Origin of the sequence: Micrococcus sp. KT16 (genome assembly GCF_003315015.1) — a bacterium.
GTDB lineage: Bacteria > Actinomycetota > Actinomycetes > Actinomycetales > Micrococcaceae > Micrococcus > Micrococcus luteus.
Map to the genome: position 1 here is coordinate 1 of NZ_QNRG01000010.1, position 56515 is coordinate 56515.

Here is a 56515-nt window from a genome sequence, read left to right on the forward strand (position 1 = left end):
TTCTGCAGGTACCGTCACTTTCGCTTCTTCCCTACTGAAAGAGGTTTACAACCCGAAGGCCGTCATCCCTCACGCGGCGTCGCTGCATCAGGCTTTCGCCCATTGTGCAATATTCCCCACTGCTGCCTCCCGTAGGAGTCTGGGCCGTGTCTCAGTCCCAGTGTGGCCGGTCACCCTCTCAGGCCGGCTACCCGTCGTCGCCTTGGTGAGCCATTACCTCACCAACAAGCTGATAGGCCGCGAGTCCATCCAAAACCGATAAATCTTTCCAACACCCACCATGCGGTGGACGCTCCTATCCGGTATTAGACCCAGTTTCCCAGGCTTATCCCAGAGTTAAGGGCAGGTTACTCACGTGTTACTCACCCGTTCGCCACTAATCCACCCAGCAAGCTGGGCTTCATCGTTCGACTTGCATGTGTTAAGCACGCCGCCAGCGTTCATCCTGAGCCAGGATCAAACTCTCCGTAAAAAATTACAGAACAACACCGTGGCAGCCGGAAATAACCACCACGACATCCATTCAATACCTGGCAGACCATCACCACACCACGGGGGTGGCAGGCGATGATCAACCAATATGTGTTAAAACAATTGGCATCAACAAACTTGGCACACTATTGAGTTCTCAAACAACAGGCGCTTCCAGCTTCAGCGACCCGCTCCGCGGGCCGTTTCGCTCTGGAGCAACTTCTCCATCCTAGACCATCCGTTTCGACCGTGTCAACTCCGTGTCCGAAGCATTCACCGTCCGTTCACATGGCCGGGCTAGAAAACCTTACCACGTGATCCGACCATGTCAACTCCGCTCAACGCGGTGTCAGACACTCACCGGACCATCCACGTGGAAGGCCTCGAAAAGCTTACCACATGATCCCCGGCTGTCAAACCAGATCATCTTCTTCAGGAATCCCGACCCGCATCACTGCCGGCCGCGCACCCGGTGAGCACCACCCGCCCTGGACCTGCCATTCTCGGCATGAATCCGCGGATTCTGTGTTCTTCACCCCGCCTCCCGGTCACCCGGTCGGCGTCTTGAGCACGAGATGGAACTCTACACACGAATCCCACCGAACACAAAATCAGGGGTGACACCCGGCGTCCGGGCACGAAGGAGGGCCCCGTTCTCCGCAGAATCCTGCGGGGAACGGGGCCCTGTGCTCCTCCCGTGGGCGGTTGCTTCGCCGTCGCCGCCCGTCGTGTCCTCGGTCACTTTTCGCGACTCACGGTGGACACCGGTGGTCTGCAGCCGCGGTCAGCCCTCCCCCAGGTCCGCACCCGCCATGCTCTTCTTGCCCCGGCGCACCAGCAGGTGTCGGCCGGCGAGGGCGTCGTCTCGGGTGAACACCTGGTCGGCATCCGTCACCCGCACGTTGTTCACCGAGGCGCCGCCGTCGCGCACCGTCCGACGCGCCTCGGAGCGCGAGGCGACCAGCCCGGTGGAGACCAGCAGCTCGACCGCGGTCACGGTGCCCGGCTCCCCCTCCCACTGGGTCCGGTCGGCCTGCGGCAGCTCGGCCAGCACGGCGGTCAGCGTGTCCGGATCCACGGTGGTGAGGTCGCCGCCTCCGAACACGGCATGGGAGGCCTCGATGACCTTCGTCGTCGTCTCCTCTCCATGGGCCAGCGCCGTGACCTCCCACGCCAGGCGCTTCTGGGCCTCCCGGCGGAACGGCTCGTCGGCCACCTTCTGCGCGTACTCCTCGATCTCCGCGCGGGTCAGGAACGTGAAGACCTTGAGCCGGTCGACGACGTCCGCGTCCGCCGTGTTGAGCCAGAACTGGTAGAAGGCGTACGGGGAGCACATCTTCGCGTCGAGCCAGACGGCGTTGCCCTCGGACTTGCCGAACTTGGTGCCGTCCGCGTTCGTGATCAGCGGCGTGCCCAGCGCATGGGCGTGGGTCCCCTCCACCTTGCGGATCAGCTCGGTGCCGGCGGTGAGGTTGCCCCACTGGTCGGAGCCGCCGGTCTGGAGGGTCACGCCGTGCCGGCGGTGCAGCTCGAGGAAGTCGTTGCCCTGCAGCACCTGGTAGGAGAACTCCGTGTAGGAGATGCCCTCATCAGAGTTCAGGCGCTTGGCCACGATCTCCTTCTTCACCATGGTGCCGACGCGGAAGTTCTTGCCGACGTCCCGCAGGAAGTCCAGCGCGCTCATGCCCGCGGTCCAGTCCAGGTTGTTGACCATGGTCGCCGCGTTCTCCCCCTCGAAGGAGAGGTACGGCTCGATCTGCGCGCGCAGGGACTCCACCCACGCCGCCACGGTCTCCTGCGAGTTCAGAACGCGCTCCGAGGTCTGCCGCGGGTCGCCGATGAGCCCGGTGGCGCCGCCCACGAGGGCGTACGGGCGGTGGCCGGCGAGCTGCAGGCGGCGCAGGGTGAGCAGCTGGACGAGGTGTCCCAGGTGGAGGGACGGAGCGGTCGGGTCGAAGCCGCAGTAATACGAGACGGGCTCCCCGGCCAGCGCCTGCTCCAGCGCGGCCTCGTCCGTCGAGACGTGCACGAGCCCGCGCCAGCGCAGCTCCTGCCAGACGTTCTCGAAGCTCGGGTCGTTCGCCTGTGCGCGCAGTCGGGCCGCGCGCTCCTCGTTCTGGGGTGCCATGGCCCCAGCCTAGCGACGCGCCCGCGCGCCTCCGCGACGCCGCGCACGTGCGACGTCGCCCGCGGGGCTCACTCCGGGACGTCCGCCAGCCCGGCCGGCAGCGCGGCCGCGTCCGTCCCGGCGACGACGGACAACGACTGGGTGGCGCGGGTCATCGCCACGTACAGATCGCCCACCACGCCGCGCGCGTCGGCCACGATCCGCTCGGGCGAGACGAGGACGACGGTGTCGAACTCCAGTCCCTTGGTCTCCCACGGGGTGGCAACGACGATCTCGACGCCGGGCAGCGGCGCGGTGTCCACGGCCGCCTCCCCCCACCGCTCCCGGAGGACCGTGAGCAGCTCCCCCGTCCGCCCGGCGGGGGCGATCACGGCGGTCAGGGCCTCGGGCACGCGGTCCCTTTCAACTTCGACCGCCTCGAGGGCCAGGGCGGCGACGTCACCGCCCGGCTCCGTCACCAGACGCGGGCGGTGGTCGCCCTCGCGCACGGCGCGCGGATGGGAGACCTCGAGCCCGGCCGCCCGTGCGACCTGCGCGGCCCAGCGCATCACGCGCGCCGGCGAGCGGTAGTTCACGGTCAGCTCTTCCAGGCGCCAGCGGTCCCCGAACTCCGGGGCGAGGACGGACGCCCACGAGCCGGCCGCGTCGCGACGGGAGGACTGCGCGATGTCGCCCACGATGGTGAACGACTTCATCGGGCAGCGGCGCGCCAGCAGGCGCCACTGCATCGGAGAGAGCTCCTGGGCCTCGTCCACCACCACGTGCCCGTACGTCCAGGTGCGGTCGTGGGCCGCGGTCTCGGCGGTGGTCCGTCGCACGCCGCGCGCCTCATTGGCCGCGGCCAGCTGCTCGGCGTCCACGACGCCGTCGACGCCCAGGTCCGCGAGCGTCTGGTGCATGTTCTCCAGGGACGCCCGGGCGTTCTCGAGGTTGCGCTCGTGCTGGGCCGCGGACTCGCCGCCCCGGCCCGGGGTGTCGAGGCGTCCGAGCAGCTCGGCCGCCTCGTCCAGCAGGGGCACGTCGGCCTCGGTCCAGGGGGCGTCGGCCGGGCGCAGGAGCGCGCCGACCTCGGCGTCGGACAGCCACGGGGCGGCCGCCCGGAGCAGGTCCTCCCGGGTGAGGAGGTCGCCGATGAGCTTCTCCGGCGTCAGCGGCATCCAGCAGAGGTTGAGCGCGATGCGCACGTCGCGCGAGGTGCGCACGTCCTCGAGCAGGAGGTCACGCTGCACCGGGGTGCCCGAGGACTTCTCCAGCTTCTTGCGCAGCTTCTCCGCGAGCTCGCGGACGAGGATCTTCACGAACGTCACCCGGGCCTCGTTGTGGGGCTTGCGGGTGGCCCGTGCCTTGTCCCGGGCGCGCCGGACCATGGCCGGCTTGAGCTTGACGGCCGTGCCGTCGATCATCAGGCGACGCGGCTCGACGAGCAGGCGCTGGCGCTGCGCGACCGCGTGGGCGACGGCGTCCACCATGTCCAGCCGCCCCTTCACCGCCGCCGCGTCGAGGTCCCGCTCCGGGACGGCCCGCACGCCCGGCATCAGCGTCCCCAGCGAGGACATCACGACACCGGTCTCACCCAGCGAGGGCAGCACCCGCTCGATGTACCGCATGAACGCGGTCGACGGACCGACGATCAGCACGCCCGAGCGCGCGAGGCGCTCCCGGTGGGTGTACAGCAGGTAGGCGGCGCGGTGCAGGGCGACGGCGGTCTTCCCCGTGCCGGGCCCGCCCTGGACCACGACCGCCCCGGGCAGGGGCGCGCGGATCACCTCGTCCTGCTCCGACTGGATCGTGGCGACGATGTCCCCCATCCGTCCCGTGCGTCGGGCGGTGACGGCGGCCAGCAGCGCACCCTGGGCATCGGCGCGCACGCCGTCCTCGCCCAGCAGCGTCGGGTCCAGGATGTCGTCCTCGAGGTCGCGCACCTCGCGCCCCCGCAGCATCAGGTGACGACGACGGCGCACGCGGCCCCGGTGGGCCGCCGTCGCCTGGTAGAAGGCGCCGGCCTCGGCCGCGCGCCAGTCGACGAGGAGGCGCTCGTGGTCCTCGGTGGTGAGGCCGATGCGCCCGATGTACCGCTGCTCGTCGGCCCCACCCTCCCGCTCGGCGTCGAGGTCGAGCCGGCCGAAGACGAGGCGGTCGTCCACGGCGTAGAGCTGGGCGAGTCGGTCCTCGTAGAGGCTGGCGAAGGCGTCGCGCTCGGAGTGGTTCTGCAGCGACCCCTGCGGGCCGGTCCGGCGCACGGCCGCGAGCTGGCGCTCCTTCTCCTCACGCAGGGCGTCGAGGCGGGCGTACCGCTCGGCGACCCGACCCCGCTCGAGGTCGAGCTCGGACTGGCGGACGGACACGGTATCGGTCATCGGGGGCCCTCGCGGTGCGGTGAGGGGCGGACCATGCTGCGGCCCGCCCGGCGGAAAAGTGACCACCCATGCTACGCCGACCGCGGTGAACGGCGGGTGACGCGGCGGTGCCCTGGGGGCGCCGCCGCGTCCGGCCCGGTCGGCGCCGCCTCGGCCGGGCGACCGCGTCAGCGGGCGTCGACGACGGAGCCCGGCGTGTCGGCCCAGCGGCGCAGCGGTTCCAGGGCGTCCTCGAGCGCCCCGATCTGCGCCGCGACGGCCGTCGGTGCGGTCCCGCCCTGGGCGTCGCGAGAGGCGAGCGAGCCCTCCGTGCTGAGCACCTCGCGGACCTGCGGGGTCAGCGCCGGCGAGATGGCGGCGTACTCGTCGTCCGTGAGGTCCCACAGCTCCACGCCCCGGGCCTCGGCCGCCTTCACGGCCGCGCCCGACAGCTCGTGGGCCTCGCGGAACGGGACCCCCTGGCGGACGAGCCACTCGGCGACGTCGGTGGCCAGCGCGAAGCCCTGGGGGGCCAGCTCCGCCATGCGCTCCGTCTGGAACTCGAGGGTGGCGATCATCCCGGAGACGGCGGGCAGCAGCAGCTCGAGGGTGTCCGCGGCGTCGAAGACGGGCTCCTTGTCCTCCTGCAGGTCGCGGTTGTAGGCCAGCGGCATGCCCTTGAGCGTGGCCAGCAGCCCCGTGAGGTCGCCGATGAGGCGGCCGGACTTGCCGCGGGCCAGCTCGGCGACGTCCGGGTTCTTCTTCTGCGGCATGATCGAGGACCCCGTGGAGTACGCGTCGTGCAGCGTCACGAAGCCCGCCTCCTTGGTGGCCCAGAAGATGACCTCCTCCGAGATGCGGGACAGGTCGACGCCGACCATCGCGGCGACCCACGCGAACTCCGCGTACACGTCGCGTGCGGCGGTGCCGTCGATCGAGTTCCACACGGCCGACTCGAAGCCGAGCTCGGTGGCCACGGCGTTCGGGTCCAGACCCAGGGAGGAGCCGGCCAGGGCCCCGGAGCCGTACGGCGAGACGGCCGCGCGTGCGTCCCAGTCCACGAGCCGCTGCAGGTCCCGCGCGAATGCCCAGGCGTGCGCGAGCAGGTGGTGCGAGAGCAGGACGGGCTGCGCGTGCTGCAGGTGGGTGCGGCCCGGCATCGGCGCGTACGGGTGCGCCCGCGCCTGATCGAGGAGCGCGTCCACCGTGGCGATCACGCCCCGCGCGATGATGCGGGCGTGGTCGCGCAGGAACATCCGGCCGAGGGTGGCGACCTGGTCGTTGCGGGATCGGCCGGCCCGCAGGCGGCCGCCGAGCTCGGGACCGGCCCGCTCGATGAGGCCGCGCTCGAGCGAGCCGTGCACGTCCTCATCGGACGCTGCCGGGGTGTAGGCACCGGAACGCACGTCCGCCTCGAGCCGGTCGAGGGCCGCGATCATCCCGTCCAGGTCGTCCGCACTGAGCAGACCGGCGGTGTGCAGCACCCGGGCGTGGGCACGGGAGCCGGCGATGTCATAGGGCGCCAGGCGCCAGTCGAAGTGCGTGGACTTGCTGAGCGCGGCGAGCGCCTCGGAAGGGCCGCCGGCGAAGCGGCCGCCCCACAGGGCGCCCTCGTTGGTCCCGTGGCGGGCGTCGGTGTTCTCGGTCATCGAAGGTCTCCTCGAGGTCGGTGACAGGCCGACGGCGGCCGGCCCGGTCGCGGGCGGGCCGCCGTCGTGCGCGGGGCGTGCGGGGTCAGTCGTTGGACAGGCGGGCGACGTCCTGGAGGTCGTCGCTGCCGCGCAGGCGCTGCTCGCGCTCGGAGGCCGTCTTCGCGGACAGGCCGAAGATGTCGATGAACCCGCGGGCCGAGGACTGGTCGAACGAGTCGCCCTCGTCGTATGTGGCGAGGTTGAAGTCGTACAGGCCGGTCTCGGACCGGCGACCCTGCACCGTCGCGCGGCCGCCGTGGAGCTCCAGGCGGATCTCACCGTTGACGTGCTCCTGGGTCGCGTCGATGAACGTGTCCAGGTTGCGCTTCAGCGGGGAGTACCACTGGCCGTCGTAGACCAGCTCGGTCCAGCGCTGGTCCACATGCTTCTTGAAGCGCGCCTGTTCCCGCTCCAGGGTGACGTTCTCGAGCTCACGGTGGGCCGCGATCAGCGCCATGGCGCCCGGGGCCTCGTAGATCTCGCGGGACTTGATGCCCACGAGGCGGTCCTCGACGATGTCGATCCGGCCCACGCCCTGGGCGCCGGCCCGGCGGTTGAGCTCCTCGATGATCTCCAGCGGGCTCAGCGCGCGGCCGTCGAGGGCCGTGGGGACGCCGCGCTCGAAGGCGATCGTGACCACGTCCGGCGCCGGCGGGAAGGCGGGGTCGTCCGTGTAGTCGTAGACGTCCTTCGTGGGGCCGTTCCAGATGTCCTCGAGGAAGCCGGTCTCGACGGCGCGGCCCCACACGTTCTGGTCGATCGAGAACGGGTTCTTCTTGGTGGTGACGATCGGCAGGTCGTTGCGCTCGGCGTACTCGATGGCCTTCTCGCGGGTCAGGGCGAGGTCGCGCACCGGGGCGATGCACTTCAGGTCGGGGCCGAGGGTCTGGATGGAGACCTCGAAGCGGACCTGGTCGTTGCCCTTGCCGGTGCAGCCGTGCGCCACCGTCGAGGCGCCGAACTGGCGGGCCGCCGCGACCAGGTGGCGGGAGATGACCGGGCGCGAGATCGCGGAGACCAGCGGGTAGGCGTCCATGTAGAGGGCGTTGGCCTTGAGCGTGGGCATGCAGTACTGCTCGGCGAACTCCTCACGCGCGTCGGCGACGTAGGCCTCGACGGCGCCGCAGTCCAGGGCGCGCTGGCGGATCGTCTCGAGGGACTCGCCCCCCTGGCCCACGTCGACCGCGACGGCGACGACCTCGGCGCCCGTGGCCTCGGCGATCCAGCCGATGGCCACCGAGGTGTCCAGGCCGCCCGAGTAGGCAAGGATGATGCGTTCCTTCACGTTTTCTCCTTTATATAGGGGGGCGTCTCCGAGCGCGGCACGTGGCCGTCGAAGGCGTGCTCGGCGACGATCCTACCCGGGTCTTGAATAAATATGCAACTGACGGAATATCAGCTCCCGATGGATCCTGCGCAGCCCCTCTGCGCCCACCGCGGCGGCCACCCGCAACCATGGCCCCGCGCTCGAAGTTCGGGTCGAACGCGACGCCGGTCACGGCTTCGACCGTCGATCGTGACCTTCGCCCACGCCCCTGTGACGGAGGTTGTCCACACTGTCCAATCAGACGCCCTGAGATCCAATGCGGGCAGTGGCGTGCATTTCGTCCACGTACTCCCGCCTCAGGTAGCGATTCGTCACCTGATCTCAAATGTGAGACGGACGGGCAAGAATCCGTCGACCCATGATTTGACGCGAGGGGGGCTCCCGTCGTTGACTCTTCCGTAGCCGATTCGTGATCGAACCGTGATCTGACCGAGAGGTCGGGGACGGGGAGGCCACGACATCGAACCCCCTCCGACGGTCGCCCGCTGCTGGGTCGTCTCGAACCGACGGAGGGCATGACCCGACCAAGGAGAAGGACGACCCCGGCGCGCCTCGGCCGCCGATCAGCGAGGACTCGCCATGGACACCATGACTCTCTTCACCACTTCCGCCACCCGCTCCCGCCGTGCCACCGCCTCGATCGTTGCGGGCATGACCCTCGCCGGCGCCGCCGCCGTGGGCTTCTCCGCTCCGGCCCAGGCCGCCACCGTGGACACCTGGGATCGCCTCGCCGAGTGCGAGTCCAACGGCACCTGGGACATCAACACCGGCAACGGCTTCTACGGCGGCGTGCAGTTCACCCTGTCCTCCTGGCAGGCCGTCGGCGGCGAGGGCTACCCGCATCAGGCCTCGAAGGCCGAGCAGATCAAGCGCGCCGAGATCCTCCAGGACCTGCAGGGCTGGGGCGCCTGGCCGCTGTGCTCGCAGAAGCTGGGCCTGACCCAGGCTGACGCGGACGCCGGCGACGTGGACGCCGCCCCGGTCGCCGTGGAGCGCACCGCCACCGTGCAGCGCCAGTCCGCCGCGGACGAGACTGCTGCCGACCAGGCTGCGGCTGAGCAGGCTGCTGCCGACCAGGCCGCGGCTGAGCAGGCTGCTGCCGACCAGGCCGCGGCCGAGCGCTGGGCCGCCAAGCAGGCTGCTGCCGACCAGGCCGCCGCCGAGCGCTGGGCCGCCAAGCAGGCTGCTGCCGACCAGGCCGCCGCCGAGCGCTGGGCCGCCAAGCAGGCTGCTGCCGAGCAGGCCGCCGCCGACAAGGCTGCCGCCCAGCGTGCCGCCGCCGCGGAGAAGGCTGCCGCTCAGAAGGCCGCTGCCGCTGAGAAGGCCGCCGCTCAGAAGGCTGCCGCCGCGGAGAAGGCCGCCGCTCAGAAGGCTGCCGCCGCTGAGCAGGCCGCTGCCGCGGAGCAGGCCGTCGTCGCCGAGGCCGAGACCATCGTCGTCAAGTCCGGTGACTCCCTCTGGAAGCTCGCCAACGAGTACGAGGTGGAGGGTGGCTGGACCGCCCTCTACGAGGCCAACAAGGGCGCCGTCTCCGACGCCGCCGTGATCTACGTCGGCCAGGAGCTCGTCCTGCCGCAGGCCTGAGACGCCTGACCGGTCCCCCGGACCGGTACCACACGAGGAAGGCCCCCGCCGTCGGCGGGGGCCTTCCTCGTGCCTGGTGCCCGTCACCCGCGCGGGCGGGGCCGGACGGGTCGGTTAGCCCGCCAGACCCAGCAGGTGGGCCGCGACGGCCGGGGCGGACGTGGTCCCCGTGGTGATGAGGAGGATGGTGTCGTCGCCGGCGATCGTGCCCATCACGTGCTCCACGCGCGCCTGGTCGATCACGCTGGCCAGGAACTGCGCCGCACCCGGGGGCGTGCGCAGGACCACGAGGTTCGCCGTGGGCTCGGCGGAGACGAGCAGCTCGCGGGCCATGCTCGCCAGCCGGTTCAGCTGCGCGTCCGAACCGCGGCCCGGCACGGCGCCGTCGTCGCCCTCCGCCGGCAGGGCGTAGACCATGCCGGCCGGCCCGCGCGTCCGCACCGCGCCGAGGTCCACCAGGTCCCGCGAGAGCGTGCCCTGGGTGACGGACAGCCCGCGATCGCCCAGGGCGTCCGAGAGTTCGGCCTGGGAGCGGATGCCCCGGGTGGCCAGGATTTCCCGGATCGCGGCCTGACGGGCGATCTTCGTCGTGGGGGCGGCCATCAGCGCGGCTCCTCGGCCAGGCCGGAGCGGTACAGCAGCCAGGCGATGAGCGCCTTCTGCGCGTGCAGGCGGTTCTCGGCCTCGTCGAACACCACGGACCGCGGCCCGTCGATCACCTCGGCCGTGACTTCGTAGCCCCGGTACGCGGGCAGGCAGTGCAGGAAGATCGCATCGTCGGCCGCCCGCGCCATCGCGGCGGCGTCCACCTGGTAGTCGCGGAACAGCGCCAGGCGGGCCTCCTTCTCCTCCTCCTGGCCCATGGACACCCACGTGTCGGTCACGACGACGTCCGCGCCCGCCAGGGCCTCCACCGCGTCCGTCGTGACGAGGACGGAACCGCCCGTCTCCGCCGCCCGCTGTCGGGCAGCGGCCACGACGTCCTCGGCAGGCAGGTGCCCCTCGGGTCCGGCGACCCGCACGTGCATGCCGGCCGTCGCGCAGCCGAGCAGGTACGAGTGGGCCATGTTGTTCGCCGCGTCCCCCAGATACGCCAGAGTGCGGCCCGCCGTGCCGTCGAGGTGCTCGCGCACCGTCAGCAGGTCGGCGAGGATCTGACAGGGGTGGTAGTCGTCGCTGAGCGCATTGACCACGGGCACCGAGGAATGGGCGGCCATCTCCTCGAGGCCGGCCTGGGCGAACGTGCGCCAGACGATGACGCCGACCATCCGCTCCAGCACGCGGGCCGTGTCGGCCACGGACTCCTTGTGGCCCAGCTGCGACTCCCCCGGGTTCACGATCAGCGGCGTCCCGCCGAGCTCGGCGATGCCGGCCGCGAACGAGACGCGGGTGCGCGTGGAGGTCTTGTCGAAGAACACGATGCCGGTCCGGGGCCCGGCCAGCGGGCGGTGCCGGAACCGGTCGGCCTTCATCTGCGCGGCGAGGTCGAGCACCTCGGCCTGCTCGGCCGGGGTGAGGTCCGTGTCCACCAGGAAGTGGCGGACGGCGGCAGCGGGGGTCATGGGCGGTCTCCTTCGGCGGGGGTCAGGGCGGCGGCCACGAGCCCGGGCAGGGCCGCGGCGAAGCGCTCGAGCTCGGCCACGGGCACGGTCAGCGGCGGGGCCAGGCGCAGGGTGGAGGGGCCGGTGGCGTTGAGGATCCAGCCCGCCTCGAGGCCGGCGGCGACGACGGCGGGGGCCAGCCCGCCGGCCGGGGCCGGTCCCGCGGGGTCGGCCAGGTCGACGCCGATCCACAGGCCGTGACCGCGGACCGCGGCCACCTCGGGCAGGTCCTCCAGCAGGGCGGCCACGGCCTCGCCCGCGGCGCGGACGTGGCCGAGCAGGCCCTCGTCCTCGACGGTCTGGAGCACGGCCAGGCCCGCGGCGGTGGCCAGGGGGTTGCCGCCGAACGTGGTGCCGTGCTGGCCGGCGGTGAGCAGCCCGGAGACGGCGGGGCCGACGCACACGAGCGCCCCGATCGGCACGCCGCCGCCCAGTCCCTTCGCCAGGGTGAAGGCGTCGGGCACCACCGGCTCGGCCGCCCCGGTGACGGCCGGGTTCTGGAAGCCGAACCACGTGCCGGTGCGTCCCACGCCGGACTGCACCTCGTCGAGGATCATCAGGGCGCCGGCCTCGCGGGTCGCGGCCCGCACCTCGGCCAGGTAGCCGGCCGGCCAGCCGTGCACGCCGGCCTCGCCCTGGACCGGCTCGAGGATGACGGCGGCGACGGTGGCGCCGTCGTCGTCCGGGGCCAGGGCCGCCCGCAGGGCCGCGGCGTCCCCGCCCGGCACGTGCTCCACGCCGCCGGGCAGCGGCTCGAAGGGCGCCCGGTAGGCCTCCTTGTGCGTGAGCGCGAGGGCGCCCATCGTGCGGCCGTGGAAGGCCCGCTCGAGCGCGATCACCCGCGTCCGGCGGCCGGACGGGTCGTCCGCACCGTGGCGGCGGGCGAGCTTGAACGCGGCCTCGTTGGCCTCCGTGCCGGAGTTCGCGAAGAACACGGTGGAGCCCGCGGGCGCGCCGGCCAGCTCCAGCAGGCGCTCGGCCAGGCGGATCTGCGGCTCGGAGGTGAAGAGGTTGGACACGTGGCCGAGCGTGGCGACCTGCTCGGACACCGCCCGCACCAGCGCCGGGTGGCCGTGGCCGAGCGCGTTCACGGCGATGCCGGCCAGCAGGTCCGTGTAGCGCCGGCCGTCGGCGTCCCACACGTGGACCCCCTCGCCGCGCACGAGCACGCGGGTGGGGCGGCCGAAGACTCCGGTCAGGGCGGCGTGGTAGCGCTCCAGCAGCGCGGACTGGTCGGTGCTCATGCGTCCTCCTCGGGGGTGGTCGGGGCGGTGGGCTCGGCGTCGGGCACCACCTGGGTGCCGACGCCCGCAGAGGTGAAGACCTCGAGCAGCATCGAGTGGGGGCGGCGGCCGTCCACGACGTGGGCGCGCTGCACGCCGGCGTCCACGGCCGCCAGGCACGCGGCCATCTTCGGGATCATCCCGGAGGCCAGGGAGGGCAGCAGCGCGCGCAGCTGGGCGGCGGTGAGCGAGCTGATGAGGGAGTCGCGGTCCGGCCAGTCGGCGTAGAGGCCTTCGACGTCGGTGAGCAGCACGAGCTTCGCGGCGCCGAGGGCGGCGGCCAGGGCCGCGGCGGCGGTGTCCGCATTGACGTTGAGGACCTGCCCGGTGGGCTCGCCGTCGTCGTTGATCTCGGGGGCGACCGACGAGACCACGGGGATCCGCCCGGACTCGATCACGTCGAGGATCGCGGTCGGGTCGACTCCGGTGACCTCTCCCACGAGGCCGAGGTCCACCTCCTGGCCGTCGACGACGGCGCCCGTGCGGCGGGCGCGCAGCAGCCCCGCGTCCTCGCCGGAGAAGCCGACGGCGTACGGGCCGTGGGAGTTCACGAGGCCGACCAGCTCGCGGCCCACCTGTCCCGTGAGCACCATGCGGACCACGTCCATGGCCTCCTCGGTGGTCACGCGCAGGCCGCCGCGGAACTCCGAGGCGATGCCGAGGCGGTCGAGCATCGCGTTGATCTGCGGGCCGCCGCCGTGCACCACCACGGGGTGGACCCCCACGTGGTGCAGGAACACGATGTCCTCGGCGAACGCCCGGCGCAGCTCCTCCGACACCATGGCGTTGCCGCCGTACTTGACGACCATGACGGTGCCGGCGAACCGCCGGATCCAGGGCAGGGCCTCGACGAGGACCTCCGCCTTGGACTCGGCGCGGTCGAGCCGGTCCGCGGTGGACAGGACGGGCGCGGCCGCCGTGGCCGGATCGGTGTGCGGGCTCATGCTGGGGGTCCTCACGTGGAGTAGGCGGAGTTCTCGTGGACGTAGTCGTGCGTCAGGTCGTTGGTCCAGACCGTGGCCTCGGCGTCGCCGGCGTGCAGGTCGACCTCGACGAGCACCTCGCGGGCCGAGAGGTCCACGCGGGAGCGGTCCTCTCCCACGCCGGAGGCGCGGCACACCTGGACGCCGTTGAAGCGCACGTCGAGGGCGTACGGGTCGAAGGCGGCGACCGACTCCGGGACCGTGCCGACGGCGGCGATCACGCGTCCCCAGTTCGGGTCCTGGCCGAAGATCGCGGTCTTGAACAGGTTGGAGCGGCCGACGGCGCGCGCGACGGCCTCGGCCGCCTCCTCGGTCTCGGCGTGGACCACGCGCACGGCGATGTCGTGCCGGGCGCCCTCGGCGTCGGCGACGAGCTGGCGGGACAGGTCCGCGCAGACCTCGTGGAGGGCCGCGGCGAACGCCTCGGGCTCGGGCGCGGTCCCGGACGCGCCCGAGGCCAGCAGGATCACGGTGTCGTTGGTGGACATGCACCCGTCCGAGTCGACCCGGTTGAAGGTGGCGCGCACGGCCTCGCGCAGGGCCGCGTCGAGGGCGGGTGCGGGGACGTCGGCGTCCGTGGTGATGACGCTGAGCATGGTGGCCATGCCGGGCGCCAGCATGCCCGCACCCTTGGCCATGCCGCCCACGATGAAGCCCTCGCCGCGGGCCACGGCGGTCTTGGCCACGGTGTCCGTGGTCTTGATCGCGACGGCGGCGTCCTCGCCGCCGTCCGGACTCAGGGCGGCGACCGCCTCGGACACGCCCGCGGTGAGCGTGTCCATCGGCAGGCGTTCGCCGATGAGGCCGGTCGAGCAGACGAGCACGTCGTCGGCGGAGGTCCCGAGGGCCGCGGCCGCGTGCTCGGCGGTGCGACGGGCGTCCTCGAGGCCCTCGGCGCCGGTGGCCGCGTTGGCCCCGCCGGAGTTCAGGACGACCGCGGTCGCGCGACCGTCCCGCACGGCGCGGCGGGTCCAGACCACGGGGGCGGCCGCCACCCGGTTCTCGGTGAGGACGGCGGCCGCCGCGTCGCGCGGGCCCTGGTTGACGACGACGGCGACGTCGGGCGTGCCCGAGGCCTTCAGCCCCGCGGTGACGCCGGCCGCCCGGAACCCCTGTGCTGCGGTGACGCTCACGGCGCGACCCCCTGCTGCTCGAGCCCCGCCTGCTCCGGCAGGCCCAGGGCGATGTTCATGGACTGCACGGCGCCGCCGGCCGTGCCCTTGGTGAGGTTGTCGAGCGCCGCGCAGACGATCACGCGGCCGGCCCGCTCGTCCACGGCGAGCTGCAGCTGCACGTGGTTGGAGCCGAGGACCGCCTTCGTGGTGGGCCACTGTTCCTCGGGGAGCAGGTGCACGAAGCGTTCGCCGCCGTAGGCCGCGGCCCACGCCGCGCGTACGTCCGCGGCGGCCACGCCGGGACGCAGCCGCGCCGTGGCTGTCGCGAGGATGCCGCGCGACATCGGCGCGAGCGTGGGCGTGAAGGAGACGCGGACCGGCTCGCCGGCCGCCTGGGCCAGGCCCTGCTCGATCTCCGGGGTGTGCCGGTGCCCGCCGCCGACGCCGTACGGGCGCATCCCGCCCATGACCTCGGCGCCGAGCAGGTGCGGCTTGAGCGCCTTGCCCGCCCCGGAGGTGCCCGAGGCGGCGACGATCACCACGTCCTGCGGCTCGAGCAGCCCCGCGGCGAAGCCGGGCGCGAGGGCGAGGATCGAGGTGGTCGGGTAGCACCCGGGGACGGCGATGCGGCGGGTGCCGGCGAGTCGCTCGCGCTGACCGGGCAGCTCGGGCAGGCCGTAGGGCCAGGTCCCGGCGTGCGCGGTGCCGTAGAAGGCCTCCCAGTCTGCGGCGGACTCGAGGCGGTGGTCGGCGCCCGCGTCGATCACCAGGGTGTCCGGGGAGCGCTCGGCGATCTCGGCCGCCAGCGCCCCGGAGGCCCCGTGGGGCAGCGCGAGGATCACGACGTCGTGACCGGCGAGGACCTCCGCGGTGGTCTCGGCGAGGACGCGGTCCGCCAGGGCGTGCAGGTGCGGCTGGAGGGCGCCGAGGCGCTCCCCCGCGTTCGAGTGGGCCGTGATGGCTCCGACGGTGACGGACGGGTGGCCGGCGAGCAGGCGCAGGGCCTCTCCCCCGGCGTAGCCGCTGGCTCCGGAGACGGCGACGGTGTGGGTCATGGCCCCATCCTAGCGTAGATATGCGTTGCACGGAATATCTATGCGGTGCCTCGGGTCCCCCGGGACGGGCCGGATGTCCGGGCCCGCTCCTAGAGTGGGGCCATGACCACTGCGAACACCCCCGCCGTCCCCCGCACCCACCACGCCGTCGTCGTGTCCGCCACGGGCGGCCCCGAGGTCCTGCAGTGGACCGAGACGGAGGTGCCCTCTCCCGCACCGGGGCACGTGCTGGTGCGGACCGCCGCGGCGGGCCTGAACTTCATCGAGACGTACCAGCGCTCCGGGACCTACGCGATGGACCTGCCCTTCACCCCCGGCACGGAGGGCTCCGGCGAGGTCGTCGCGCTCGGCGAGGGCGTGGACGCCGCGCTCCTGGGGGCCCGTGTCGCCACCGCGACGGCCACCGGTGCGTACGCCGAGCACTTCACCGCCCCCGCGGATCGTCTCCTCGCCGTCCCGGAGGGCATCGACCTGGCCGAGGCCGCCGCCCTTCCGCTGCAGGGCATGACGGCCCACTACCTCTGCCGGTCCACCTTCCCGGTGGAGGAGGGCCACACGGTGGTCGTGACGGCCGGTGCCGGCGGCGTGGGGCTCCTGCTCACCCAGCTCGCGACGGCCCGCGGCGCCCGCGTGGTCACCACGGCGTCCACGGAGGAGAAGCGGGAGCTGTCCCGGGGCGCGGGCGCCGTTGCCGCGGTGGACTATCCGGACCTCGCCGCCACGGTGGCGGAGCTGACGGACGGCGAGGGCGCGCACGTCGTGTACGACGGCGTGGGGAAGGACACCTTCGACACCTCGCTCGAGGTGCTGCGCGTGCGCGGCACACTCGTGCTCTTCGGCGGGGCCTCCGGGCAGGTGCCCCCCTTCGACCTGCAGCGGCTCAACGCGGCCGGCTCGCTGTACGTCACCCGGCCCTCGCTGGTGCACTACACGCGCACGGGCGAGGAGACCCGCTGGCGTGGTGGAGAGGTGTTCGGGGCGTGGGCCTCCGGCGAGCTCGACGTACGGATCGGCGAGCGCTTCCCGCTGGCGGACGCGGCCGCCGCGCACGCCGCCCTCGAGTCCCGGTCGACGACGGGCAAGGTGCTGCTCACCCTGTCCTGAGCCGGACCCGCCCGGTGCCTTCCAGGCGCCCCGCGCGGCCGCGGGCGGGGCATAGAATGTCCCGCTGCGGCCTGGTCCGCGTCCGACCCTCGGTTTGCCGCTCACACCCCCGGAGGCCCCTGTGTCCCTTTCGTCCGCCGCGCCCACCCCGCCCTCCGTCCCCCTCGACCCCGCGGGCGCGCCGCATCGGCCGCAGCTGCCCGGCTCCGAGCGCACCCCGCCCGCCCGGACGCTCGTGGAGCTCTTCGACGCCACGGCGCGCGAGCACCCGGACGCGACCGCCCTGGACGACGGCGTCGAGCCGCTGACGTACGCGGAGCTGCGGGAGCGCGTCGACGAGACCGCCCGCCACCTGTGGGCCGCCGGCGTGCGGGCGGGAGACCGGGTCGGCGTGCGGATCGCCTCGGGCACGGCCGCACTGTACGTCTCGATCCTCGGCGTGCTCGCCGCCGGCGCGGCCTACGTCCCCGTGGACGCGGACGATCCGGAGGAGCGCGCCCGCCTCGTGTTCGGCGAGGCGAAGGTGGCCGGCGTCCTCACCGACGAGCGGGTCTACGCCCCGCACCCCGAGCACACCGCGGACCCGGCCGCGGAGGCCCGCGCCCCCGGGCTCGAGGACGACGCGTGGATCATCTTCACCTCTGGCTCGACGGGCACCCCCAAGGGCGTGGCGGTGAGCCACCGCTCGGCCGCGGCCTTCGTGGACGCCGAGGCGCGGATCTTCCTGGCGGACGATCCGCTCGCCCCGGGCGACCGCGTGCTGGCGGGACTGTCCGTCGCGTTCGACGCCTCGTGCGAGGAGATGTGGCTCGCCTGGCGTCACGGTGCGTGCCTGGTCCCGGCCCCCCGCTCGCTCGTGCGCTCCGGCATGGACCTCGGCCCGTGGCTCGCCGAGCGGCGCATCACCGCCGTGTCCACCGTGCCGACCCTCGCCGCGATGTGGCCCACCGAGGCCATGGACAACGTCCGGCTGCTGATCTTCGGCGGCGAGGCCTGCCCGCCCGAGCTCGCCGCGCGCCTGGCGGAGGACGGCCGCGAGGTCTGGAACACCTACGGCCCCACGGAGGCCACCGTCGTCGCGTGCGCGGCCCCGCTCACGGGTCTCGGCCCGGTCCGCATCGGCCTGCCCCTGGACGGCTGGGACCTGGCCGTCGTCGACCCGCAGACCACGCTGCCCGTGGCCGAGGGCGAGACGGGCGAGCTGATCATCGGCGGCGTCGGCCTGGCCCGCTACCTCGACCCGGCCAAGGACGCCGAGAAGTACGCCCCCATGCCCTCCCTCGGCTGGGAGCGTGCCTACCGCTCCGGTGACCTCGTGGTCTTCGAGCCGGAGGGCCTGCTGTTCGTCGGCCGCGCCGACGACCAGGTGAAGCTCGGCGGCCGCCGCATCGAGCTCGGCGAGGTGGACGCGGCCCTCCAGGCCCTGCCCGGCGTCCACGGCGGCGCCGCGGCCGTGCAGACCACCCCGGCGGGCCACCAGATCCTCGTCGGCTACCTCGTCCCCGCGGACCCCGAGGCCGAGCTCGACCTGCACATGGCCCGCGAGCACCTCGCGGCGGAGCTGCCGGCCGCACTCGTGCCCCGGCTGACCGTCGTGGACTCCCTGCCCACGAAGACCTCCGGCAAGGTGGACCGCCACGCGCTGCCGTGGCCCCTGCCCGGCGCCGAGGTGGACGAGGACGCGCCCCAGCCGAACGAGGACACCGCCGACGGCTGGGTGCTGCGCCAGTGGGCGGACGTGCTCGGCGCGCCCCCCAAGGACGCCGACACCGACTTCTTCGAGGCCGGCGGCGGCTCGCTCGCCGCTGCCCAGCTCGTGGCCCGCCTGCGCCTGCGCCACCCGGCCGTGACCGTCCAGGACGTCTACCGCAACCCCACCGCCGGGGCCCTCGTGGCCGCCGTCGTGGGCGACGACGGCCCCCGCGGCATCGAGGTGCACGACCGGCACGTCGACCGCACCCGCCACCGCACCCAGTGGGTCCAGACCCTCGTGGGACTGCCCGTGTTCGTCCTGCCCGCCCTGCGCCTGGGCGTGTGGACCGGCCTGGCCCTGAACCTGCTGACGCTCTCCGGGCTCGCGCCCGGGCTGCCCACCGTGCCGTGGTGGGTGCTGATCGTGGCCGGTCTGCTGGTGGTGACCGTGCCCGGCCGCATGCTGCTCACCGCCGCGACGGCCCGGCTGCTGCTGCGCGGCGTGAGCCCCGGGTCCTACCCGCGCGGTGGCCGCGTCCACCTGCGCCTGTGGCTCGCCCAGCAGATCAGCGACCTCGTGGACCCCTACTCGCTGGCCGGCGCCACGTGGGTGCCCGCCTACGCGCGACTGCTGGGCAACCGGATCGGCAAGGACGTGGACATGCACACCGTGCCACCGGTCACCGGCATGCTCACGGTCGAGGAGGGCGCCGCGATCGAGCCTGAGGTGGACCTGTCCGGCTACTGGGTCGACGGCGACGTCGTCCGGCTCGGCGAGGTGCGCATCGGCGCGGACGCCGTCGTGGGCGCCCGCTCCACGCTCCTGCCGGGCGCCCAGGTCGGCGCCGGGGCGCACGTCGAGGCCGGGTCCACCGTCGCCGGGCGGGTGCGCGGCGGCCAGCGCCACGCCGGCTCCCCCGCCGTCAAGGTGGGCAAGGTGAAGTCCCGCGGCCCCGCCGAGGCGCCGCGGGAGACCCCGGGCTGGCGCCTGATGGCGACCGTCCTCTCGACCCTCATCTCCCTCCTTCCGCTCGTCTCCGCCGCCGCGGCGGCCGCGGTGGCCGCGTGGTCGCTGACCTGGTGGCCGCCGGCCCCGGAGGCGGGGCCGCTGGCCGCCGTCGGGACCACCGCGGCGCGCCTGCTGGCCGCAAGCCCCCTGGTGGCCGGCGTCTGGTTCCTGACCCAGATGCTGCTCGTGCTCGTCACCGTGCGCCTGCTCGCGCTCGGCATCACGGAGGGGCACCACCCCGTGCGCTCCCGGGTCGGCTGGCAGGTGTGGGCCACCGAGCGCGTCCTCGACGCCGCCCGCGACCAGCTGTTCCCGATCTACGCCTCCCGCTTCACGCCGACGTGGCTGCGCCTGCTGGGCGCCGAGGTGGGCCGCGGCGTCGAGGCCTCCACCGTGGTGCTCCTGCCCTGCATGACCCGCGTGGGCGACGGCGCGTTCCTCGCCGACGACACGATGGTCTCCTCCTACTCCCTCGACGGCGGGTGGATGCACGTGGCCCCCGCGAAGGTCGGCAAGCGCTCGTTCGTGGGCAACTCCGGCATGGTGCCCGGCGGCCGCACCCTGCGCCGCGACTCGCTCGTGGCGGTGCTGTCCACCACCCCGGCCAAGACCAAGGCGGGCACCTCCTGGATGGGCTCCCCGCCCGTGCGCCTGCGCCGCAACGAGGTCACCGCGGACGCCGCCCTCACCTACGACCCGCCGGCCCGGCTCAAGGCCGCCCGCACCGCCTGGGAGCTGCTGCGCGCGATCCCGGTGTGGCTGCACGTGGCCCTGTCCATCGCCGTCGGCGCGACGCTGGCCGCCCTCATCGCGGTCGGCACGTGGGTGCTGGCCTTCGTCCTGGGCGGCGTCGTCCTGCTCGCGGCCGGCGCGGTCGCGGCGGGCCTGACCGTGCTCGCCAAGCGGGTCTTCGTCGGCCGGATCCGCGCGGGCGAGCACCCGCTGTGGTCCTCGTTCATCTGGCGCAACGAGGTCGCGGACACCTTCACCGAGTTCCTCGCCGCCCCGTGGTTCAGCCGGGCCGCGGCCGGCACCCCCGCCCTGGTCTGGTTCCTGCGCGCGATGGGCGCCCGCATCGGCCACGGCGCCTGGGTCGAGTCCTACTGGCTGCCCGAGGCCGACCTCGTGGAGCTCGGCGACGGCGCCACCGTGAACCGCGGCTGCGTCGTCCAGACCCACCTGTTCCACGACCGCGTGATGTCCCTGGACGCCGTCGTCCTGGAGGACGGCGCCACCCTCGGCCCCCACTCCGTGGTGCTGCCGGCCGCTCGCCTGGGCCGCGGCACCACCGTCGGCGCCGGGTCCCTCGTGATGCGCGGCGAGGAGCTGCCCGCCGGCACGTGGTGGCTCGGCAACCCGGTCTCCCCGTGGCGTCGTCCCGACGGCGACCCCGCCGCCGCGGCCACCCCCTCCCGAGAGGAAGCATGAGCACCGATCCCTACGTCCCGGGCGTCGGCACCGACGCCGCCACCGTCGAGCACATCGCGCTGGACCTCGATGTGCGCCTGGCCGCGAACCGGGTCTCCGGCACCGCCGTCCTGCGTGTGCGCCTGACGAAGCAGAGCCGCCGCATCGAGCTGGACCTGCACCGGCTGCGCGTGTCCCGGGTGGCCGCCGTCGTCGACGGCCGCGCCATCGCCTCCTCGTTCACCCAGCCGGGCCGCGCCCCGAGCCGCCTCGTCGTGGACCTGGGCGAGAGCCGGCCGGAGGGCACGCTCGTGGAGCTCACCGTGGTCTACGCGGGCACGCCCACGTTGCGGCGCAGCCCGTGGGGCACCATCGGCTGGGAGGAGCTCACGGACGGCGTGCTCGTGGCCGGGCAGCCCCACGGCGCCTCCACGTGGCTGCCGTGCGTGGACTCCCCCACCTCGCGCTCGACGGCGGAGATCACCCTCACCTGCGATGCGGGCTACCTGCCCGTCGCCAACGGCGTGGGCGCACCCGTGCGCACGCGCGGCTCGCGGGTCACGTGGCGGTGGCGGCTCGACCAGCCCGTGCCCGCCTACCTGCTCAGCGTGCAGATCGGCCGCTACCGGCTCGTGGACGCCGCCCCTCCCGCCGAGGGGCTGCCGCCGCTGCGCCTCGTGGTCTCCCCGCGGACCGAGCAGCGGGCCCGCCGGGCCCTCGCCCCCCAGCCGGCCATGATGGCCACGTTCATCGACGCCTACGGGCCGTACCCGTTCGAGGACTACACCGCGGTCGTGGCCGATGAGGAGCTCGAGATCCCGCTCGAGGCCGCGAGCATGTCCCTGTTCGGCACCAACCACCTGGACGGCTCGTGGGAGTCCGAGCGGCTGATCGCCCATGAGATGTCCCACCAGTGGTTCGGCAACGCCGTGACCCTGGGCCGCTGGTCCGACCTGTGGCTGCACGAGGGCTTCGCCTGCTGGTCCGAGTGGCTGTGGGCCGAGGCCTCGGGGCGGTCGAGCATCACCTCGATGGCGCGGCGGGCCTGGCAGAAGCTGGCCGCGCACCCGGTGGAGCAGGCGCTGGCCGAGCCCGGGCCGGAGGAGATGTTCGAGGACTGGGTGTACAAGCGCGGCGCGCTCACCGTGGAGGCACTGCGGCAGCTGCTCGGCACGGACCTCTTCGGCTCCATGCTGCGCGCCTGGGTGCGGGAGCACCGGTTCGGCACCGTCGACTCCCTGGGGCTGCGCACGCACGTGCACGCGTGGGCCCCGCACGCCGGGGTGAGCCGGGCGCAGGTGGACGAGCTCTTCGACGCGTGGACGCTGCGGCCCGCCCTGCCGCCGTTCCCGGGCTGAGGCGGCCGCGCGGTCGACTCAGCGGCCCCGCCGCGCCAGCGCCCCGACGAGACCGCCCGGAAGCCGGTCGGTCAGGTCCACCAGCACGACGTCGGCCGGCACGGTCAGCGCGTCGACGGCGGCGGGGTCGCCCGTGAAGCCGGTGCCGGCGGCCTTCACGAGCGCCTCCTTGCGCGTCCACAGCCGGGCCCGCGCGGCGGGCCTCTCGGGGGCGGGGAGCTCCCGCACCCGGGCGCGCTCCGCCGTCGAGAAGCCCACCCCGCCCAGGCCGTCCTCGTCCGCGAAGGCCGCGGCGTCCGCCCGCTCGACGTCCACCCCGAGGCCGAGCCCGTCGGCGGGCCGTGCCGGCGCCCACCACGCCCCGATCCGCGCCCGGTCCTCGGCGCCGGGCATCCGGACGCGCGTGAACGAGACGAGGGCGACCCGGCCGGGGGGCAGGCCGGTCAGCGCGGGGACGCCGTGCGCGGCCGAGCCGCAGCCCGGGCAGGCGTGCCGGAGCCCGAGCGGCCCCACCGGCACGCCCCAGGCCGCCGTCAGGGCGGTGCGCACCTGACCGAGCAGTGCGGAGACGGCGTCGGCCGCCCCCGCCGAGGCGGGGACGGCCGAGGTCAGGCCCCACGGGCCGGTCGCGACGGACACGGTCAGCGCTGGACCGCCCCGTGCCGCTGCGCCGCGAGCGCGGTGGCCGCGGCGCGGGCCTCGGAGACCTCCTCCGCGGTGAGCGTGCGGTCAGGGGCGCGGAAGCGCAGGGAGAACGCGAGGGACTTCCGCCCCTCCGGCACGCCCGCGCCCCGGTAGACGTCGAACAGCTCGACGGCCTCGAGCAGCTCCCCGGCACCCTCGGCGAGGGTCGCGCGCACGTCCCCGGCCACGACGGCCTCGTCCACCACGAGCGCCACGTCCTGCGTGCTCACGGGGAACGTGGACAGCGGTGCGGCGACCACGATCTCGGGGGCCGCGGCGCACAGCGCGTCCAGGTCCAGCTCCCACACGCTCGTGCGGGCGGGCAGGTCCTCGGCCTCGAGCCACTGCGGGTGCAGCTCGCCGGCGACGCCCACCACCCGGTCCCCGTGCTCGGTCACGACGACGAGCTCGGCCACCCGGCCCGGGTGGAAGGCGTGGTGCCGGCCCTGCCGGACGGTCAGCTCGACGCCGAGGACGTCGGCGACGTCGAGGGCCCCGGCGATCGCGTCCTGCCAGTCCACCGGGCGGGGGTCGTGGTCCGGCCCGGGCGCCGAGTCGTGCCCGGCGTACAGACCGGCCACGTGCCACGGCTGGGCGGGGATGCCGGCCTCGAGGTCGGCGAGGACCTCGGCGGAGGGGTGGACCGCGCGCGGGGGGATCGTCGCCGAGCCCAGCTGCGCGCCGGGCAGGAAGACCAGCCCCATCTCGTACAGCGCCAGGTCGCGGAAGCCGCGTCCGAGGTTGCGGCGCGCGGTCTCGACGAGGCCCGGCAGCAGCGACAGGCGCAGGTGCCGGTACTGGGAGGCGATCGGATTGGCCAGGGCCACCATCGCCAGGGCCTGGCCCTGCGCGTCCGAGTCCGCCCCGAAACGCCGGTTCTGCTCCTCGGAGACGAACGGGTAGGCGAGCACCTCGGTGAGTCCCGCGGCCGCGAGCGCGGCCGACACGCGGCGACGCTGGGCCTGGCGGCGGGTGAAGCCGCGGCCCGGCGGGGCCACGGGCACCACGGAGGGGATCGCGTCGTAGCCGCGCAGGCGCGCGACCTCCTCGGCGAGGTCCTCGGGGATGCGCAGGTCCGTGCGCCACGACGGGGCGGTCACGGTCAGCCGCGGGGCGGCGTCGGCGGCGGCCTCGGCGACGGTCACCTCGGCGCCCAGGGCCCGCAGCGTCTCCACGACCTCGTCGGTCGTGTACGCCACGCCCACCAGGGCGGAGGGGAAGTCGGCGGCCATCTCGACGACGGCCGGCTGCGGCCGCGTCCCGACGTCGGTGACCCCGGGCTCGGCGGTGCCGCCGGCGAGCTCGACGAGCATCTGGACGGCCCGCTCGGCCGCCTCGTCGGCGATCTCCCAGTCGACGCCGCGCTCGTTGCGCTTCGACGCCTCCGAGGGCAGGCGGTGCCGGCGCCGCGTACGGGCGATCGACACGGGGTCGAAGTTCGCGGACTCGACCACGATCGTGGTGGTGGCGTCCGTGACCTCGGTGGCGGCCCCGCCCATGACGCCCGCCAGGCCGATGGGGCCGGAGTCGTCCGTGATGAGCAGGTCCTCGGGGTCGAGCTCGCGCTCCTTGCCGTCGAGGGTGGTCAGGGTCTCTCCGGCCCGCGCGCGGCGCACCACGATCTCGCCGGAGAGCGTGTCCGCGTCGTAGAAGTGCAGGGGCTGGCCCAGCTCCCACATGACGTAGTTGGAGATGTCCACCGGCAGGGAGATGGTGCGGATGCCGGCCAGGCGCAGGCGCGCGGCCAGCCACGGCGGGGTCGGGCGGGTCGCGTCCACGCCGGAGACCGTGCGGGCCACGAACCGGGTGGCCCCGGGCTCGCCGTGGATCGGCGCGTCGTCGTCGATGCGGACGGCCGGGCCGGCGTCGTCGGCCGCGGGCGGGTGGACGGCGGCGGCCGGGTCCGTGAAGGGCACGCCGGTGGCGTGCGCGTACTCGCGCGCGACGCCGCGCATCGAGAACGCGTAGCCGCGGTCGGGCGTCACGTTGATCTCGGCGGCCTCGCCGTGCAGGTCCAGGACGTCCCGGGCGTCGGTGCCCGGCTCGGGGTCGAGCCCGAGGTCGCCGAGCACGATGATCCCGTCCGTGCCGTCGTCGCCCATGCCCAGCTCCGTGCTGGAGGCGATCATGCCGGCCGAGACGTGGCCGTAGGTCTTGCGGGGGCTGATGCGGAAGTCGCCGGGCAGCACCGCGCCGGGCAGGGCCACGACGACCTTGTCCCCGACCTCGAAGTTGTGGGCGCCGCACACGATGCCCTGCACGCCGGAGGGCTCGATCCCCTCGCCGGTGAGCGGCTGTGCGGCGCCCTCGGGCACCACGCGCACGGAGCACCAGTTGATGGTCTTGCCGTTCTTCTGCGGCTCGGGCTCCTTGGAGAGCACCTGCCCGACGACGATCGGGCCCTGCAGCTCGGCAGCCGGACGGTGGACGTCCTCCTCCTCGAGGCCGACGCGGACGAGGTCGGCCATCACGTCCTCGGCACGGTGCTCCGCGGGCACGGGGACGAACTCCCGCAGCCAGTCCAGGGGGATGCGCATGGATCAGACCTCCATTCCGAAGTGCTGGGAGAAGCGGACGTCGCCCTCGATCATGTCGTGCATGTCCGGGACCTCGTTGCGGAACATGAGCGTGCGCTCCACGCCCATGCCGAACGCGAACCCGGAGTACTCCTCCGGGTCCAGGCCCGCGGCGCGCAGCACGTTCGGGTGCACCATGCCGCAGCCGCCCCACTCGATCCAGCGGGGCCCGCCCTTGGCGCCGGGGTGCCAGATGTCCAGCTCGGCGCTGGGCTCGGTGAACGGGAAGAAGTTCGGGCGCAGGCGGATGGCCGCCTCCGCCCCGAACATCTGGCGGGCGAAGTACTCGAGGGTGCCGCGCAGGTGGGCCATGGTCAGGCCCTTGTCCACGGCCAGGCCCTCGAACTGGTGGAACACCGGGGTGTGCGTGGCGTCCAGCTCGTCCGTGCGGAACGTGCGGCCCGGGCACAGCACGTAGGTGGGGGCTCCCCGCTCGAGCAGGGAGCGCATCTGCACCGGAGAGGTGTGGGTGCGCAGCAGCAGGTGGGCCTCGGCCGGGTCCACGAAGAAGGTGTCCTGCATCTCGCGGGCCGGATGATCCGGCGCGAAGTTGAGGGAGTCGAAGTTGAACCACTCGGACTCGAGCTCGGGGCCCTCCGCGATCTCCCAGCCCATGCCGACGAAGATCTCCGAGACACGGTCCATCGTCAGCGAGAGCGGGTGACGGGCGCCGACGCGGCGGCGACGGACCGCGGTGGTCACGTCCACCGTCTCCTCGCGCAGGATCCGCGCGGCCTGCTCCGCCTCGAGCACCTCGGTGCGGGCGGCCAGGGCCTTGCCCAGGCGGCCGCGTGCGGCGCCCATGAGCTTGCCGGCCTCCGCCTTGCGCTCCTTGGGCAGAGCGCCGATCGCCTTGTTCGCGAGAGTCAAGGGGGCCCGGTCGCCGGTGTGGGCCAGGCGGGCGGCCTTGAGTTCATCGAGGTCGGCCGCGGCCTCATATGCGGCGAGCGCGGCCTGCACAGCGGCCTCCACCGCCTCCGCGTCCACGGGGGAGATCTCCGCCACGGGCGCGGTGGGCTCCGCGCCGGTCTCGGGGCTGGGTGTCATCAGGGCAACGACCTTCGCATGGGGGACGGTGGGACGCCCGTCAGTCTAGTGTCCGCCCCGGGCCCGCTCGGCCTAGGCTGAGGCGCATGACCGCCCCGGACTCCCTCGACGGCACCGACCCGCTGCTGCGGGGCGTGGGCCTGGACGCGCAGACCCGCTGCGCCCATCACGCCACGGCGCGGGACGTCGTCGCCCTGCGCTTCGCCTGCTGCCCCGCGTACTGGTCCTGCCACCGCTGCCACGCGGAGCTCGCCGACCACCCGGCCGTGCCGGTGCCTGCCGGCGAGTTCGACCGGCCGCATGTGCTGTGCGGGGTGTGCCGCACCGAGCTGAGCGTGACCGCCTACCTCGCCCTCGAGGCCACCGCTGATCCTGCGTGCCCGGCCTGCGGGGCGCCGTTCAACCCGGGCTGCGCCGCCCATGCCCCGCTCTACTTCGACGTCCCCGCGTCCGGGTCCCCCGCCGGGGACGCCGATCCTGCGGCACAGCCATGACCGCGGCCCCCTCCCGGCCGTCGCCTCCGGCGCACGTGCGGGCGCGCGGGCTGTGGAACCTGCTGAACCTGGCGACGCCGCTGGGGCTGGTGGGCGCCGTCGTCGCCGGCTGCGCGCTGCGGCCCGGACCGCACGGGCTGATCGAGGCCCACGGCTGGACGCACCGGTTCCCGGGCGGGGCCGCGTTCACGGTCGGCGACGTCGTGTTCACCCGCCCCGGCCTGCGCATGACGCCCGCGCTGTGGCGGCACGAGGCCGGCCATGCGGACCAGTACGCCCTCCTGCTGGGTCTGCCCTTCCTGCCGGCGTACGCGCTGGCGGCGGCGTGGTCGATGTGGCGGACCGGGGATCCGGCCTCGCGCAACGTCTTCGAACGACGCGCGAGCCTGGCCCTGGGCGGCTACATCGAGCGGCCCGTGGTCCGCGGCCTGCGGCGCCGCCGCTGACGGGCACGGGCGATCGCGCCGACACGGACCCGGGGTCCGGGGAGGTCAGTGCAGGGTGCCGCCGGGGACGTCGAGGTCGGGGCCGCCGGCCAGCGCCGTCAGGGCGGCCTCGGCCACCGCGCGCGCCAGGTCGGCCGCGGGCAGGGCCGGGGTGTCCGGCGTCGGGCGGTGCTCGGTGTCCCACGGCACGTGGATGAAGCCGGCGGCCCGGGCGGTGCCGGGGCCGTCGAGGAGCGAGTACATGACGTGGTTGCACACGAACGCGCCCGCGGACAGGGACGGCTCCGCGGCGACGCCGGCCTCCCGGATCGCGGCGACGGCACGCTTGGCGGGCAGGGTGGCGAACAGGGCCGCGGGACCGTCGGCGCGCACGGGCCGGTCCACGGGCTGCTCCCCCGCGTTGTCCGGGATCCGGGCGTCCTGCAGGTTCACGGCCACCCGTTCGACCCGGACCGTCGCCGTGCCGCCAGCCAGCCCGACGGCGATCGCCACCTCCGGCCGGACCCGGTCGAGGGCCGCGGTCAGGGCCGGCCCGGCCGCGCCGAACGCGCACGGCAGCTCGACCGCCTCGGCCGTCACACCCCGGTCCGCCAGGATGCCCACGGCGTCCCGCGCGGCGGCGATCGACGGGTTGTGGACATCGCCGCCGAAGGGCTCGAAGCCCGTGAGCAGGACGCGGGCGGCCGGGGCGGGTGCACGGGAGGTCATGGCGACCACGGTAGGCGCGTCTCGGCGCCCGCGCCACGCCCGGACTCGAACACGCTTGCGGGTCGATTCGAACATGTGTTCTACTTCTGGCCATGCGATGGGAAGCGCAGACCCTGCGGTCCGAGGGCGGAGCCCAGCGGGCGACGGCCGGCACACCGGCCGGCTCCGCCGCCCTGCTGCCGCTCTCGGACCTGCAGCGGAGTGTCACCACCCCGGAGTTCGCGGGCGTCACCTTCCATGAGGTGCTCGCCAAGACCGCACTGAACTCGGTGCCGTCCGCCTCGGCCATGCCGTTCCGCTGGACCGTGAACCCGTACCGCGGCTGCACCCACGCCTGCCGGTACTGCTACGCCCGCAGCACCCACACCTTCCTCGAGCTCGACGCCGGGGCCGACTTCGACCGGCAGATCGTCGTGAAGGTCAACGTCGCCGAGGTGCTGCGCGCCGAACTCGCCCGCCCCACGTGGGGCCGCGAGGCGGTGGCGTTGGGGACGAACACGGACCCGTATCAGCGGGCCGAGGGCCGCTACGCGCTGATGCCCGGGATCATCCGGGCCCTGGCCGATTCCGGCACCCCGTTCTCCGTGCTGACCAAGGGGACCCTGCTCGCGCGGGATGTGCCCCTGCTGCAGGCGGCCTCGCGCCAGGTGCCGGTGCAGGTCTCGCTGTCCCTGGCGATGCTCGACCCCGCCATCGCCGCCGCGGTCGAGCCGGGCACGCCGTCGCCGACCGCACGCCTGCGCCTGATCGAGCGGCTCGCCGCCGCGGGTGCGGACGTCACCGTCATGGCCATGCCCCTGCTGCCGTGGCTCACGGACGGGGACCGCGAGATCGACGCCCTCATGCGCGCGCTGGCGGACGCCGGAGCCGCGCGCGTCATGCCGGGCGCCCTGCACCTGCGGCCGGGCGCGAAGGAGTGGTACCTGGACTGGATCCGCCGCGAGCACCCGGATCTGCTGGCCGGCTACGAGCAGATGTACGCCCGGTCCGCCTACGCGCCCGAGTCGTACCGCCGCATGCTCACCCGGATGGCCGGGGAGGCCGCCGCACGGCACGGCCTGGCCCGCGGCGGCGCGCACGGCATCCGGCGCGAGGACGGTCCCCCGGCCCGGCGCACCCCGGCACCCCGGCTCTCCGCTCCGGCGGCGCAGCCCGCGCTGTTCTGACCCGTCCGCGGGGCACGGCCGGCCGCGCGCCGGCTCAGCGCCCCGCCGAGAACGCCGTGGCGGCGCCGCGGAGCACCTCGGCCACGATCGGCCGGTCCGCCGGGATCCAGTCCAGGTGCCGCACGCCCGGCCCGGCGAGCGGCAGCCACGCCAGCAGATCGTGGTCCTGCAGGGCTCGGGGCGTCGCCCCCTCCTCCGCGAGGACGCCCCAGAACACCCGCATCCGGGCGCCGTTGGCCAGCTCCCACCCGGCCGGCTCCGGCGCCGCCACCTCGGGGCCGAGCCGCACGGCGACCCCGAGCTCCTCCCGGCACTCCCGCAGCAGCGCCTCCTGGGCACCCTCTCCCGGCTCGACCTTGCCCCCGGGGAACTCCCAGAGTCCCCGCAGCGCGGCGGGCGCGCTGCGGCGGGCCGCCAGCAGGCGGGTCGGCGCGGCCGCATCGTCGAGCAGCGCGAGCCCCACGACCAGCCGCGGTCGCGCACCGTCCCGGGGCGACGTCGTCGGGCGGGCGGGGAGCACGGGGCGAGCAGGTGTGGCGGAGGTCATGAGCCCAGGCTAGCGAGGCCCCCGCCCCCGCAGACCGGAGTCCGTAGGCTGGGTCGGTGCCCACCCCCACTCCCGCCGCCGACGGCGCCCACGACCGTTCCCCCCGCGCCCCGCGTCCGACGCGCCCGGACCCGTCCATCCCGCCGACCGCGCCGACGGGCCCCGGCGCGCTGCTGGGCGGCCACCGCGTGCGTCTGCTGCCGGCCATCCTCGCGCTGGCCCTGGGCAGCTTCGCGATCGGCACCACGGAGTTCGCGATGATGGGCCTGCTGCCGCAGGCGGTGGCCGACCTCGGCATCGGTCTCGAGGCCGGCGGCGTGCTCATCTCCATGTACGCGTTGGGCGTCGTGATCGGCGCTCCCCTGCTGGCCGCGTCCTTCGCCCGCGTCGACCGGCGGGTCACGAGCATCGTGCTGATGCTGCTGTTCGTCGTGGGGCACGTGGCCGCGTTCCTCGCCCCGGACATGGGGAGCATGATGGCGGCCCGGTTCGTGTCGGGCCTGCCCCACGGCGCCTACTTCTCCGCGGCCGCCCTGGCCGCGGCGGACCTCGCCGGGCCCGCCCGCCGCGGCCAGGCCGTGGCCTGGGTGATGGCCGGGCTGTCCGTGGCCAACGTGCTGGGCGTGCCGGGCGCGACGGCGCTCGGGCAGGCCGTCGGCTGGCGCTGGATGTTCGTCATCGTGGCGGTCTGCGCGGCCCTGTGCGTCGGGGCGACCGCGTGGCTCGTCCCGTCCGTGCCGGCCCCCGCGGGCGCCTCGGTCGGCCGCGAGCTGCGCGGTCTGGCCTCCGGCCGCCTGTGGGCGACGGTGGCCGTGGGCGTGATCGGCTTCGCCGGCATGTTCGCGCTCTACACCTACATCGCGCCGCTGCTCACGGAGGTCGCGGGCCTCGAGGAACGGTGGGTCCCCGCCGTGCTGGCCCTCTACGGCGTCGGCATGGTGATCGGCACGCTCGTCAGCGGCGCCCTCACGGACCGCGACCCGGTGGGCACCCTGCGCCTGAGCTTCGGGCTCAGCGCGGTCTCGCTGGCCGCCGTCGCGCTGACGGCCTCGTGGGCTCCGGTGATGATCGTGTTCCTCTTCTGCGTGGCCGTCAGCGGCTCCGGGATCGCCCCGTCCCTGCAGGTGCTGCTCGTGGACTCCGCGCCCACCGCACCCCAGCTGGCCGGTTCGCTCAACCACTCCGCGCTGAACATGGCCAACGCGATGGGCGCGTGGGTCGGGGCCGCCGCGATCGGGGCCGGTGCGTCGCTGCGGACCCCGCCGCTGGTCGGCGCGGGCATCGCCCTGGCGGGCCTGATGCTGGCGTTCCTGCTCGTGCGCCGCGACGTCGCGGCGCGGCCCGGCGTCCGGGCTGTTGACGACGGCTCGCCCCGCTGATCGGCCCGCTCCCGGCCGGGGCGATCCTCGTGCGGCCGGGAAATCCCGAAAAAGCCGGGGCGCCAGAGGTGGCCCCGGACGAAAACCCCTTGCTACGTTCATCCTTGTACGTCAGATTCGCAACCTGAAAGGAATCATCATCATGGGCTTCATTGGCTGGATCGTTCTCGGCCTCATCGCCGGTGCCATCGCTCGCGCCATCCTCCCCGGACGTCAGGGCGGCGGTTGGCTCGGCGCCCTCCTCACCGGCATTGTCGGTGCTCTCCTCGGCGGCTGGATCGCCTCCCTGGTGTTCAACATCAACGTGAACGAGAAGTTCTTCAGTCTGGGCACCTGGATCTTCGCGATCATCGGTGGTGTCATCGTCGCGGCCGTGTGGCAGGCCATCACCCGCCGCACCGGCACCCGTGCCTGAGTGAGCTGAGCGGCCCGGTTCGACCCGGACACGCAGAAGGGGCGGGGATCCACGCGGATCCCCGCCCCTTCTGCGTGTCCGGACGGCTGGCGCCGCCTCGTGCGCCACGTCAGCCGGCGCGCCGCGCCCCCGCCATCGCGGACGAGTACAGGCACACCGTGGCGGCGGTCCCCACGTTCAGGGACTCCGCGGCCCCATACAGCGGCACCGCCACCCGGCGGTCCGCCAGTGCGAGCTCACCGTCGTCCAGGCCCTGAGCTTCGTTGCCGAACAGCCACGCGGTCGGCGCGGCAACCACGCCGGGGGCGAGGGCGTCGAGCCGATCCGAGCCGTAGCCGTCGGCGGCCCACACCTGCAGGCCTGCGGCCCGGGCGGCGGCCGCGGCCGCCTCTGCGGGGACGGCGGTGACCACGGGCAGGTGGAACAGCGACCCGGCGGTGGACCGGACCACCTTGGGGTTGAACGGGTCGACGGAGCCCGGCGTGAGGACCACCGCGTCCGCCCCGGCCGCGTCCGCGGCTCGGATGACCGTGCCGGCGTTCCCCGGGTCCTGCACGCGGCACAGCACGGCGGCCAGGCGCGCCTCCTCGAGGACCGCTTCGACGGCCTGCGGCTCCGGCATCCGCGCCACGGCGACGATGTCCTGCCCCGTCACGGCGTCGGCCATGGCGGTGAGCACCTCGTCGCTGGCCTGGCGCACCAGGACGCACTCACCACCCGGCGTCGGGCGGTCCCGGACGCGCGCCACGAGCTCGGCCAGCGCGGGGTCCCGGTCCACGAGTCCGACGGACATGTACACCTGGGTCAGCACCCGCCCCGCGCGCCACTGCCCCGCGGCGGCCGCCGGCCCCTCCCCCAGGTGGGCGCGCAGGGCCTCGCGGCAGGCCTGCGGCCCCTCGACGAGGAACGTGCCCGTCCGGCGTCGGGCGGAGCGGCCCGCCAGGGCTGCCACCGCGCGCACGCGCTCGGCGCGGGGATGGGTCATCGGCTCGGCGTGCGGGGTCATGGGGTCTTTCTGGTCGGGGCTCAGCTGCGGATGCGCAGACGCCGACGGGGCGGGCCTCGGTGGAGGACCCGCCCCGTCGGCGGTGGTGTTCACGCCTGGGACGTGGTGGTGGGGGCCCTCAAGGCCCCGGAGCCGGCTCAGCGGGAGGCGGCGGGGGCGTTCACGTCTGCGGGCAGCGCCTCGCGGGCGGTCTTCACCAGCACGGCGAAGGTCGCGGCGTCGGAGACGGCGATCTCGGCCAGCATGCGGCGGTCCACCTCGACGCCGGCCAGCTTGAGGCCCTGCATGAAGCGGTTGTAGGTCATGCCGTTGGCGCGGGCGGCCGCGTTGATGCGGGTGATCCACAGGCGACGGAAGTCACCCTTGCGCTTGTGGCGATGCTGGTAGTTGTAGGTGAACGAGTGGAGCATCTGCTCCTTCGCCTTGCGGTACAGGCGAGACCGCTGGCCGCGGTAGCCGGAGGCGCGCTCCAGCATGGTCCGACGCTTCTTGTGGGCGTTCACTGCCCGCTTCACACGTGCCACGTGCGTACTCCAATCTGTGTGGTCCCCGGGGCGCGCACTGGCGCGTCACGGCCGAGGAGGAAGGGGTTCCGGCGAGGCCGGGGGGGTGTCAGATGCCGAGCATCCGCTTGATCTGCTTGATGCTGCCCTTGGAGACGAGCTGGTCGCCCTTGAGACGGCGGGTCAGGCGCGAGGACTTGTGCTCCAGGTAGTGGCGGCGGTTCGCCTGCTGGCGCATGATCTTGCCGGAGCCGGTCACGCGGAAGCGCTTCTTGGCACCGCTGTGGGTCTTCATCTTCGGCATGGCTGCCGTTCTCCTTCACTCATCGCTGCCGTGCGCGGCGCGCACGGCAGTGCTGGTCACCCCGGTCCGTCCGGACCGGGCTGGTCTGTGGCGACCCCGGGGGGTCAGGCCCGAGGACCGGGCTTGGGGGCACCGCCGCGGGGGGCGGCGGGCTTGGGCGGGGCCGGCATCGGCTTGGCCGCCGGCTTCGGAGCCGACGACGGCGCGGCCGGCTTGGCGGCGGACCGCGGCTTCGGCGTGGCAGCCGGCGCAGCCGAGGACTGCGGCTTCGGCGTCGCGGCCGGCTTCGCAGCCGGGGCGGCCGCGGCCGGGCGGGGAGCCGCCGGGGCCGGGGTCTTCGGCGCCTGCGTCGTCTCGGCCGGGGCCGCGGAGGCGTTCTCCTGCGTCCGGGCGGCCATGGCCTTCAGCTGCTCGGGGAACGCATCCCCGACCGAATTCCGCACCGGGGCGGAGTCGGACGCCGCCTTCTGCGCGGCGCGCTCCTTGGCCTCGCGGGCGGCCTGGTCGCGACGCGAACCGCCGCCCTGACGCTCGCGGTGGCTCTCGGCCGAGTTCTTGCGCTGGTCCGCCCGCGCATCGGCCTTGGTGCGCAGCGGGCCGACCACCATCACCATGTTGCGGCCGTCCTGGCGCGGCTGCGATTCGACGGTGCCCAGCTCGGCGACGTCCTCGGCGAACTGCTGCAGCAGCTTGATGCCGAGTTCGGGACGCTGCTGCTCACGGCCGCGGAACTGGATGATGGCCTTGACCTTGTCGCCCTGGCTCAGGAACTTCTTGGCGTGGCCGGTCTTGGTCTCGTAGTCGTGCTTGTCGATCTTCAGGCGGAAGCGGACCTCCTTGAGGACCGTGTTCACCTGGTTCTTGCGCGACTCACGGGCCTTCACCGCGGCCTCGTACTTGTACTTGCCGAAATCCATCAGCTTGCACACCGGAGGCTTGGCCGTGGGGGCCACCTCCACGAGATCCAGGTCCGCCTCGGCGGCGAGCCGGAGGGCGTCCTCGACGCGGACGATGCCGACCTGTTCGCCGTTCGGGCCGACCAGGCGGACTTCCGGAACGCGGATACGCTCGTTGATGCGGGGATCGCTGATGGTGGTACTCCTCTGTGTGAGACGACGGGTGACCCCGCGCCCACCGGAGGGGCCCTCGGAAACGAGGAAGGCCTCCCCTGCGCGGACGCAGACGGAGGCCTCGACACGATCCCGTCGGACGGGACCCTCGGTGCGGGCTGCGCGCCACGACGCGGCGGTCCCGACCGGCGACCCGGCAACTCGGCCCGGGGCGAACCGGACATCCTGCTGACGCGGGTGGGAGAGAGGCCTCCACTTTGCTGCTCCTGGCCCGTGCATGCCCGCCCCGGGGTCGCCGGATGACGAGGTCTTGCGCGGACCACGAGTGGTCTATGGGAAGCTTACCACCATGACAGACGAACGTCAGGCCCAGGACGCCACCCCCATGGACGCCCCCGCCGAGATCCGCGACATCCACGAGGTCCCCGCCGTCGAGGTCATCACGACCACCGCCGTGCACCTGATGACCGCCGCCGCCGTCAAGTGCGGCCTGGCCGACTCCCCCGACGCCCGCGAGCTCATCGATCTCGACGAGGCCCGCAAGCTCATCACGGCCCTCGCCGGGCTGGTCACGGCCGCGGCCCCCGAGATCGGCAGCCAGCACGCCGGACCGCTGCGCGACGGGCTGCGCTCGCTGCAGCTGGCGTTCCGTGAGGCCTCCCCGTTCCCGGACGCCCCGGGCAAGGGCCCCGGCGAGAAGTTCACCGGCCCGGTGAACTGACCACGGCCCCGATGACGACGACGGCGCGCCCCTGGCCGGGGGCGCGCCGTCGTCGTCGGGGCGGGGCTCAGGCGTCCGTCGAGGCCTCCGGGGCGGGGGTGAGATGCCGGGTGACCGGCGTCGTGAAGAGGGTGAGCAGCGCGACGCCGGAGACCGCGAGCAGCGGCCCACCCAGAGCGGCGGCGTCCACGCTGAAGAGCCACGAGGACAGGAGCACACCGAAGAGCTGGATCGCGACGGCGGCGCCGCGGCTCCACGCCCGACCGCGCAGCAGGGCGACGGCGGTCGCAAGGATCCACAGGGTGAGCAGCGCGTAGATGACGACCAGCATCACGCGGGCGCCGGCCGGGAGCACCCCGTCCGCCGCATGCACCACCGCGTCCACGGCGAGCCAGAGGAGCGCGCCCGCCTCGAGCACGAGCGCCGCGGCGACCACGAGGACGGCCACCGGCAGGCCCCGGCCGGGGCGGGGCGGGACCGTCGTCGCGTCGGCGCCCGACGACTCGGACGGGGCGACGGGGTCGGGGCGGCGGGACTGTGCCATGGGGCCTCTCCTGCGGGACGGCTGCGGGGACGGACGTGTCCCCCACCGTACGCCGGGCGGTGCGCGGACCAGGTCCGCGGCGACGCGCCGTCCCGGGCATGGGTGTGACCAAGGACTCACTGGGAGGTGCGGTGATGCACCTCATTCACCTCTTGTTCACTCGTGAGGGCCGTGCGAGGATGGCACGCGAAAGATTTCCGGGGGCCGCGTTCGTACGAAAGCGGTCCCCGTTGCAATGACCAGGGTCGCCCTCCGTATCGGTCGTGCCGCGCGTCGTCCGCGCAGGCCCCCGCGCCCGCCGCCGGCGGAGGCCGTGACCACCGGCGCCCGCGGGCTCCGGCTCTTCCGACAGAAAGTGAGCGGACCGATGGATTGGCGCAGTAAAGCAGCGTGCCTGGACAAGGACCCGGAGCTGTTCTTCCCCGTGGGCAACACCGGCCCCGCCCTCCTGCAGATCGAGGAGGCCAAGGCGGTGTGCCGCTCGTGTGAGGTCGTGGACACGTGCCTGAAGTGGGCCATGGAGTCCGGCCAGGACTCGGGCGTCTGGGGCGGCATGAGCGAGGACGAGCGGCGCGCCATGAAGCGCCGCGCGGCGCGTGCCCGCCGCGCCTCCTGACCCACCCGGACCACCGGCCCCGTCGACCTCGTCGACGGGGCCCTCGTCATGCCCGGCCGGGCTCACGTCAGGGGCAGTCGCAGCACGACGCGCGTGCCGCCGTCGTCGGACCGCTCCCAGCGCAGGGTGCCGCGCAGGTCCCCCTCCACGAGCGAGTGCACGATGCGCAGGCCGAGCCCCGATCCCTCGCCCGCGCGGGGAGACTCCCCCGGCACCCATCCGTCGGGGGCGGCGGGGCCGCCGTCCGTCACGGACACGACCAGCACCGTTCCTGCGGGGGTCGACTCACGGTCGGCGTGCAGGCCCACGCAGCCACCGCCCGGCGCCGTGCCGTGCTCGACGGCGTTGGCCGCCAGCTCATTGAGCACCAGCGCCAGCGGCGTGGTCACGTGGGAGGGCAGTTCACCGAACTCGCCCGTGACCGCGACCTGCAGCGGCCGCCCGTCCCCGGCCACCTCGACGGCCAGGCGGAACTGCCGCTGCAGCAGACCGTCCACGGGGACCTGGTCCTCGATCTCCTCGCTCAGCGTCTGGTGGACGAGGGCGATCGTGTCCACCCGCTGCATCGCCTGACGCAGCGCACGCTCCGCCTCGGGCGAGGACGTGCGCCGCGCCTGCATGCGCAGCAGCGATCCCACGGTCTGCAGGTTGTTCTTGACGCGGTGGTGGATCTCGCGGATGGTCGCGTCCTTGGTGAGCAGACGCTGCTCCTGGCGGCGCAGCTCGGTCACGTCGCGCAGCAGCAGCAGCGCCCCCTGCCAGCCGTCCGGACCGAGCAGGGGGACGGAGCGCACCGTGAGGGACGCCCCGCCGGACTGCACCTCCCGCCGTCCGGCACGCAGGCCGGTGAGCACCGCCCACGTCCCCTCGTCGGTGGGAACGCGGGCGGCCTCGGTGCTGGCCAGCACGTCGGTGAGCCGGTGCCCCTCGAGGGTCGAGGCGATGCCCAGCCGGCGCAGGGCGGAGACCGCGTTGGGACTGGTGAACTCGGCGACCGAGTCCGGCCCGAGCACGACGAGGCCGTCCCCCACCCGCGGCGTGCCGCCCGCCCAGAGGCCGGAGGGCTCCTCGGGCGCCGGCCAGCGGCCGTGCTGCATCATGTCCAGCAGGGTGCTGGCCGTCCGGCTGTAGTTCTCCTCGATCACCGAGCGCGCCGGCCGGCCGTTCGGGTCCGCGTGCGCGGAGACGACCGCGATGACCCTCCCGGCGCGGACCACCGGCCACAGACGCACCTGCAGCGTGCCTCCCGGGGCCTCGACGGGGCCGGTCCCCTCGGCCCGCTCCCCGCCATGCCACGTCTGCCCGACGACGGCCCGCAGGTCCGCGCGGGCGCGCGAGCCCACGATGTCGCGGTGGAAGAGGGTGGGAGCGGTGAAGGGCCGGACCTGGGCGAGCGCGACGAACCCTCCGGCCTCGTCGCGGCGGGGCACGGGGCACCAGAGCACGAGGTCCGCGAGCGCCAGGTCTGCCACGAGCTGCCAGTCCCCCACGAGCCGCTGCAGCCAGGCGCGGTCCTCGTCTCCGATGTCCGGGTGCGACGTCAGGGGGTCCTGCGCGAGCGAACTGACCATGGGATCAGGGTACGGCGACGTGCCGGGCGGCCCGTGTCCGTGGCGTCGCGGGCGGCGTCGGAGGACGCGGCGGCGATGGTCTGCGAGGGCCGTGCGCGGTGCCGTCCGCGGCGGGCGGGGCGGGCAGGGACACCGGCCAGCGTGGCGAGGGCGCGACGCAGCGGGCTGTTCGGAGCGGCCTCGGCGAGCACCTGGCCGGCGAGCAGCGCGGGGTCCGCGGCGGCCGGGTCCCACGGCAGGAACGCCTCCAGGGGCGTGGCCGGCGAGGCGTAGCGGTTCCAGACGGCCTCGACCTGGCCTCGCGGGGCGACGCCGGCGGCCGCGGGCCGGAGCCGGTTGACCACGACGCGCAACCGTGCCGCCGGGGCCGCCTCCGCCAGCTCCTCGACCCCGCGGACCAGGCGGGGCAGCGCGACGGCGTCCGGCCCGCCGACCGCGATGACCTCGTCGGCCGCGGCGAGCGCCGCCAGGGTCGCACCGTTGCGCTGTGGGGCGGGCACGTCGAAGGACAGCTCCTCGTCCTGTTCGAGACCGAACCCGACGTCGACGACCACGCGGTCCCAGTGTTCCCTGGCGGCCGCGATCAGCGCGGTGACGGCGGCGGGGCGCAGCTCGGGCCACCGGTCCACGCGGGTGAGTCCCGTCAGAACCGTCAGGTCCGCGCCCGCGACGCGGACGCGGACGCCCGCGGCCGCCAGGTCGGCGGCGCCCAGTCGGCCGTGGTCGGCCCGCCGTACGGCCCGCGCCACGCCGGCCGACTCCTCCGTCAGCCCCAGGTGCACACCGACGGCGGGGCCGTACGTGTCCAGGTCGACCAGCAGCGTGTTCCGGCCGGCCACGGCGTGCTCGGCGGCGAGGTTCACGGCGACGGTGGTGCGTCCCGGGGCGCCGGTGGGACCCCACACCACGGTCACCAGGGACTCCCGCGCGGGTGCGGTCGGTTCGCCCTCCTCCGGAGAGGGTGCGGGGTCGGCTCCCTCGTCCGCGGTGGCGGGGCCGTCGTCGGGGGTGGCCGCGGCGGGGGCGGCGCCCGGCCCGGCGTCGTCGGGCTCGTCGGCGTCGCGCCAGGGGTCCGTGAGGCCGGGCACCTCGTCCGCGCCGAGCGTCTCCAGGGTGATCGGCAGGTCGTCGAGGTCCTCGGCGTGATCCCGGGCGTGGTCGGCGTCCTCCCCGTGCGAGGTCTCCGGCCGGCGGCCCTCCGCGGCGGCGCTCGCGGACTCCACGACGACGGCCGCGATCTGCTCGGGGTCGGCGTCGGCGCGCACGCAGGGCACCCCCATGCTGCGGAGGCGACGGCGCTCGGTGCGAACCTCGCTGAGCGCCGCCACGCCCACGGGTCGGGGCAGCCGGGCCGTCTCCTCCAGGAAGGCGGCGGTGAGGGACTCGGTGTCCCCGGCTACGAGGACCGCGTCCACGAGACCGGAGCGGGCGATCGCGAGCAGCTCGGCGAGGTCCTCGGCCCGGCGGAGGACCGTGATGTCCGTCTGGTGCCGCTCGAGCGGGCCGATGTGGTCCAGGCCCGGCTGGACGGTGGTGGCCAGGGCGATGCGCACGGTCAGCGCACCCCGTGGGCCGGCACGAGGGTGACCCGCGCGTCCTTGACCTTCGCGTCCACGATGCGCGGCAGGGTCTCCTCCGGTGCCAGCAGCTGTACCCGGGTGGTGCCCGAGCCGCCGAAGCCGTTCTGCTCCGCCGTGACCTCGGAGATCTCGAGCGCCTCGGCCAGCCGGGCCGGGTCCGCATGGCCGCGGCCTCCCTCCGCGGGCATGGCCACCCAGACGTCCACGCGGTCTCCCACGCCCACGCCGGACGGCAGCGGCTCGTCCAGGGCCACCCCGACGGGACGACGGCCGTCCGGGTCCGCGTCCACCAGTGCCGCCGCCGGCAGCAGCTCGCCGGCCCGGACCGTCCCGGAGACCATCCGCCCCTCGGGCGCCGGAGCATCGGCGCTGAGGTACCGCTCGCCGGCCTCGCTGAGGTTCACCTCCACGGGCCGCAGGTCCCCGGCCGCGATGGGTGTGCCCGGGGGCAGGTCCTCCGCAGCCGTCCAGTACGCGGCGGTCCGCTGGGAGGAGGCGACCAGCGCCACGACGCCGGCGATCGAGGCGAGGACGAGCATGAGACCGACGAGGAGCCGGGGATCCCGCCAGCGGGGCCGGCGCAGACGGCCGCCCTCGGCGGACGCGGACATGGTCGTGGACACCGGATGTTCCCCCCTTCGGACCGGCCTCTCGGGCCGCCGCGGCCCCGGCACCCCGTCGGTGTCGGCCCCTCCGCGCTGCGCCCAGGGTAACCGCCGCGGCCGTGGATCGCCGGATCCGCCGCGTACGCTGTGGAAAAGTGTCGCCTCCGGGTGTTCCCGGGGTTGAATGGGTCGACGTCGTGGGCCGCCCGCGACCGTCCTGGACGCCTCGACCGAAGGAGCACCGTGCAGCGCTTTCTCACCCTGACCGACGTGGCGGAGACCCTGAACATCTCCGGTCAGGCCGCCCGTGCCCTGGTCCGCTCGGGTGAGCTGCAGGCCATCCAGGTCGGGGGCCGCGGTCAGTGGCGCATCGAGGTGTCCTGGCTCGAGGACTACGTGGAGCGTCAGAAGGAAGTGACGCGCGCCCGCGTCCGGGAGTGGACCGAGGCGGACGCGCAGGCCCGCTGAGCCCACACGGTCTGCTCAGGCGGGGCGCAGCGCGGTCCGGACCGTCCCCAGCGCCCCGAACGGGATGACGAGCCGCCCGCGGACGGCGGCGGCCCGCCGGGCCTCGTCCCGCGGGTGGCGGGCGATGTCGAGGTGGTCGCCGCCGACCCGGTCCACGGTGCCCTCTGCCAGTGCCGCGCCGAGGCGCCCCGTCACCGCCACCGGCTGGCGCGTCCGCGCGATGCCGCGCAGCACCGTCCCCCAGCCGGCCGCGGCGAGCTCGGGCGCGACCGCGGCCCGGGTCAGGTCGGCCTCCACGGCCGCCACGCAGTCCACCGCGACGATCGCCGACCCCGAGCCGTCGACGTGCACGCCGACCCAGCCCTGGCCCACCGTGTGCACCACGCCGTCCACGACCTCGCCCCAGGCCAGGTGCAGCCGGACCTGCCGCCCTCGAGCTCCGCGCAGGCGGTCGGCCAGGGACAGCGCCATCCACTCCGCTCGGGTCAGCTCCGCGGCCTCGGCCACCGTCTCCTGCCAGCCGAGGTCGGCCCAGTGCGCCTCCAGGTCGTCGAAGAGTCCGTTCCACCGCATGCGCTCAGCATAGGAGGCTCAGCGCCGGACATCGGTCGTCATCAAACATCATCAAACATCACTCTTGACACCTATCGGCCCGTGCAGTTCACTGTGATCATCATCACCGGCCTGATCGCGGGATCCCGGCCGGACGGACGCACAGGAGGGGAATCCATGGAGCGCTCGACATCACCGGCCGGCCCGGCCCCGACCCGTCCGGTCGACGCGGCGGACGCCGTCGGCCTCACCGTCCTGCTTCTGGCCGGTCCCGGTCTGCTCGCCTGTGCCGCGGCGCTGCTGCAGACGGGCACCAGCGCGCCCGGGGCGGAACTGACCCGCGTGCTGGGCCTCGGTGCCGGTCTCGCCGGGCTCGGACTGCTCGCATGGTGGGCGGTGGGCCTGATCGGGCTGGCGCTCGTCGCGCTGGGGCGCCGCGCGGGTCGGCCGGCCTGGGCCCGCCTGGGCCGGAGCCTCACTCCCGCCCTGCTCGGACGCGTGGCAGGCGCCGTCGTCGGTGCCCAGCTGCTCGCGGCACCGGCCGCGTGGGCGGACGCGGCTCATCCCGTGCCGGACGCCTCCTGGACCGTGGCTGCGGTGCCTGCGCACGCCACCGGCGTCGAGGCCCCGGCGCCGGACGCCGCGTGGACGCCCCGGCCCCCGGCGCCGGCCCCACCGGGCGCCGGCACCGGCCGTGCGGATCCGGACCACCCGACCGTCACCGTCCGGCGCGGCGACTGCCTGTGGCACCTCGCCGCCGCCGAGCTCGGCCCGGACGCGACCCCCCGAGAGATCGACGCCCGCTGGCGCCGCTGGTACGAGGCCAACCGACGGGTGATCGGCGACGACCCGCACCTGCTGCTGCCCGGCACCGTGCTGACCTCCCCCGTGTTCACCCCGCACGCCGGCGTGGACGGACCACGGCCATGACATCCACGACCCTGCACTCCCCCGCTTCGCCTCGTCCTCAGGAGACCGCCATGACCACCCTCGCCACCCGCCCCCGCGCCGCTTCCGACCGGCGCACCGCCGACACCCTCCTCCACGGGCCCGCCCACAGCCCCGCAGTCCTGCCCCGCGGTGAGGAGATCGCCCGGCGGGCCCGCACCGAACAGGGGCGCGAGGAGCTGCGCCGCGTCCGCTCGCTCGCCGCCGTGATCGCCGTCGCCTGCGTCGAGGTCGAGACGGGCCGCCGTGCCCTGCGGGACCTCTCCGCCTGGCTCTCGCCCGAGGTCCTGGACAAGTTGACCCGTCGCATGGCGCTGCTGGGCGCCGTCGCGTCGACCGGGCCCGGTCGACGGCCCTCCGCGGCCGTCCCGCCCCGGACGCCCGCGTCCGCACCCCGCCCGGTGGGTGCTCGCGTGTGCGAGGTCGCGCCCGGCCGGGTGGAGGCCAGCGCGACGGTGCTGTGGGAGGGCCGGGCCCGGGCCTTCGCGCTCCGACTCGAGCGGCGGCTCAGCCGGTGGAAGGTGACGTCGGTCGAGATCGGCTGAGCCGGATCGTCCCGTCGGACTGACGAGCGAGGGCCCGGAGACCTGGAGGTCTGCGGGCCCTCGTCCTGCGTCGTGGCGGGATGCCGGTCAGCCGCGGCGGCCGCGGCGCTCCGCCTGACGGCGGGAGCGGCGGTTCGTGCCCGCCGCGACCGTGGCGCCGGAGTCCGTGCCGCTGCGGGTGACCGCGCTCTGCCCGTCCTCGGACGGACCGGTGAAACGCAGCTGCGCCGGCTGCTGCGGGGCGTCGATGCCCTCCACGGAGATCTGCGGGGCCATCGTCACGGCGCGGGCGTCCTGGACGCCGGGCAGCGACGTCGACGCGGGGGCCGCACTGATCTGCGCCTGGAACAGCGTGCGCACGGCGTCCTCGCGGATGGCGGCGAGCATGTTCTGGAACATCGTGTAGCCCTCGCGCTGGTACTCCACGAGGGGCTCGCGCTGGGCCATCGCGCGCAGCCCGATGCCCTCCTTGAGGTAGTCCATCTCGTAGAGATGCTCCTGCCAGCGGCGCCCGATGGTGGCGAGCACCACGCGACGCTCCGCCTCCCGCAGCGCCTCGGACCCCACCTGCGCCTCCCGGTCCTCGTACGCCAGGAGCGCATCGGAGACGAGTTCGCGCTTGAGGACCTCGGCCTTGAGCCGGCCCCGGCCGCCGACCTCGTCGAGGACGTCCTCCTGCGAGATGCCCACGGGGTAGAGCTCTGCCAGGTCCCGCCACAGCTGGTCGAGGTCCCAGTCGGTGGCGTGGCCCTCCTCGGTGGCCGCGTCCACGATGTTCCCGACGGCGTCCTCCACGAAGCGGCGCACCCGGTCCTGCAGGTCCTCCCCCTCGAGGATGGAACGGCGGTCCGTGTAGATGGCCTCGCGCTGGCGGTTCATCACGTCGTCGTACTTGAGCACGTTCTTGCGCTGCTCGGCGTTGCGCCCCTCGACCTGCGCCTGCGCGTTCTGGATCGCCTTCGAGACGAAGCCGAACTCGAGCGCCATGTCGTCCGGGATCGACGGGCTGTTCATGATCCGCTGGGCCACGCCCGGGTTGAAGTTGCGCATGAGCTCGTCCGTGAGGGAGAGGTAGAACCGGGACTCGCCCGGGTCGCCCTGACGGCCGGAACGACCGCGCAGCTGGTTGTCGATGCGGCGCGAGTCGTGGCGCTCGGTGCCCACCACGTACAGGCCGCCGGCCTCGATGACCGCGCGGTGCGCGTCCTCCACGGCGGCCTCGGCCTGCGCCAGCACCTCGGGCCAGCGGGCCTCGTACGCCTCCGGGTCCTCGGCGGCGTCGAGGCCCAGCTCCTGCATGCGGGCCACCGCCGTGAACTCGGCGTTGCCGCCGAGCATGATGTCGGTGCCGCGGCCGGCCATGTTGGTGGCCACGGTGACGGCGCCCGGGCGGCCCGCCTGCGCCACGATGGCGGCCTCGCGAGCGTGGTTCTTCGCGTTCAGGACCTCGTGGCGGACGCCGCGCTTGGCCAGCAGCGTGGAGAGGTACTCGGACTTCTCCACCGAGGTGGTGCCCACCAGGACCGGCTGGCCCTTCGCGTGCCGCTCGGCGATGTCGTCGACGACGGCGTCGAACTTGACCTTCTCGTTCTTGTACACCACGTCGTTGCGGTCCACACGCTGTGGCTCCCGGTTCGGCGGGATCACGACGACGCCGAGGCCGTAGGTCGACGTGAACTCGGCGGCCTCCGTCTCGGCGGTGCCCGTCATGCCGGCGAGCTTCTCGTAGCCGCGGAAGTAGTTCTGCAGGGTCACCGTGGCCAGCGTCTGGTTCTCGGGCTTGACCTCCACGCCCTCCTTGGCCTCGATGGCCTGGTGGAGCCCCTCGTTGTAGCGGCGTCCCTTGAGCACGCGGCCCGTGTGCTCGTCGACGATCTGCACCTCGCCGTCGAGGACCACGTAGTCCTTGTCCCGCTTGAACAGCTCCTTGGCCTTGACCGCGTTGTTCAGGAACTGGATGAGCGTGGTGTTCTGCGTCTCGTACAGGTTCGTGATGCCGAGGTGGTCCTCGACCTTCTCGATGCCGGGGCCGAGGATGCCGACGGTGCGCTTCTTGTGGTCCACCTCGTAGTCCGTGTTCGCCTCGAGGCGGCGCACCAGCCGGGCGAACTCGCCGTACCACCGGTTGGCCTCGCCCTGGGCGGGGCCGGAGATGATCAGCGGGGTGCGGGCCTCGTCGATGAGGATCGAGTCCACCTCGTCGACGATCGCGTAGTGGTGCTCACGCTGCACGAGCTCGTCGAGGGACCAGGCCATGTTGTCGCGGAGGAAGTCGAAGCCGAACTCGTTGTTCGTGCCGTAGGTGATGTCCGCGGCGTACTGCTCGCGCCGTACGGCCGGGGTCTGGCCCGCCACGATGACGCCCGTCTGCATGCCGAGGAAGCGGAACACGCGGCCCATGAGGTCGGCCTGGTAGGAGGCGAGGAAGTCGTTGACCGTCACCACGTGCACGCCCCTGCCGGACAGCGCGTTGAGGTAGGCCGGAGCGGTGGCCACGAGGGTCTTGCCCTCGCCGGTCTTCATCTCCGCGATGTTGCCCTGGTGCAGCGCGATGCCGCCGAGCAGCTGGACGTCGTAGTGCCGCTGGCCGAGCGTGCGTCCCGCGGCCTCGCGGACCGCGGCGAAGGCCTCCGGCAGGAGCAGGTCCAACGACTCGCCGTCCGCATGCCGGGCCCGGAGCGTGTCCGTCTCGGCACGCAGCTCCGCGTCGCTGAGCGCCCGGAAGTCGTCCTCGAGGAGGTTCACGGCGTCCACCGTGGCCTGCATGCGCTTGAGGACGCGGTTGTCCGAGATCTTCAGGACGCGGTCGATGATCGAAGGCACTGGTTCTCTGCTCCCTTGCGGTGTGGCCGGGGCGGGACGGGATGCCCCTCGCGCGCGGCCGTGGCGCGGTCTCCGGGACAGTGTACGGGCCGAGTCCGGACGGGCCGCGGCGCCCGTCCCGGAGGGGAGGGGCGTCGCGGCGTCAGCAGGTCGTGGTCGACGTCGGCGGGGCGGTCAGTCCTCCCGCGTCTGGTATGCCTGCTCCCCCTCGGAGGCGGAGACGTGATCCTGAGGGAGGGACTCGTCCAGGCGGATCACGCCGTAGCTCCAGCCTCGGCGGCGGTAGACGACGGAGGGCACGCCGGTCTCGGCGTTCTGGAAGAGGTAGAAGTCGTGGCCGACCAGCTCCATCGCGTCCACGGCGTCGTCCACGCTCATGGGGGTCGCGGGGAACGCCTTCTGCCGGATGCGCACCGGGGTGCCCGCCTCGGGGGCGTCCTGCGCGGAGGCGTCCTCCGCGGCCAGCGCGGCGCCCGACGGCGGCAGCGGTGGCACGAAGCCGACCTCGCCCGCGCCGCGGGAGGCGCCGAGCTTGCCGCGGCGACGGTCCTTGCGCCGGTCGCGCAGGCGCCGCAGGCGCTCGGTCAGTCGGGCGGCGGCTTTGTCGAAGGCTGCCAGCTCGTCGTCCGCGGCGGCCTCAGCCCGCACGACGTCCCGCGGGCCGCGGACCGTCAGTTCCACGCGGACCGCCTCGTCTGAGTGCTTGTGGTGGGATTCCTTCGTCACGCGGACCTCGAGCGTGTCGGCGCCCTCGGCGAGCCGCTGGAGGCGCTCGGTGCGCTCGACGACGTGGTCGCGGAAGCTCTCCGAGAGGCTGATGTTGCGGGCGATGTAGCTGACATCCATGGTCATGGCGTCCTCCTGGTCCGACTCTCACGGGTCCGGCCTCGGGAGGGGAGGTGCGCCTCGGTGTCGCGTCCGCAGGGGGGCGTCGGGTCCGAGGGGGCGACCTCCTTCCAGCCGTCGGCAGGACGGGAACCGTAGGGGCGATTCCGTGCCGTTCACCCTACCCGGGGGCCTGGCCGGGGGCCAGGCTCGGCGGGGTCCCGCGGCGGGGCCACGGCCGCGAGCACGACGGCCCCGACGGGGTGCCCGCCGGCGCGGCGCACCGCCTCCGCGAGCGCGGCGAGGGTGGCACCGGTGGTGAGGACGTCGTCCACGAGCAGGACGGGCGCGCCGGCCGGCAGCCGCCCGGCGACGACGCGCCAGTCCCGGGCCCGCCGGCGGCGCTGGCCCGCCCCGGCGCCCGCGTGGGACGGGCCGCCGCCCCGGAGCGTGCTGGCGCGGGGCAGCAGGCGAGCACGGACGGCGTCGGAGACCAGCCACGGCGCCGGCAGCGCCCGGGTGAGCTCGGCGAGCGGGTCGTAGCCGCGCCGTCGGAATCCGACCGCGCCGCCCGGGACCGGGACGAGCAGGGCGTGCCGCGCCCCGGGCAGGTCCGGCTCGAGACGCGCCGCGGCGACGGTCCGGCACAGGGCCTCGCCCAGCACGCCGCGCAGGTGCAGCGCGTGATGGTCCTTGAACGCGAGCACGGCGGCCGCCAGCGGGTCTGCGTAGCGCCCGGCCGCCATCACCGGCAGCGGAGCGCCGCCGGGGCCCAAGGGCAGGGTCGGGGCGTCCTGCTCCGCCCGGAAGGGCCGGGACAGGGCGGCGGTCAGTCCCTCCGCGCAGGCCGGGCAGAGCCGGTGGCCCGGCGCGGCGCACACCGCGCACTCGGCGGGCAGGACCAGGTCGGCCAGGGCCCGACCGAGGGTGCCGAACACCGACGGCGGGGACGGGGAGGACGGCGGGGTGCGCATGCGACGAGTCCACCGCACGCCGCCGCCGTCCGGGCGCCGGGGCGAGCCGCTGTGCGGGACGGGGCGGCTGTGCAGGAGTGGACGACGGGGCGGCGGGCGCGGGCTCGGATCAGTCTGGGAACGAGAGGTCGCGCACCCCGCGGTCGAGCTCCTGCGCCCGCCACGAGGAGCCCACCAGCAGGAACACGAACTCGTCCGTCTCCGCGTAGTAGGCGCCGTCGTCGCCGACGGAGATCCCCCGCAGACCGCCCAGCGGGTTGAGCTCCCGGACGGTGCCATCGACCGAGACGATCCGCGGCACCACGCGCTCGTCGGGCTTCTCGGCGTACGCCGAGACGAGCAGGTTCGTGTCTCCGGCCCACTCCACCGAGTCCTCCGACCCGGAGGAGGGCAGCAGGATCGGCTCGGTCAGGGCGTTCGGCACCCCTTTCGAACCGCGCACGACGCCGGACACGCGCAGGGTGGTCCGCTGGCCGTCGTCGACGAGCATCGCGGCCCGGGCCCCACTCCGCGACAACCGCAGGTCGACGATCCGCTCGCCGGGCCGCAGCCAGGTGGCCGTCACGATGCGCTCCTGCCCGCCGGGCTGGGCCGAGACGGCGCGGATCCGCGAGGTCGTGCCCCGGTCGGCCGCCCACACCCAGCCCAGGAGGTCCAGCGACGGGACGGTGAGCCCGGTGCCGCGCAGCACCTCCCGCAGGGAGCCGTCCGTGCCGGCGACGTGGACCGCCGTCCGGTCACGGGTGACGAACGCGAATCGGCTGCGGTCGCCGGACATCGTCGGGCGGACCGGATCGAGCGCGGTGACGTCCGGAGCGCCGCCCACCGGCGTGACGCTGGTCCCCTGCACGTACACGAGTCCGCCCGTCGCCGCGTCGATGCCCACCTGGACCGATCCGACGGCGGGGTCGGTCTGGACCGGGGCGGGGCCGTCGTCTCCCGACGTGGACAGCTGGGCACCGGCGACGGTCACCTCGACCTCCTTGACCGACTGGAGGCCCCTCAGGGTCAGCTCCAGCTGCTCCCGCATGCGGTGCCGCCGCTCGGCGTCGGCCCCCTCGGCGGCCGCCTGGGTGAGGTCGACGTGGGCCACGCCGTCGTCGTCGACGCGCACCGTGGGCGCGGCCAGGTCGGTGCCGGTGCGCAGCGGGAAGGCCGTCTCCACCGCCCCGGCCAGATACGGTGCCGGCCCGCGCAGGAGCGCTCGCGTCACCGCGGTCACGGTGGTGCCCCGATTGACGAACCACCGCACGTCCGGCACGACGTAGCGCTTCGCGGTGTCGTAGAAGGCGAGCTCGTGCGGGGCGAACAGCTGTCCGAACTGCGCCTGGGAGAGCAGCGTGCCGTTCTCCGTGGACGTGATCCGCATGCCCTGCGGCCGTTCCTGCACCGTGACGGCCCAGGCCCGCGTGGTCCCCGGCGGCGCGATGGTCCGCAGGCCGTACTCGTCGATCTCCGAGTCGACCTCGACCAGGACCTGATAGTCCCCGTCGCCGTCGCCCCGGGTGATGCGCGGCTCCGCCGAGTACACGAGGGTGCGCTGCCCGGGCGTCCACTGGGTGGCCGCGGGGCCGTCGAGGAACTCGCGCGCCACCGCGTAGTCGTCCTGCGGGCTCGTGCCCGCGAGCAGGAAGCCCCGGATGGCCTCCTCCGCCGTGTCCGACTCGGCGGGTCCCGGCGGATGGAACTGCGGCGCGTCGGCGGCCGCGCCGGCCCCGTCGACCGGGTCGGCACTGCGCACTTCGGAGCTCTGGGGGATCTGGGTGCAGCCGCTGAGGGCGAGCACCAGGGCGACGATCACCGCGACGACGGCGACACGCGGCGGACGGGGCGGCTGCGGATCCACGGTGGTCATCGGGCCTCCTCTGCCGCATCCTCGCCGGTCCGGTCCCCGGCGGCCGGCCCGTCGGCGGGATCCCCCGGAGGGACCCTGCGCACCGGCCGGGTCGGTGCGGTCAGGGCCTGCTCGTCCTGGCGCGCGCACGGCGGGGCGTCCGCGGCCGTGGCGGCGACGTCCGCGACCCTGCCGACGGCGTCGGCGTCGGCGTCCGCCTCCTGCGGGACGGGTCGGGACAGGTCATCGGCGTACCGGCGGTCCGCCGTGCTGTAGCGGGGCGGGATGGGCAGCACGGAGCGGCCGATCGGTTCGGGGGCCTCCGCGCCCTGCGCGGCCGGGCGCGGCGCCCGCGGCAGGGTCACCATGAAGGTGGACCCCTCCCCCAGCTCGCCCCACGCCTCGAGCCGGCCGCCGTGCAGCCGGGTGTCCTCGGTGGCGATCGCCAGACCCAGTCCGGACCCGCCGGTGGTGCGCTTGCGTGAGGGGTCGGCCCGCCAGAACCGGTCGAACACGCGCTGCACCTGCTCGGGGCTCATGCCGATGCCGTGGTCCACGACGGCGAACGTGACGGCCTCCTCGTCGGCCGCCACGAGCACGTCCACCGGCCGGCCCTCGGCGTGCTCGATCGCGTTGTTCACCAGGTTGCGCAGGATCCGTTCGATCCGCCGCGGGTCGACCCAGGCGACGTGGCCGTCGGCGCGGTCCCGGTCCATGGGCACCACGTACACGGGCACGCCGCTCTGATCGGCCAACGGCTGAGAGGTGAGCACGACGTCGCGGGCCAGCTCGAGCATGTCCGTGGCCTCGAGGGCTGGGGTGGCGGCGCCGGCGTCGAACCGGGTGATCTCCAGCAGGTCCGCGAGCATGGCCTGGAAGCGGTCCACCTGGTGGTAGAGCAGCTCGGTCGAGCGTCGGCTGACCGGGTCGAAGTCCTCACGCGAGCCGTACAGCACGTCGGCCGCCATCCGCACGGTCGTCAGCGGCGTGCGCAGTTCATGGGAGACGTCCGAGACGAACCGCTGCTGCATCTGGGACAGCTGGGCGAGCTGGCCGATCTGGTCCTGGATGCTGTCCGCCATCCGGTTGAAGGACATGCCCAGGCGGGCCATCTCGTCCTCACCGTCGACCGGCATCCGCACGGCCAGGTTGCCGCTCGAGAGGGACTCGGCCGCCCGGGCCGCCTGCTGCACGGGCCGGGTCACACGCCGCGAGACCCACCACGAGACCAGCACGTTGATCACCAGGAAGCCGACGCCGAACACCAGCAGCACCCCGAGCACCGAGTCGAGCGAGCTCTGGACGTCCGCGAGGTCGTAGACGAGGTAGAGCCCGTAGGTGGCACCCGGGGGCAGCACCACCTGGGTGCCGAACACGAGGCCGGGCCGGGTGCCGCCGCCGGGGTCCGGCAGCGCCACGCTCGCGTCGTACACGCCCGGCCCGGAGGCGACCGCGTCCTGCAGCTCCTGGGGGATCACCGCGGGATCGAGACCGGCGGAGGAGATCGTCCCCACGTACGCGGACTCGGAGCCCGGCAGCGGGGCGAGGTGGTAGCGGCGGCGGATCGTGGTGCCCGAGTCCCCCTCGAGGGCACGCAGGGTCTGGGTCACCAGCACGTCCGTGCTCTGCGCGTCCGTGGCGGTGGTCTGCGCGAACGTCTCGCGCACCTGGCTCAGGCCACGGCGAGCCTCGGCCTGGACCTGCTCGTAGCGGGCCTCGAAGAGTGCCTGGGTGATCTGCTGCGTCAGGAACGCGGCGACCACGAGGCCCGCGAGGATCGAGAGCAGGGCCGCGAGCACCGCCGTGCGCAGCCGCAGGGACCGGCGCCACCGACGGCGCAGCGCACGCCACGCGGGGCCGGGGACCCACGACCGTGGGCGGCCGGCGGCGGGCTCGACCGGCTCGGCGCCGGCCTCGGCCGCCGGGGCCGCGCTCACACCCGGGCCGGACACGGTCATGCGCTCAGCCCTGGCCGGCCTTGTACCCGACGCCGCGGACGGTCAGCACGACGCACGGGTTCTCGGGATCCGGCTCGACCTTGGAGCGCAGGCGCTGGACGTGGACGTTCACGAGCCGGGTGTCGGCCTGGTGCCGGTAGCCCCAGACCTCCTCCAGCAGCATCTCGCGGGTGAAGACGTGGCGCGGCCGCCGGGCGAGGGCCACGAGGAGGTCGAACTCCAGCGGGGTGAGGGCGATGCCGACGCCGCCGCGGGTGACCTGGTGGCCCGCCACGTCGATCTCGAGGTCCCCGATGTGCAGGACCTCCGCCGGCTTCGCCTCCCCCTCACGCAGGCGGGCCCGGACGCGGGCCACGAGCTCGGCCGGCTTGAACGGCTTGGGCACGTAGTCGTCGGCACCCGACTCGAGGCCGCGCACGATGTCCGCCGTGTCCGACTTGGCCGTGAGCATCACGATCGGCACGTCCGACTCGCCTCGGATGAGCCTGCAGACCTCGATGCCGTCGATGCCGGGGAGCATGAGGTCCAGCAGCACGAGATCGGGGCGCTCGCGGTGGAACGCGGGCAGTGCGGAGGTGCCGTCCGCGGCGAACGCCGGCTCGAAGCCGTCGTTGCGCAGGACGATGCCGATCATCTCGGCCAGCGCCTCGTCGTCGTCCACCACCAGGATCTTGGCCTTGCCCATCCTGACCTCCTCGTCAGCGCTCCCCCCGGCGCCGCGAGCGGGACCGGCCCCGGGCACAGGAAATTTTCAGGATCAGCCCGATGATACCCGCCGGGCGGGCCCGTCCACGGCGGACGACGCCGGAGGTCGCCGGCGCCCGTCGGGGCGCCGGCTCAGCCGCGCAGCTCGGCAAGCCGTGCGGCCAGCTCCTCCGCGTCCCGCCGCAGAGTGCGGAGCACGGCGGGGTCGTGCGACCCCGCCGCCGTGAGGCCGACGTCACCCACCCGTCCGGGGTCCACCCCCAGCCGGTCCCACGTGCGGACGACGTCGACCGGGCGCACGCCCGGCTCGGGGGCCAGGGTCAGCCCGCGCCCGACGTCGGCCCAGCCGGCCGCCGCCTCCCACGCCTCGCGGGTGCCGGGCGAACCGTCCGTGCCGTCGTCGAGGGGGCCCACGCCCACCACGAGCGAGACCGGGGCCCGGGCGGGCGCGTCCGCGGCTGCGTCGGGCCTGGGCAGGGACTCTCCCGTCAGCGTCGCCAGCGCGGCGGGCCCGGGCAGCTCGGCCCCCGGGGAGGCGGCGCGGCGGCCCGGCGCGAGCCACACTCGGGCGACGTCGGGCAGAGCGGTGAGCACGTCGAGGGCGGCGCGCCACAGTCCGCGGGCCTCCTCGCGCGGCAGGGACCGGACGGTGCGGTACCCGCTCGCGGTGGGCAGGGTCCCGGCGAGGACGGCCGCCGCCCACGGCTCGTCGACGACGACGCCGAGGCGGGCCGCCCCGGTGGCCCTTCGGAGGCGGGGCAGGGCGTCCTGCAGCCCCTCGAGATAGGACTCGGCGACGTCGCGGCGGGCGCCGTGGTCGCCGAGGACGCGCTCTCCCCCGGGCAGCCAGAGGCCGGCGAGCAGGCTGAGCGGGCCGCGCACCCGCACGGCCAGACGTTCGACGACGGCGCCCTCGGCCCCCGCGGTGTCCGCCCAGCGGTGCGCGTCCTCGTGCCAGAGGGAGACGGCGCGGCGTCGGTCGCGGCCGGAGCCGACGGCCCCGGGCGGGCTGACCCGCCAGCCGTGCGGCTGCAGGTCGACGGCCAGCTCCTGCAGGAGGGCGGCCGAGCGGCCGGTGGCGTCGGCGCCGGGTCCGCGCTCGGGCAGCTCGGGGAGCACCGGCCAGTGGTCCGCGCCGAGCTCGCCGAGCGTGACGCGCTGCGCCTCTGCGACGTCGGTGCCGCGCCACGGCGTGCCGCCGAGGGCGACGGGGCCGGTGGCGCCGTCGTCGTGGGCGGCCTCAGTCATCCGCGTCCCCGGAGCCCGCCCCCGGCTCCGCCTCGGCGTCCGGCCGGCCCTCGGCCGCCAGCGCGCGGTGGTGGCGGATGACCTCGGCGATGATGAAGTTCAGGAACTTCTCGGCGAACGCGGGCTCGAGGTCGGCCTCGAGCGCGAGCCGGTGCAGCCGCGCGATCTGGGCGGCCTCACGCCCGGGGTCCGAGGGCGGCAGGTCGTGGCGGGCCTTCAGCGCACCGACCCGCTGCGTGAACTTGAACCGCTCGGCCAGGAGGTAGACGAGCGAGGCGTCGATGTTGTCGATGCTGCCGCGGATCGCGAAGAGCTCGTCGAGGACCGCCGGGTCCGCGGTGCCGGGCAGCGAGCTGGCGTGGGGGTCGTAGTCCGGGCTCATGGCCGAAGCCTACGCATCCGCGGGGGCGGACAGCCGGGCATTGCGGGCGGTGTCGATGGTGGCCTGGCCGAGCACGCGGGTGCCCCGGTACAGGACGGCCGTCTGACCGGGAGCCACGCCGCGCAGGGGGCGCGCCGGCTCGATCTCCCACCCCGGATGCCCCGCCGCGTCCGCGCGCTGGCGGGCGCGGGCCTCGACGATCTCGCCGTGGGCCCGGAACTGCAGCGCACAGTCGAACCAGGCGCCCGTGCGGGCTTCGGGCACCGGGGCGCCGGCCCACGACGGGCGGATGCCGGTGATGCGGTCGACGTCGAGCAGCTCACGCCCGCCGACGACCACGGTGTTCTCCTTCGGCCGCACCTCGAGCACGAACCGGGGCTTGCCGTCGGGCGCGGGACGGCCGATGGCCAGGCCCTTGCGCTGGCCGACCGTGAACGCCTGGGCGCCCGCGTGGGTCCCGAGCTCCTGTCCCTCCGGGTCCACGATGGGGCCGGGGGCCAGGTCGATGCGCTCGGCCAGCCAGCCGCGGGTGTCGCCGTCGGGGATGAAGCAGATGTCGTGGGAGTCCGGCTTCGCCGCCACGGACAGGCCGCGCTCGGCCGCCTCGGCGCGCACGAGCTCCTTGGACGGCGTGTCCGCGAGCGGGAAGAGGCAGTGGGCGAGCTGATCCGCGGTCAGCACACCGAGCACATAGGACTGGTCCTTCGCGTCGTCCGCGGCGCGGTGCAGCTCCAGCGAGCCGTCCGGACCGGGCCGCACGGCGGCGTAGTGGCCGGTGCAGACGGCGTCGAAGCCCAGCTCGAGGGCGCGCTCGAGCAGCGCCGCGAACTTGATGCGCTCGTTGCAGCGCATGCACGGGTTGGGCGTGCGGCCGGCCTCGTACTCGGCCACGAAGTCGTCCACGACGTCCTCCGCGAACCGCTCGGAGAAGTCCCACGTGTAGAAGGGGATGCCGAGCCGCTCGCACGCGCGCCACGCATCCGAGGCGTCCTCGATGGTGCAGCAGCCGCGCGAGCCGGTGCGCAGGGTGCCGGGCATGCGGGACAGGGCCAGGTGGACGCCGACGACGTCGTGCCCGGCGTCCACGGCACGCGCCGCGGCGACGGCGGAGTCGACTCCCCCGGACATGGCGGCCAGGACCTTCACGGGCGTACTCCTCTCTCGACGACGGACGGGCGGTCCAGTCTAGACGCCCCGCCCCAGCAGCGCCCGCAGCGCGTCGATGAGCGCGGCCGCCTCGGCCGGTGTCGTCGTCCGGCCGAGGGTGAACCGCTGGGTGGCCCGCGCGTCGGCCTCCGTCCGCCCCGGCAGGGCCGCGACCACGTGCGACGGCTCGGCCACCCCGGCGGTGCACGCCGACCCGGACGAGGTGTCCAGCCCGGCCATGTCGAAGGAGAACAGCAGCGCGTCCGCCGTCCGGCCCGGCACGGTGATGTGGACGTTGCCGGGCAGTCGGCGCGTCCCCGGCGACAGCGCCTGCCCCGTCGCCGGGTCGAGGTCTCGCGGCCCGGTCAGGCGCACCCCGTCCAGGGCGTCGACGGCGGCGATCACCTCGTCCCGCAGCCCGCCCAGGCGGGCGGCCTCGGCGGGCTGCTCCGCGACGGCCTCCGCCACGGCGGCCGCCAGCGCGGCGGCCAGGGCCACCGAGACCGTGCCCGAGCGCAGGCGGCGTTCCTGGCCGCCGCCGTGCACCACGGCCTCCAGCGTGACGTCCCGGCGCACGAGCAGGGCGCCGACACCCACGGGGGCGCCGACCTTGTGCCCCGAGACGGCCAGGGTCGCGGCCCCGGACGCGGCGAAGTCCACGGGCACCGCCCCGAGGGCCTGGACGGCGTCGGTGTGCAACGGGACCCCGTGGTCGGCCGCAAGCCGGGCGGCCTCGGCCACGGGCTGGACCGTGCCGATCTCGTTGTTGGCCCACATCAGCGTGGCCAGGGCGGTCCGCTCGGGCGCGGTCGCCAGCGCGGCCCCCCATGCGGCGAGGTCGACCCGCCCGTCGTCGTCGACCGGGACGAGCACCGGCTCGGCGCCCTCGTGCGCGGCGAGCCAGTCCACCACGTCGAGGACCGCGTGGTGCTCGATGCCGGTCAGCACGATCCGGGTGCGCTCCGGAGCGGCCGCGCGGCGGGCCCGGTACAGCCCCTGGATGGCGAGGTTGTCCGCCTCGGTGCCCCCGGACGTGAGGATCACCTCGGTGGGGTGCGCCCCGAGCGCCGCGGCGATGCGCTCCCGCGCCTCCTCGAGGCGCAGCTTGGCCCGGCGGCCGGAGGCGTGGAGGGAGGCCGGGTTGCCGGGCAGCGCGGCCGCCTCGGCCAGGGCCGCGAGCGCGGTGGGGCGCACCGTCGTGGTGGCGGCGTGGTCCAGGTGCACGCGGTCCGGGGTGGTCACCCGGCCAGTCTAGGAGCCGCGCCGGATGTGCCCCGGCTCAGTCCCGGGCGAGGAACCGCTCGACGTCGCGGGTCGGGCCCACCAGGAGGATCGTGTCCTCGGGCTCGAGCACGTAGTGACTCGGCGGGTAGAGCCACGTGCCGCGGCTGCGGACGGCGACCACGCGCATGCCCCGCTCCCCCGCGAGCCCGGTGGCTCGCAGGTCCCTGCCCAGCAGGCGCGACGGCGGCGTGGCCCGGACCATGGCCAGGCCCGGCTCGACCTCGACGAAGTCCTGGAAGGACGTGCTGACCAGGTGCGCCACGCGGCGGCCCATGTCCCGCTCCGGGTGGACCACGTGCTCCACGCCGAGCTGACGCAGGATCTCGCCGTGGCGGTCGTCGTTGGCCTTGGCCCAGAGCTGGTGCGTCCCGAACCGCCGCATCAGCGAGACGGTGAGGATCGAGTCGGCGAGGTCGCCGCCGATGGCGACGACGACGTGGTCCATCTCGTGGACCGAGAGCTGGCGCATCGCCTCCTCGGCCGTGCTGTCCGCGCGGACGACGTGGGTCAGCCGGCCGTTGAGCGCCTGGACGGCCTCGGCGTCGGCGTCGACCCCCAGCACGTGGCAGTCGGACTCCATGAGCTCGAGGGCGACCCCGGAGCCGAACCGGCCGAGCCCGAGGACGGCCACGGTGGGGCGGTCGCCCCAGCGGGGGGCGAACAGGGAACGGGTGAGATCAGCCAATGAGGGGCCTCT

Annotated in this window: 50 protein-coding genes and 1 rRNA gene (1 of these 51 cut by a window edge); 14 read left to right on the forward strand and 37 right to left on the reverse strand. The window is 74.5% G+C overall.

The window, feature by feature from the left end:
• The 5 genes from DE149_RS08645 to DE149_RS08665 form a co-directional block, all read right to left on the reverse strand.
• Positions 1-472, reverse strand: a 16S ribosomal RNA gene (locus DE149_RS08645); the annotation flags it as partial.
• 783 nt (positions 473-1255) lie between these two features.
• Entirely contained in the window at positions 1256-2599 is a 1344-nt protein-coding gene (tyrS, locus tag DE149_RS08650; RefSeq protein ID WP_036315682.1) for a tyrosine--tRNA ligase, read from the reverse strand.
• Between the two features lie 68 nt (positions 2600-2667).
• The gene (locus tag DE149_RS08655) at positions 2668-4956 is read right to left on the reverse strand and encodes a UvrD-helicase domain-containing protein (protein ID WP_113914365.1); all 2289 of its coding nucleotides are present in this window, start codon (positions 4954-4956) and stop codon (positions 2668-2670) included.
• Between the two features lie 167 nt (positions 4957-5123).
• Complete coding sequence (gene argH, locus DE149_RS08660) at positions 5124-6584, reverse strand: argininosuccinate lyase (protein WP_020625385.1); 1461 nt, start codon at positions 6582-6584, stop codon at positions 5124-5126.
• A gap of 85 nt (positions 6585-6669) precedes the next feature.
• Positions 6670-7911, reverse strand: a complete 1242-nt coding sequence (locus tag DE149_RS08665) for an argininosuccinate synthase (RefSeq protein WP_049146392.1) — start codon at positions 7909-7911, stop codon at positions 6670-6672.
• Between the two features lie 621 nt (positions 7912-8532).
• Between DE149_RS08665 and rpf the strand changes: the two genes are divergently transcribed.
• Positions 8533-9537 carry a resuscitation-promoting factor Rpf gene (gene rpf / locus DE149_RS08670; protein ID WP_113914366.1) on the forward strand — a complete coding sequence of 335 codons (1005 nt, stop codon included), beginning with the start codon at positions 8533-8535 and terminating at the stop codon, positions 9535-9537.
• A 114-nt stretch (positions 9538-9651) separates the two neighbouring features.
• Here the strand turns inward: rpf and argR are convergent, their stop codons facing one another.
• Genes argR through argC form a run of 6 tightly spaced genes read right to left on the reverse strand, consistent with a single transcriptional unit; the run spans position 9652 to position 15574 of the window.
• Positions 9652-10140, reverse strand: a complete 489-nt coding sequence (gene argR / locus DE149_RS08675) for an arginine repressor (RefSeq protein ID WP_049147960.1) — start codon at positions 10138-10140, stop codon at positions 9652-9654.
• Positions 10140-11099, reverse strand: a complete 960-nt coding sequence (gene argF, locus DE149_RS08680) for an ornithine carbamoyltransferase (RefSeq protein WP_049147959.1) — start codon at positions 11097-11099, stop codon at positions 10140-10142. Before argF ends, argR begins: the two co-directional genes overlap by 1 nt.
• Entirely contained in the window at positions 11096-12382 is a 1287-nt protein-coding gene (locus DE149_RS08685; RefSeq protein ID WP_049147958.1) for an acetylornithine transaminase, read from the reverse strand. The genes argF and DE149_RS08685 overlap by 4 nt, the downstream gene beginning before the upstream one ends.
• Positions 12379-13365 carry an acetylglutamate kinase gene (argB, locus tag DE149_RS08690; protein ID WP_179288539.1) on the reverse strand — a complete coding sequence of 329 codons (987 nt, stop codon included), beginning with the start codon at positions 13363-13365 and terminating at the stop codon, positions 12379-12381. Before argB ends, DE149_RS08685 begins: the two co-directional genes overlap by 4 nt.
• A gap of 11 nt (positions 13366-13376) precedes the next feature.
• Positions 13377-14537 (reverse strand): bifunctional glutamate N-acetyltransferase/amino-acid acetyltransferase ArgJ, encoded by a 1161-nt coding sequence (argJ, locus tag DE149_RS08695; RefSeq protein WP_049147957.1) that lies wholly within the window; start codon positions 14535-14537, stop codon positions 13377-13379.
• Positions 14534-15574 carry an N-acetyl-gamma-glutamyl-phosphate reductase gene (gene argC, locus DE149_RS08700; protein WP_113914367.1) on the reverse strand — a complete coding sequence of 347 codons (1041 nt, stop codon included), beginning with the start codon at positions 15572-15574 and terminating at the stop codon, positions 14534-14536. Before argC ends, argJ begins: the two co-directional genes overlap by 4 nt.
• A gap of 102 nt (positions 15575-15676) precedes the next feature.
• Here argC and DE149_RS08705 point away from each other — a divergent pair, with 102 nt between their 5' ends.
• The 3 genes from DE149_RS08705 (at position 15677) to DE149_RS08715 (ending at position 22144) form a co-directional block, all read left to right on the forward strand.
• Positions 15677-16678 (forward strand): quinone oxidoreductase, encoded by a 1002-nt coding sequence (locus DE149_RS08705; protein ID WP_036315656.1) that lies wholly within the window; start codon positions 15677-15679, stop codon positions 16676-16678.
• 121 nt (positions 16679-16799) lie between these two features.
• A complete protein-coding gene (locus DE149_RS08710) occupies positions 16800-20807 on the forward strand; it encodes a Pls/PosA family non-ribosomal peptide synthetase (RefSeq protein WP_113914368.1) in 4008 nt (1335 codons plus the stop codon).
• Positions 20804-22144, forward strand: coding sequence for a M1 family metallopeptidase (locus tag DE149_RS08715; protein WP_113914369.1), 1341 nt, complete (start codon positions 20804-20806; stop codon positions 22142-22144). The genes DE149_RS08710 and DE149_RS08715 overlap by 4 nt, the downstream gene beginning before the upstream one ends.
• A gap of 18 nt (positions 22145-22162) precedes the next feature.
• Here DE149_RS08715 and DE149_RS08720 read toward each other — a convergent pair whose 3' ends face one another.
• From DE149_RS08720 to pheS, 3 genes are read right to left on the reverse strand one after another with little or no spacing between them, the layout of a single operon-like run.
• The gene (locus tag DE149_RS08720) at positions 22163-22783 is read right to left on the reverse strand and encodes a 4'-phosphopantetheinyl transferase superfamily protein (protein ID WP_113914370.1); all 621 of its coding nucleotides are present in this window, start codon (positions 22781-22783) and stop codon (positions 22163-22165) included.
• A gap of 2 nt (positions 22784-22785) precedes the next feature.
• The gene (gene pheT / locus DE149_RS08725) at positions 22786-25365 is read right to left on the reverse strand and encodes a phenylalanine--tRNA ligase subunit beta (protein WP_113914371.1); all 2580 of its coding nucleotides are present in this window, start codon (positions 25363-25365) and stop codon (positions 22786-22788) included.
• A 3-nt stretch (positions 25366-25368) separates the two neighbouring features.
• The gene (gene pheS, locus DE149_RS08730; RefSeq protein WP_049147954.1) at positions 25369-26451 is read right to left on the reverse strand and encodes a phenylalanine--tRNA ligase subunit alpha; all 1083 of its coding nucleotides are present in this window, start codon (positions 26449-26451) and stop codon (positions 25369-25371) included.
• Between the two features lie 86 nt (positions 26452-26537).
• On the opposite strand from pheS, the gene DE149_RS08735 reads away from it, so the two are divergent.
• Entirely contained in the window at positions 26538-26945 is a 408-nt protein-coding gene (locus DE149_RS08735) for a CHY zinc finger protein (RefSeq protein ID WP_113914372.1), read from the forward strand.
• On the forward strand, positions 26942-27391 hold the full coding sequence (locus DE149_RS08740; RefSeq protein WP_049147952.1) for a hypothetical protein: 450 nt from the start codon (positions 26942-26944) through the stop codon (positions 27389-27391). The genes DE149_RS08735 and DE149_RS08740 overlap by 4 nt, the downstream gene beginning before the upstream one ends.
• A 45-nt stretch (positions 27392-27436) precedes the next feature.
• On the opposite strand, the gene DE149_RS08745 is transcribed toward DE149_RS08740, so the two are convergent.
• A complete protein-coding gene (locus DE149_RS08745; RefSeq protein ID WP_060974027.1) occupies positions 27437-28099 on the reverse strand; it encodes a hypothetical protein in 663 nt (220 codons plus the stop codon).
• 92 nt (positions 28100-28191) lie between these two features.
• Here DE149_RS08745 and DE149_RS08750 point away from each other — a divergent pair, with 92 nt between their 5' ends.
• Complete coding sequence (locus DE149_RS08750) at positions 28192-29265, forward strand: Rv2578c family radical SAM protein (RefSeq protein ID WP_113914373.1); 1074 nt, start codon at positions 28192-28194, stop codon at positions 29263-29265.
• A 34-nt stretch (positions 29266-29299) separates the two neighbouring features.
• Here the strand turns inward: DE149_RS08750 and DE149_RS08755 are convergent, their stop codons facing one another.
• Positions 29300-29812, reverse strand: coding sequence for a (deoxy)nucleoside triphosphate pyrophosphohydrolase (locus tag DE149_RS08755; protein ID WP_095694732.1), 513 nt, complete (start codon positions 29810-29812; stop codon positions 29300-29302).
• Positions 29813-29868: 56 nt separating this feature from the next.
• Here DE149_RS08755 and DE149_RS08760 point away from each other — a divergent pair, with 56 nt between their 5' ends.
• Together DE149_RS08760 and DE149_RS08765 are read left to right on the forward strand one after the other, a co-directional pair.
• Positions 29869-31191 (forward strand): MFS transporter, encoded by a 1323-nt coding sequence (locus DE149_RS08760; protein ID WP_095694733.1) that lies wholly within the window; start codon positions 29869-29871, stop codon positions 31189-31191.
• Between the two features lie 142 nt (positions 31192-31333).
• Positions 31334-31606, forward strand: coding sequence for a GlsB/YeaQ/YmgE family stress response membrane protein (locus DE149_RS08765; RefSeq protein WP_020624693.1), 273 nt, complete (start codon positions 31334-31336; stop codon positions 31604-31606).
• A gap of 109 nt (positions 31607-31715) precedes the next feature.
• On the opposite strand, the gene DE149_RS08770 is transcribed toward DE149_RS08765, so the two are convergent.
• The 4 genes from DE149_RS08770 to infC all read right to left on the reverse strand — a co-directional run bounded on the left by DE149_RS08770 (position 31716) and on the right by infC (position 34510).
• Positions 31716-32612 carry an RNA methyltransferase gene (locus DE149_RS08770; protein ID WP_113914374.1) on the reverse strand — a complete coding sequence of 299 codons (897 nt, stop codon included), beginning with the start codon at positions 32610-32612 and terminating at the stop codon, positions 31716-31718.
• 137 nt (positions 32613-32749) lie between these two features.
• Entirely contained in the window at positions 32750-33136 is a 387-nt protein-coding gene (rplT, locus tag DE149_RS08775; protein WP_002853696.1) for a 50S ribosomal protein L20, read from the reverse strand.
• 88 nt (positions 33137-33224) lie between these two features.
• Entirely contained in the window at positions 33225-33419 is a 195-nt protein-coding gene (gene rpmI, locus DE149_RS08780) for a 50S ribosomal protein L35 (protein ID WP_002853699.1), read from the reverse strand.
• Positions 33420-33523: 104 nt separating this feature from the next.
• Entirely contained in the window at positions 33524-34510 is a 987-nt protein-coding gene (gene infC / locus DE149_RS08785; RefSeq protein ID WP_049145980.1) for a translation initiation factor IF-3, read from the reverse strand.
• Positions 34511-34838: 328 nt separating this feature from the next.
• On the opposite strand from infC, the gene DE149_RS08790 reads away from it, so the two are divergent.
• Positions 34839-35210, forward strand: a complete 372-nt coding sequence (locus DE149_RS08790) for a DUF1844 domain-containing protein (protein WP_036313345.1) — start codon at positions 34839-34841, stop codon at positions 35208-35210.
• 67 nt (positions 35211-35277) lie between these two features.
• On the opposite strand, the gene DE149_RS08795 is transcribed toward DE149_RS08790, so the two are convergent.
• Positions 35278-35754 (reverse strand): hypothetical protein, encoded by a 477-nt coding sequence (locus DE149_RS08795; protein WP_041105247.1) that lies wholly within the window; start codon positions 35752-35754, stop codon positions 35278-35280.
• 367 nt (positions 35755-36121) lie between these two features.
• On the opposite strand from DE149_RS08795, the gene DE149_RS08800 reads away from it, so the two are divergent.
• A complete protein-coding gene (locus tag DE149_RS08800; protein WP_002854852.1) occupies positions 36122-36370 on the forward strand; it encodes a WhiB family transcriptional regulator in 249 nt (82 codons plus the stop codon).
• 62 nt (positions 36371-36432) lie between these two features.
• Here the strand turns inward: DE149_RS08800 and DE149_RS08805 are convergent, their stop codons facing one another.
• From DE149_RS08805 to DE149_RS08815, 3 genes are read right to left on the reverse strand one after another with little or no spacing between them, the layout of a single operon-like run.
• Positions 36433-37941, reverse strand: a complete 1509-nt coding sequence (locus DE149_RS08805) for a sensor histidine kinase (RefSeq protein ID WP_113914375.1) — start codon at positions 37939-37941, stop codon at positions 36433-36435.
• Positions 37911-39494: a tyrosine-protein kinase family protein gene (locus DE149_RS08810; protein ID WP_113914376.1), complete on the reverse strand. Its 1584-nt coding sequence runs from the start codon at positions 39492-39494 to the stop codon at positions 37911-37913. The genes DE149_RS08805 and DE149_RS08810 overlap by 31 nt, the downstream gene beginning before the upstream one ends.
• 2 nt (positions 39495-39496) lie before the next feature.
• Positions 39497-40144 carry an SAF domain-containing protein gene (locus DE149_RS08815; RefSeq protein WP_113914377.1) on the reverse strand — a complete coding sequence of 216 codons (648 nt, stop codon included), beginning with the start codon at positions 40142-40144 and terminating at the stop codon, positions 39497-39499.
• A 225-nt stretch (positions 40145-40369) separates the two neighbouring features.
• Here DE149_RS08815 and DE149_RS08820 point away from each other — a divergent pair, with 225 nt between their 5' ends.
• The gene (locus tag DE149_RS08820) at positions 40370-40594 is read left to right on the forward strand and encodes a helix-turn-helix domain-containing protein (RefSeq protein WP_049147317.1); all 225 of its coding nucleotides are present in this window, start codon (positions 40370-40372) and stop codon (positions 40592-40594) included.
• A 15-nt stretch (positions 40595-40609) separates the two neighbouring features.
• On the opposite strand, the gene DE149_RS08825 is transcribed toward DE149_RS08820, so the two are convergent.
• Positions 40610-41167: a hypothetical protein gene (locus DE149_RS08825; RefSeq protein ID WP_049147319.1), complete on the reverse strand. Its 558-nt coding sequence runs from the start codon at positions 41165-41167 to the stop codon at positions 40610-40612.
• 156 nt (positions 41168-41323) lie between these two features.
• Between DE149_RS08825 and DE149_RS08830 the strand changes: the two genes are divergently transcribed.
• Positions 41324-42076, forward strand: coding sequence for a LysM peptidoglycan-binding domain-containing protein (locus tag DE149_RS08830; protein WP_044659782.1), 753 nt, complete (start codon positions 41324-41326; stop codon positions 42074-42076).
• 50 nt (positions 42077-42126) lie between these two features.
• Positions 42127-42639: an Rv3235 family protein gene (locus DE149_RS08835; protein ID WP_233490732.1), complete on the forward strand. Its 513-nt coding sequence runs from the start codon at positions 42127-42129 to the stop codon at positions 42637-42639.
• Between the two features lie 87 nt (positions 42640-42726).
• Here the strand turns inward: DE149_RS08835 and secA are convergent, their stop codons facing one another.
• The 12 genes from secA to DE149_RS08895 form a co-directional block, all read right to left on the reverse strand.
• Positions 42727-45462, reverse strand: coding sequence for a preprotein translocase subunit SecA (gene secA, locus DE149_RS08840; protein ID WP_101966048.1), 2736 nt, complete (start codon positions 45460-45462; stop codon positions 42727-42729).
• A gap of 174 nt (positions 45463-45636) precedes the next feature.
• On the reverse strand, positions 45637-46314 hold the full coding sequence (gene hpf / locus DE149_RS08845) for a ribosome hibernation-promoting factor, HPF/YfiA family (protein WP_036316002.1): 678 nt from the start codon (positions 46312-46314) through the stop codon (positions 45637-45639).
• 149 nt (positions 46315-46463) lie between these two features.
• The gene (locus DE149_RS08850) at positions 46464-47261 is read right to left on the reverse strand and encodes a ComF family protein (protein WP_036315999.1); all 798 of its coding nucleotides are present in this window, start codon (positions 47259-47261) and stop codon (positions 46464-46466) included.
• A gap of 109 nt (positions 47262-47370) precedes the next feature.
• Positions 47371-49116 (reverse strand): LpqB family beta-propeller domain-containing protein, encoded by a 1746-nt coding sequence (locus DE149_RS08855; protein WP_113914379.1) that lies wholly within the window; start codon positions 49114-49116, stop codon positions 47371-47373.
• Positions 49113-51053, reverse strand: a complete 1941-nt coding sequence (gene mtrB, locus DE149_RS08860; protein ID WP_113914380.1) for an MtrAB system histidine kinase MtrB — start codon at positions 51051-51053, stop codon at positions 49113-49115. The genes DE149_RS08855 and mtrB overlap by 4 nt, the downstream gene beginning before the upstream one ends.
• A 4-nt stretch (positions 51054-51057) precedes the next feature.
• Complete coding sequence (gene mtrA / locus DE149_RS08865; RefSeq protein ID WP_095346918.1) at positions 51058-51738, reverse strand: MtrAB system response regulator MtrA; 681 nt, start codon at positions 51736-51738, stop codon at positions 51058-51060.
• 152 nt (positions 51739-51890) lie between these two features.
• Positions 51891-53006 (reverse strand): hypothetical protein, encoded by a 1116-nt coding sequence (locus DE149_RS08870; RefSeq protein WP_113914381.1) that lies wholly within the window; start codon positions 53004-53006, stop codon positions 51891-51893.
• The gene (locus DE149_RS08875; protein ID WP_002854878.1) at positions 52999-53388 is read right to left on the reverse strand and encodes a chorismate mutase; all 390 of its coding nucleotides are present in this window, start codon (positions 53386-53388) and stop codon (positions 52999-53001) included. Before DE149_RS08875 ends, DE149_RS08870 begins: the two co-directional genes overlap by 8 nt.
• 9 nt (positions 53389-53397) lie before the next feature.
• Entirely contained in the window at positions 53398-54534 is a 1137-nt protein-coding gene (mnmA, locus tag DE149_RS08880) for a tRNA 2-thiouridine(34) synthase MnmA (RefSeq protein ID WP_036315990.1), read from the reverse strand.
• 39 nt (positions 54535-54573) lie between these two features.
• Positions 54574-55776: a cysteine desulfurase family protein gene (locus DE149_RS08885; RefSeq protein WP_113914382.1), complete on the reverse strand. Its 1203-nt coding sequence runs from the start codon at positions 55774-55776 to the stop codon at positions 54574-54576.
• Positions 55777-55813: 37 nt separating this feature from the next.
• Positions 55814-56503 (reverse strand): TrkA family potassium uptake protein, encoded by a 690-nt coding sequence (locus DE149_RS08890; RefSeq protein WP_113914383.1) that lies wholly within the window; start codon positions 56501-56503, stop codon positions 55814-55816.
• Positions 56496-56515, reverse strand: partial view of a TrkH family potassium uptake protein gene (locus tag DE149_RS08895; RefSeq protein WP_052001132.1) — the end only. 1339 nt of this gene lie beyond the right edge of the window; 20 of the gene's 1359 nt are visible here — the last part of the coding sequence; its start codon lies off the right edge, out of view — the gene reads right to left on this strand; its stop codon occupies positions 56496-56498. The genes DE149_RS08890 and DE149_RS08895 overlap by 8 nt, the downstream gene beginning before the upstream one ends.

What these genes read in the sequence shown, in the direction of transcription:
- DE149_RS08735 (WP_113914372.1), top strand. Translation starts at nt 26,538, where the DNA reads ATGACCGCCCCGGACTCCCTCGACGGCACCGACCCGCTGCTGCGGGGC.
- DE149_RS08790 (WP_036313345.1), top strand. Translation starts at nt 34,839, where the DNA reads ATGACAGACGAACGTCAGGCCCAGGACGCCACCCCCATGGACGCCCCC.
- rpmI (WP_002853699.1), bottom strand. Translation starts at nt 33,419, where the DNA reads ATGCCGAAGATGAAGACCCACAGCGGTGCCAAGAAGCGCTTCCGCGTG.
- argB (WP_179288539.1), bottom strand. Translation starts at nt 13,365, where the DNA reads ATGAGCCCGCACACCGATCCGGCCACGGCGGCCGCGCCCGTCCTGTCC.
- argC (WP_113914367.1), bottom strand. Translation starts at nt 15,574, where the DNA reads ATGACCCACACCGTCGCCGTCTCCGGAGCCAGCGGCTACGCCGGGGGA.
- mtrA (WP_095346918.1), bottom strand. Translation starts at nt 51,738, where the DNA reads ATGGGCAAGGCCAAGATCCTGGTGGTGGACGACGACGAGGCGCTGGCC.
- argF (WP_049147959.1), bottom strand. Translation starts at nt 11,099, where the DNA reads ATGACCCCCGCTGCCGCCGTCCGCCACTTCCTGGTGGACACGGACCTC.
- DE149_RS08875 (WP_002854878.1), bottom strand. Translation starts at nt 53,388, where the DNA reads ATGAGCCCGGACTACGACCCCCACGCCAGCTCGCTGCCCGGCACCGCG.
- DE149_RS08685 (WP_049147958.1), bottom strand. Translation starts at nt 12,382, where the DNA reads ATGAGCACCGACCAGTCCGCGCTGCTGGAGCGCTACCACGCCGCCCTG.
- DE149_RS08795 (WP_041105247.1), bottom strand. Translation starts at nt 35,754, where the DNA reads ATGGCACAGTCCCGCCGCCCCGACCCCGTCGCCCCGTCCGAGTCGTCG.
- DE149_RS08830 (WP_044659782.1), top strand. Translation starts at nt 41,324, where the DNA reads ATGGAGCGCTCGACATCACCGGCCGGCCCGGCCCCGACCCGTCCGGTC.
- mtrB (WP_113914380.1), bottom strand. Translation starts at nt 51,053, where the DNA reads ATGACCGTGTCCGGCCCGGGTGTGAGCGCGGCCCCGGCGGCCGAGGCC.
- pheT (WP_113914371.1), bottom strand. Translation starts at nt 25,365, where the DNA reads ATGCGCATCCCCCTGGACTGGCTGCGGGAGTTCGTCCCCGTGCCCGCG.
- tyrS (WP_036315682.1), bottom strand. Translation starts at nt 2,599, where the DNA reads ATGGCACCCCAGAACGAGGAGCGCGCGGCCCGACTGCGCGCACAGGCG.
- DE149_RS08870 (WP_113914381.1), bottom strand. Translation starts at nt 53,006, where the DNA reads ATGACTGAGGCCGCCCACGACGACGGCGCCACCGGCCCCGTCGCCCTC.
- DE149_RS08850 (WP_036315999.1), bottom strand. Translation starts at nt 47,261, where the DNA reads ATGCGCACCCCGCCGTCCTCCCCGTCCCCGCCGTCGGTGTTCGGCACC.
- DE149_RS08745 (WP_060974027.1), bottom strand. Translation starts at nt 28,099, where the DNA reads ATGACCTCCCGTGCACCCGCCCCGGCCGCCCGCGTCCTGCTCACGGGC.
- DE149_RS08800 (WP_002854852.1), top strand. Translation starts at nt 36,122, where the DNA reads ATGGATTGGCGCAGTAAAGCAGCGTGCCTGGACAAGGACCCGGAGCTG.
- DE149_RS08835 (WP_233490732.1), top strand. Translation starts at nt 42,127, where the DNA reads ATGACCACCCTCGCCACCCGCCCCCGCGCCGCTTCCGACCGGCGCACC.
- hpf (WP_036316002.1), bottom strand. Translation starts at nt 46,314, where the DNA reads ATGACCATGGATGTCAGCTACATCGCCCGCAACATCAGCCTCTCGGAG.
- argR (WP_049147960.1), bottom strand. Translation starts at nt 10,140, where the DNA reads ATGGCCGCCCCCACGACGAAGATCGCCCGTCAGGCCGCGATCCGGGAA.
- DE149_RS08655 (WP_113914365.1), bottom strand. Translation starts at nt 4,956, where the DNA reads ATGACCGATACCGTGTCCGTCCGCCAGTCCGAGCTCGACCTCGAGCGG.
- DE149_RS08855 (WP_113914379.1), bottom strand. Translation starts at nt 49,116, where the DNA reads ATGACCACCGTGGATCCGCAGCCGCCCCGTCCGCCGCGTGTCGCCGTC.
- argH (WP_020625385.1), bottom strand. Translation starts at nt 6,584, where the DNA reads ATGACCGAGAACACCGACGCCCGCCACGGGACCAACGAGGGCGCCCTG.
- DE149_RS08770 (WP_113914374.1), bottom strand. Translation starts at nt 32,612, where the DNA reads ATGACCCCGCACGCCGAGCCGATGACCCATCCCCGCGCCGAGCGCGTG.
- DE149_RS08825 (WP_049147319.1), bottom strand. Translation starts at nt 41,167, where the DNA reads ATGCGGTGGAACGGACTCTTCGACGACCTGGAGGCGCACTGGGCCGAC.
- DE149_RS08765 (WP_020624693.1), top strand. Translation starts at nt 31,334, where the DNA reads ATGGGCTTCATTGGCTGGATCGTTCTCGGCCTCATCGCCGGTGCCATC.
- DE149_RS08755 (WP_095694732.1), bottom strand. Translation starts at nt 29,812, where the DNA reads ATGACCTCCGCCACACCTGCTCGCCCCGTGCTCCCCGCCCGCCCGACG.
- DE149_RS08705 (WP_036315656.1), top strand. Translation starts at nt 15,677, where the DNA reads ATGACCACTGCGAACACCCCCGCCGTCCCCCGCACCCACCACGCCGTC.
- pheS (WP_049147954.1), bottom strand. Translation starts at nt 26,451, where the DNA reads ATGACACCCAGCCCCGAGACCGGCGCGGAGCCCACCGCGCCCGTGGCG.
- DE149_RS08715 (WP_113914369.1), top strand. Translation starts at nt 20,804, where the DNA reads ATGAGCACCGATCCCTACGTCCCGGGCGTCGGCACCGACGCCGCCACC.
- rpf (WP_113914366.1), top strand. Translation starts at nt 8,533, where the DNA reads ATGGACACCATGACTCTCTTCACCACTTCCGCCACCCGCTCCCGCCGT.
- DE149_RS08740 (WP_049147952.1), top strand. Translation starts at nt 26,942, where the DNA reads ATGACCGCGGCCCCCTCCCGGCCGTCGCCTCCGGCGCACGTGCGGGCG.
- DE149_RS08805 (WP_113914375.1), bottom strand. Translation starts at nt 37,941, where the DNA reads ATGGTCAGTTCGCTCGCGCAGGACCCCCTGACGTCGCACCCGGACATC.
- DE149_RS08750 (WP_113914373.1), top strand. Translation starts at nt 28,192, where the DNA reads ATGCGATGGGAAGCGCAGACCCTGCGGTCCGAGGGCGGAGCCCAGCGG.